Source organism: Fructilactobacillus ixorae (assembly GCF_024029915.1).
Classification (GTDB): Bacteria; Bacillota; Bacilli; order Lactobacillales; family Lactobacillaceae; genus Fructilactobacillus; species Fructilactobacillus ixorae.
Genome location: NZ_CP097478.1, coordinates 1153429 through 1209741, shown reverse-complemented (window position 1 = coordinate 1209741; position 56313 = coordinate 1153429). Strand labels below are relative to the sequence as shown.

At 48.9% G+C, this 56313-nt stretch carries 56 protein-coding genes and 1 tRNA gene (1 of these 57 only partly in view); 31 read left to right on the top strand and 26 right to left on the bottom strand.

Translation table 11 applies throughout. The features are described from left to right. Positions 1-63: 63 nt before the first annotated feature. From M8332_RS06080 to M8332_RS06070, 3 genes are all read left to right on the top strand, one after another. Entirely contained in the window at positions 64-1251 is a 1188-nt protein-coding gene (locus M8332_RS06080) for an aminotransferase-like domain-containing protein (protein ID WP_252779953.1), read from the top strand. A gap of 79 nt (positions 1252-1330) precedes the next feature. Further along, positions 1331-1738 (top strand): hypothetical protein, encoded by a 408-nt coding sequence (locus M8332_RS06075; RefSeq protein WP_252779952.1) that lies wholly within the window; start codon positions 1331-1333, stop codon positions 1736-1738. Between the two features lie 11 nt (positions 1739-1749). Next, a complete protein-coding gene (locus tag M8332_RS06070; RefSeq protein ID WP_252779950.1) occupies positions 1750-2217 on the top strand; it encodes a hypothetical protein in 468 nt (155 codons plus the stop codon). A 202-nt stretch (positions 2218-2419) separates the two neighbouring features. Here the strand turns inward: M8332_RS06070 and M8332_RS06065 are convergent, their stop codons facing one another. From M8332_RS06065 to M8332_RS06055, 3 genes are read right to left on the bottom strand one after another with little or no spacing between them, the layout of a single operon-like run. Further along, on the bottom strand, positions 2420-2959 hold the full coding sequence (locus M8332_RS06065) for a GNAT family N-acetyltransferase (RefSeq protein ID WP_252779948.1): 540 nt from the start codon (positions 2957-2959) through the stop codon (positions 2420-2422). 10 nt (positions 2960-2969) lie between these two features. Next, complete coding sequence (locus M8332_RS06060) at positions 2970-3815, bottom strand: SAM-dependent methyltransferase (protein WP_252779946.1); 846 nt, start codon at positions 3813-3815, stop codon at positions 2970-2972. Positions 3816-3836: 21 nt separating this feature from the next. After that, on the bottom strand, positions 3837-4244 hold the full coding sequence (locus tag M8332_RS06055; RefSeq protein WP_252779944.1) for a helix-turn-helix domain-containing protein: 408 nt from the start codon (positions 4242-4244) through the stop codon (positions 3837-3839). 84 nt (positions 4245-4328) lie between these two features. On the opposite strand from M8332_RS06055, the gene rny reads away from it, so the two are divergent. The 5 genes from rny to M8332_RS06030 all read left to right on the top strand — a co-directional run bounded on the left by rny (position 4329) and on the right by M8332_RS06030 (position 9164). Continuing rightward, positions 4329-5960 (top strand): ribonuclease Y, encoded by a 1632-nt coding sequence (gene rny / locus M8332_RS06050; RefSeq protein WP_252779942.1) that lies wholly within the window; start codon positions 4329-4331, stop codon positions 5958-5960. A gap of 147 nt (positions 5961-6107) precedes the next feature. Further along, the gene (locus M8332_RS06045; RefSeq protein ID WP_252779941.1) at positions 6108-6701 is read left to right on the top strand and encodes an ECF transporter S component; all 594 of its coding nucleotides are present in this window, start codon (positions 6108-6110) and stop codon (positions 6699-6701) included. Positions 6702-6713: 12 nt separating this feature from the next. Continuing rightward, complete coding sequence (locus tag M8332_RS06040) at positions 6714-7556, top strand: energy-coupling factor transporter ATPase (RefSeq protein ID WP_252779939.1); 843 nt, start codon at positions 6714-6716, stop codon at positions 7554-7556. Then, positions 7532-8407, top strand: coding sequence for an ATP-binding cassette domain-containing protein (locus M8332_RS06035; RefSeq protein ID WP_252779937.1), 876 nt, complete (start codon positions 7532-7534; stop codon positions 8405-8407). Before M8332_RS06040 ends, M8332_RS06035 begins: the two co-directional genes overlap by 25 nt. After that, positions 8388-9164 carry an energy-coupling factor transporter transmembrane component T family protein gene (locus tag M8332_RS06030; RefSeq protein WP_252779935.1) on the top strand — a complete coding sequence of 259 codons (777 nt, stop codon included), beginning with the start codon at positions 8388-8390 and terminating at the stop codon, positions 9162-9164. The genes M8332_RS06035 and M8332_RS06030 overlap by 20 nt, the downstream gene beginning before the upstream one ends. A gap of 33 nt (positions 9165-9197) precedes the next feature. On the opposite strand, the gene M8332_RS06025 is transcribed toward M8332_RS06030, so the two are convergent. Next, positions 9198-10751: a bifunctional metallophosphatase/5'-nucleotidase gene (locus M8332_RS06025; RefSeq protein ID WP_252779933.1), complete on the bottom strand. Its 1554-nt coding sequence runs from the start codon at positions 10749-10751 to the stop codon at positions 9198-9200. Between the two features lie 192 nt (positions 10752-10943). Here M8332_RS06025 and spx point away from each other — a divergent pair, with 192 nt between their 5' ends. The 3 genes from spx to M8332_RS06010 all read left to right on the top strand — a co-directional run bounded on the left by spx (position 10944) and on the right by M8332_RS06010 (position 13626). Continuing rightward, entirely contained in the window at positions 10944-11339 is a 396-nt protein-coding gene (gene spx / locus M8332_RS06020; protein WP_252779932.1) for a transcriptional regulator Spx, read from the top strand. Positions 11340-11385: 46 nt separating this feature from the next. Continuing rightward, positions 11386-12192 carry a Cof-type HAD-IIB family hydrolase gene (locus tag M8332_RS06015; protein ID WP_252779930.1) on the top strand — a complete coding sequence of 269 codons (807 nt, stop codon included), beginning with the start codon at positions 11386-11388 and terminating at the stop codon, positions 12190-12192. A 339-nt stretch (positions 12193-12531) separates the two neighbouring features. Then, a complete protein-coding gene (locus M8332_RS06010; RefSeq protein WP_252779929.1) occupies positions 12532-13626 on the top strand; it encodes a PTS sugar transporter subunit IIC in 1095 nt (364 codons plus the stop codon). A gap of 72 nt (positions 13627-13698) precedes the next feature. Here the strand turns inward: M8332_RS06010 and M8332_RS06005 are convergent, their stop codons facing one another. Together M8332_RS06005 and M8332_RS06000 are read right to left on the bottom strand one after the other, a co-directional pair. Then, positions 13699-14646, bottom strand: coding sequence for a nucleoside hydrolase (locus M8332_RS06005; protein WP_252779927.1), 948 nt, complete (start codon positions 14644-14646; stop codon positions 13699-13701). A 136-nt stretch (positions 14647-14782) separates the two neighbouring features. Beyond that, entirely contained in the window at positions 14783-15547 is a 765-nt protein-coding gene (locus M8332_RS06000) for an alpha/beta fold hydrolase (protein ID WP_252749371.1), read from the bottom strand. 48 nt (positions 15548-15595) lie between these two features. Here M8332_RS06000 and M8332_RS05995 point away from each other — a divergent pair, with 48 nt between their 5' ends. Beyond that, on the top strand, positions 15596-16591 hold the full coding sequence (locus M8332_RS05995; protein ID WP_252779926.1) for an NAD(P)/FAD-dependent oxidoreductase: 996 nt from the start codon (positions 15596-15598) through the stop codon (positions 16589-16591). A 16-nt stretch (positions 16592-16607) separates the two neighbouring features. Continuing rightward, positions 16608-17207, top strand: coding sequence for a DUF1054 family protein (locus tag M8332_RS05990; RefSeq protein WP_252779924.1), 600 nt, complete (start codon positions 16608-16610; stop codon positions 17205-17207). A 58-nt stretch (positions 17208-17265) separates the two neighbouring features. Here the strand turns inward: M8332_RS05990 and M8332_RS05985 are convergent, their stop codons facing one another. Next, positions 17266-19398: an LTA synthase family protein gene (locus M8332_RS05985; protein ID WP_435370805.1), complete on the bottom strand. Its 2133-nt coding sequence runs from the start codon at positions 19396-19398 to the stop codon at positions 17266-17268. 156 nt (positions 19399-19554) lie between these two features. On the opposite strand from M8332_RS05985, the gene M8332_RS05980 reads away from it, so the two are divergent. Both M8332_RS05980 and M8332_RS05975 read left to right on the top strand, forming a co-directional pair. Then, positions 19555-20214: a histidine phosphatase family protein gene (locus M8332_RS05980; protein WP_252779920.1), complete on the top strand. Its 660-nt coding sequence runs from the start codon at positions 19555-19557 to the stop codon at positions 20212-20214. 12 nt (positions 20215-20226) lie between these two features. After that, the gene (locus M8332_RS05975) at positions 20227-20685 is read left to right on the top strand and encodes a MerR family transcriptional regulator (RefSeq protein WP_252779919.1); all 459 of its coding nucleotides are present in this window, start codon (positions 20227-20229) and stop codon (positions 20683-20685) included. 96 nt (positions 20686-20781) lie between these two features. Here the strand turns inward: M8332_RS05975 and M8332_RS05970 are convergent. After that, a tRNA-Lys gene (locus M8332_RS05970) sits at positions 20782-20854 on the bottom strand. A 381-nt stretch (positions 20855-21235) separates the two neighbouring features. Here M8332_RS05970 and M8332_RS05965 point away from each other — a divergent pair. Continuing rightward, positions 21236-22558, top strand: a complete 1323-nt coding sequence (locus M8332_RS05965) for an APC family permease (protein WP_252779918.1) — start codon at positions 21236-21238, stop codon at positions 22556-22558. 53 nt (positions 22559-22611) lie between these two features. On the opposite strand, the gene M8332_RS05960 is transcribed toward M8332_RS05965, so the two are convergent. Beyond that, the gene (locus tag M8332_RS05960; protein WP_252749364.1) at positions 22612-23535 is read right to left on the bottom strand and encodes a magnesium transporter CorA family protein; all 924 of its coding nucleotides are present in this window, start codon (positions 23533-23535) and stop codon (positions 22612-22614) included. Positions 23536-23693: 158 nt separating this feature from the next. Here M8332_RS05960 and M8332_RS05955 point away from each other — a divergent pair, with 158 nt between their 5' ends. From M8332_RS05955 to apf, 5 genes are all read left to right on the top strand, one after another. Beyond that, on the top strand, positions 23694-24338 hold the full coding sequence (locus M8332_RS05955) for a glycoside hydrolase family 73 protein (RefSeq protein ID WP_252779917.1): 645 nt from the start codon (positions 23694-23696) through the stop codon (positions 24336-24338). A 23-nt stretch (positions 24339-24361) separates the two neighbouring features. Beyond that, the gene (locus tag M8332_RS05950) at positions 24362-25117 is read left to right on the top strand and encodes a TerC family protein (protein ID WP_252779916.1); all 756 of its coding nucleotides are present in this window, start codon (positions 24362-24364) and stop codon (positions 25115-25117) included. Continuing rightward, positions 25107-25427 (top strand): thioredoxin family protein, encoded by a 321-nt coding sequence (locus M8332_RS05945; RefSeq protein WP_252779915.1) that lies wholly within the window; start codon positions 25107-25109, stop codon positions 25425-25427. Before M8332_RS05950 ends, M8332_RS05945 begins: the two co-directional genes overlap by 11 nt. An 8-nt stretch (positions 25428-25435) precedes the next feature. Next, positions 25436-26821, top strand: a complete 1386-nt coding sequence (nhaC, locus tag M8332_RS05940) for a Na+/H+ antiporter NhaC (protein ID WP_435370791.1) — start codon at positions 25436-25438, stop codon at positions 26819-26821. Between the two features lie 435 nt (positions 26822-27256). Then, positions 27257-27922 (top strand): aggregation-promoting factor, encoded by a 666-nt coding sequence (apf, locus tag M8332_RS05935; RefSeq protein WP_252779913.1) that lies wholly within the window; start codon positions 27257-27259, stop codon positions 27920-27922. Between the two features lie 116 nt (positions 27923-28038). Here the strand turns inward: apf and tyrS are convergent, their stop codons facing one another. Next, on the bottom strand, positions 28039-29295 hold the full coding sequence (gene tyrS / locus M8332_RS05930; protein ID WP_252779912.1) for a tyrosine--tRNA ligase: 1257 nt from the start codon (positions 29293-29295) through the stop codon (positions 28039-28041). Positions 29296-29308: 13 nt separating this feature from the next. Further along, the gene (locus tag M8332_RS05925; protein ID WP_252779911.1) at positions 29309-30115 is read right to left on the bottom strand and encodes a tyrosine-protein phosphatase; all 807 of its coding nucleotides are present in this window, start codon (positions 30113-30115) and stop codon (positions 29309-29311) included. A 139-nt stretch (positions 30116-30254) separates the two neighbouring features. Here M8332_RS05925 and M8332_RS05920 point away from each other — a divergent pair, with 139 nt between their 5' ends. From M8332_RS05920 to M8332_RS05905, 4 genes are all read left to right on the top strand, one after another. After that, a complete protein-coding gene (locus M8332_RS05920; protein WP_252749356.1) occupies positions 30255-30506 on the top strand; it encodes a hypothetical protein in 252 nt (83 codons plus the stop codon). 106 nt (positions 30507-30612) lie between these two features. Continuing rightward, positions 30613-32136, top strand: coding sequence for a glycerol kinase GlpK (glpK, locus tag M8332_RS05915; protein WP_252779910.1), 1524 nt, complete (start codon positions 30613-30615; stop codon positions 32134-32136). Between the two features lie 81 nt (positions 32137-32217). Further along, positions 32218-33147, top strand: a complete 930-nt coding sequence (gene rbsU / locus M8332_RS05910; protein ID WP_252779908.1) for a ribose/proton symporter RbsU — start codon at positions 32218-32220, stop codon at positions 33145-33147. A gap of 166 nt (positions 33148-33313) precedes the next feature. After that, positions 33314-33457, top strand: a complete 144-nt coding sequence (locus M8332_RS05905) for a hypothetical protein (protein WP_252779907.1) — start codon at positions 33314-33316, stop codon at positions 33455-33457. A 113-nt stretch (positions 33458-33570) separates the two neighbouring features. Here M8332_RS05905 and M8332_RS05900 read toward each other — a convergent pair whose 3' ends face one another. Both M8332_RS05900 and rlmD read right to left on the bottom strand, forming a co-directional pair. After that, positions 33571-33978 carry a hypothetical protein gene (locus M8332_RS05900; RefSeq protein ID WP_252779905.1) on the bottom strand — a complete coding sequence of 136 codons (408 nt, stop codon included), beginning with the start codon at positions 33976-33978 and terminating at the stop codon, positions 33571-33573. A 12-nt stretch (positions 33979-33990) separates the two neighbouring features. Further along, a complete protein-coding gene (gene rlmD, locus M8332_RS05895) occupies positions 33991-35397 on the bottom strand; it encodes a 23S rRNA (uracil(1939)-C(5))-methyltransferase RlmD (RefSeq protein WP_252779904.1) in 1407 nt (468 codons plus the stop codon). A gap of 141 nt (positions 35398-35538) precedes the next feature. On the opposite strand from rlmD, the gene M8332_RS05890 reads away from it, so the two are divergent. Beyond that, entirely contained in the window at positions 35539-36195 is a 657-nt protein-coding gene (locus M8332_RS05890) for an ABC transporter ATP-binding protein (RefSeq protein WP_252779903.1), read from the top strand. Then, positions 36188-36949 (top strand): ABC transporter permease, encoded by a 762-nt coding sequence (locus M8332_RS05885; protein WP_252779902.1) that lies wholly within the window; start codon positions 36188-36190, stop codon positions 36947-36949. The genes M8332_RS05890 and M8332_RS05885 overlap by 8 nt, the downstream gene beginning before the upstream one ends. A gap of 34 nt (positions 36950-36983) precedes the next feature. Here M8332_RS05885 and M8332_RS05880 read toward each other — a convergent pair whose 3' ends face one another. The 9 genes from M8332_RS05880 to M8332_RS05840 form a co-directional block, all read right to left on the bottom strand. Further along, positions 36984-37631 (bottom strand): DUF1129 domain-containing protein, encoded by a 648-nt coding sequence (locus tag M8332_RS05880; protein WP_252779901.1) that lies wholly within the window; start codon positions 37629-37631, stop codon positions 36984-36986. A 117-nt stretch (positions 37632-37748) separates the two neighbouring features. Beyond that, positions 37749-38669, bottom strand: a complete 921-nt coding sequence (locus tag M8332_RS05875) for an ABC transporter ATP-binding protein (RefSeq protein WP_252779900.1) — start codon at positions 38667-38669, stop codon at positions 37749-37751. Then, positions 38662-39711 (bottom strand): ABC transporter ATP-binding protein, encoded by a 1050-nt coding sequence (locus tag M8332_RS05870; RefSeq protein WP_252779899.1) that lies wholly within the window; start codon positions 39709-39711, stop codon positions 38662-38664. Before M8332_RS05870 ends, M8332_RS05875 begins: the two co-directional genes overlap by 8 nt. Positions 39712-39726: 15 nt before the next feature. Then, positions 39727-40752, bottom strand: a complete 1026-nt coding sequence (locus tag M8332_RS05865) for an ABC transporter permease (RefSeq protein ID WP_252779898.1) — start codon at positions 40750-40752, stop codon at positions 39727-39729. Then, on the bottom strand, positions 40752-41684 hold the full coding sequence (gene opp3b / locus M8332_RS05860) for an oligopeptide ABC transporter permease (protein ID WP_252779897.1): 933 nt from the start codon (positions 41682-41684) through the stop codon (positions 40752-40754). The genes M8332_RS05865 and opp3b overlap by 1 nt, the downstream gene beginning before the upstream one ends. A 16-nt stretch (positions 41685-41700) precedes the next feature. Further along, positions 41701-43353 (bottom strand): peptide ABC transporter substrate-binding protein, encoded by a 1653-nt coding sequence (locus tag M8332_RS05855; RefSeq protein WP_252779896.1) that lies wholly within the window; start codon positions 43351-43353, stop codon positions 41701-41703. Positions 43354-43631: 278 nt separating this feature from the next. Continuing rightward, entirely contained in the window at positions 43632-45044 is a 1413-nt protein-coding gene (locus M8332_RS05850) for an amino acid permease (protein ID WP_252779894.1), read from the bottom strand. 203 nt (positions 45045-45247) lie between these two features. Further along, a complete protein-coding gene (locus tag M8332_RS05845; RefSeq protein ID WP_252779893.1) occupies positions 45248-46087 on the bottom strand; it encodes a DUF6198 family protein in 840 nt (279 codons plus the stop codon). A gap of 20 nt (positions 46088-46107) precedes the next feature. Continuing rightward, positions 46108-47121, bottom strand: a complete 1014-nt coding sequence (locus M8332_RS05840; RefSeq protein ID WP_252780822.1) for a zinc-dependent alcohol dehydrogenase family protein — start codon at positions 47119-47121, stop codon at positions 46108-46110. Between the two features lie 386 nt (positions 47122-47507). Here M8332_RS05840 and rbsK point away from each other — a divergent pair, with 386 nt between their 5' ends. Continuing rightward, positions 47508-49136, top strand: coding sequence for a ribokinase (gene rbsK, locus M8332_RS05835; RefSeq protein WP_252779892.1), 1629 nt, complete (start codon positions 47508-47510; stop codon positions 49134-49136). An 83-nt stretch (positions 49137-49219) separates the two neighbouring features. Here the strand turns inward: rbsK and trhA are convergent, their stop codons facing one another. The 4 genes from trhA to M8332_RS05815 all read right to left on the bottom strand — a co-directional run bounded on the left by trhA (position 49220) and on the right by M8332_RS05815 (position 52759). Next, positions 49220-49867, bottom strand: coding sequence for a PAQR family membrane homeostasis protein TrhA (gene trhA, locus M8332_RS05830; RefSeq protein WP_252779891.1), 648 nt, complete (start codon positions 49865-49867; stop codon positions 49220-49222). A 74-nt stretch (positions 49868-49941) separates the two neighbouring features. Next, positions 49942-50331 (bottom strand): sunset domain-containing protein, encoded by a 390-nt coding sequence (locus tag M8332_RS05825; protein WP_252780833.1) that lies wholly within the window; start codon positions 50329-50331, stop codon positions 49942-49944. A 143-nt stretch (positions 50332-50474) separates the two neighbouring features. After that, on the bottom strand, positions 50475-51299 hold the full coding sequence (locus tag M8332_RS05820; protein ID WP_252779890.1) for a sunset domain-containing protein: 825 nt from the start codon (positions 51297-51299) through the stop codon (positions 50475-50477). A gap of 125 nt (positions 51300-51424) precedes the next feature. Next, positions 51425-52759 carry an aspartate aminotransferase family protein gene (locus M8332_RS05815; protein WP_252779889.1) on the bottom strand — a complete coding sequence of 445 codons (1335 nt, stop codon included), beginning with the start codon at positions 52757-52759 and terminating at the stop codon, positions 51425-51427. 386 nt (positions 52760-53145) lie between these two features. Here M8332_RS05815 and M8332_RS05810 point away from each other — a divergent pair, with 386 nt between their 5' ends. The 3 genes from M8332_RS05810 to M8332_RS05800 form a co-directional block, all read left to right on the top strand. After that, the gene (locus M8332_RS05810; RefSeq protein WP_252779887.1) at positions 53146-54345 is read left to right on the top strand and encodes an ammonium transporter; all 1200 of its coding nucleotides are present in this window, start codon (positions 53146-53148) and stop codon (positions 54343-54345) included. 323 nt (positions 54346-54668) lie between these two features. Further along, complete coding sequence (locus M8332_RS05805) at positions 54669-56252, top strand: type I restriction-modification system subunit M (protein ID WP_252779885.1); 1584 nt, start codon at positions 54669-54671, stop codon at positions 56250-56252. Positions 56253-56257: 5 nt separating this feature from the next. Continuing rightward, positions 56258-56313 carry the beginning of a restriction endonuclease subunit S gene (locus tag M8332_RS05800; protein WP_252779884.1) on the top strand. The gene runs 637 nt beyond the window's last position, so only the first 56 of its 693 coding nucleotides appear in the window; its start codon is at positions 56258-56260; its stop codon lies off the right edge, out of view.

Sequence of the window (56313 nt, the reverse complement as noted above, 5' to 3'; positions counted from 1 at the left end):
TTAGTGAAGCGGGAGCCATGGACGAGCGAGCGGTGAAAAAAATAACGAAATGAGGAAAACATTATGACATTTAACTATGCAAACGCAGTACCTACGAGCACTACTAATGCCACGGAGGCCATCTTAAAGGCTGCTGCTGACCCAGAAGTAATCTCCTTTGCGGGCGGGCTCCCGGCCCCTGAGTTATTTCCAGTTGCTGCCGTTAAACGGGCAACCGATCGGGTGTTTGCTCAAGATGGAGAACAGGTGTTACAGTACGCGGGCACGCTCGGGTATCCGAAGTTGCAGGAACAAATTGCACACCTGATGCGTGGCCGCAAGGTAAAAGCGACCGCGGAGAACATCGGGATCGCGACGGGGTCGCAGCAGGCGATTGATTTAGTGGCCCGGATGTTAATTAATCCCGGTGACGTGGTCTTGGTGGAAGATCCGACCTACCTTGCAGCCCTGGACGTGTTTCGTGCTGCCGGAGCCCAAGTGGTTGGGGTTGCCATGGATGATGATGGGATGCGGATGGATGATTTGCAGCAAAAATTAACCGCTCATCCAGCGGCTAAATTTATTTACACGATTCCCAACTTTCAAAACCCCACGGGGCGGACGATGACGGCGGCCCGTCGACAACAACTGGTCAAGCTTGCTGACCAGTTTGGGGTACCCATCGTTGAGGATGATCCCTATGGGGCCATTCGGTACGCGGGGACAACGGTGCCTCCGATTAAGCACTACGACCGCACGGGTTCCGTGGTATCAATCAGTTCCTTTTCCAAGATGCTTGCGCCCGGCTTACGGATTGGCTGGATCACCGCGGATCCAGCGTTCTTACAGAAGTACACGTTTTTAAAGCAGAATGCCGATTTGCATACCGATAATTTAACCCAGTACATCATCGCGCAGTTTTTAACGGACGAAGACCTGCCGGCCCACGTCCATCGGATTACAGCCGTGTATGAGCAGCGCGCCAAGTTAATGCTGGCAGAAATTGACCGCCACTTCCCGGCGGACGTGTACCACAGTCAACCAGAAGGCGGAATGTTCATTTGGGTGCAAGTGCCGGGCGAGCTCGATAGCGATGAGTTAGCCCAGCGGTGCTTAGAAAAAAACGTGGCCGTGGTTCCCGGGTCAGCCTTCTACGCTGGAAAAGCCCAACCAGGGACGTTTCGGCTGAACTTCTCCAACATGAATGATGACCAGATTAAAACCGGGATTCAGCGGATTGGTAAAGTGCTCAAAGAACTAGGGGTGCAGTAAGTTAAGTGTTTGGCTTAGTGGGTAGCGATGGTCAGCTGTTCTTATTTTCGGTATACTGAGAACAAAGGATGGGATGGCGATGAAATTTAAGCAGTTGAATTGGTGGACATTAGTGACGCTCGGGATTTTTCTCCTGCTCAACGGACTCTTAAGTTTAGTAGTATTTCACACGAGCAGGGCCACGTTTGGGCGGTCTGAAATCGCAGCGTTGATCTTAGTTTTAGTGCCCCTGGCGCTTTTTTGGCTCGGAATCCGTTTGGGGTTGTACCTGTTAGCGCTGGTCCAGGCGCTATATCTTGTCGGTTACTGTAGTGCCCTGTATCGGTTGGTACAACTGCCAAAGCTCGCGCTCTTGCTCCGGAGTTTTGCCCTAGTAGCCGTTCTCATTGCGTTAGGCGCCCTGTTGTATTGGTTCCGCTTGGCTTGGCAAACCCGGCAAGCGTTAACCAAAGCGCGGGTCCAGCGTTACCTAAAATTTAGAAAATAGGGAGGAACAGTATGAAGATCAATGAAACTGACTTCGTTGCAGAAGCTGAGGCGGAAACGTACGCCCATAAAACAATCACGGCCCCGATGGCGGACCTGCAAAAGCAGCCGGCCGAAACGCTAGCACCGCTAGTTCAATTCGTGGAGGCGGCCATTAATTCCGATAAAATTGCGAGTGCCGATTTACAGGTTAGTGACGCCGAGGTGCTAGTGCAACTGCAGACTTCGATCATTAATCTCCCGTTAGCCTACGGGAAAAACATTCATAAAATTATGGTTGATGACGGGGAAGTCGATGTGAACGTGTACATGATTATTGCGGCCCCAGCAATCAACAAGTCCAAGTTGCGTATCGATGAGTTACAGGATGCAACGACCTTTGTGAAGCACCCCGACCAGGCGCTGGACCAATTTACCACCTGGATGCAGACTCAGTTAGCAGAGTTGGCTGAACATGACGCCGAAGCGTCCGCTAACTAGCGAATTCCGTGGAATTCTGTTATAATTAAAGCATGCGACGAGCCGCATAAGCAGAGCTTATGATGGGAACCACGTTAACTGCCGCATTGCAGGTGGTTTGACTAGCAGGTGATGTGAACACTGTGTTAGTCCGCTTGGAAATCCAAGTGCCAACCAGAAAACCCCTCTGATTTAACGATCAGAGGGGTTTTTTGTTGGTTAATTAGTGGTGGTTGCTAAGGTAGTCCGCCTGGGTTAATCCCATGTATTGGGCATCGCGATAGGCTCCGGCGGCAAAGAATTGATCGGTAATCGTGCCTTCGCTTTGAAAGCCGAACTTTTGGTAGATGTGTAGTGCTGGTGCATTCGTCACATCCACATAGAGGTAGAGCTTATGTAGATTTAACTGGGTAAAGGCCAACTGAAGCAGTTGCGCCATGGCCGCCTGAGCATAGCCGTGGCCGTTTTCGTCATCTAGCAAGGCAATCTCAAATTCACCGACGCGCGCCACGGGATCGAGATCGATGATTTCGACCAAACCAACCCCGTGTTGCGGTGTCTGGTTGGTTTGAATCGTTTGGCTAATGATGCGATCGTCAGTGGTGTGTTGCTTCAAAAAATGAGTGACGTCGTGCGCACCCAGTAACGGCGGTTGAAACCAAAAGCGTTGGGTACTAGCTTGTTGAAAGATGGCTTGGATTAAGCTGTAATCAGCTGCGTCAGTTGTGAGGGGTTGTAAAAAGATCGGTGCTGAAGTGGTCATGGCAGTTCTCCTATTTTACTAAGTAGACACGGTCGTTAATCAAATCAAAGTGGGGTAAATACTGGTTGAGCTTGTCGATGCCCGGATCGGAGATGAATTCGGCGTGTTGCCAGAAGTCCCGCGAATTGGTAGCCCCATCCTTTTCACCGATCACAATTAGTTGGACCGGATGACCGTCCTTACGGATGGCGTCCAGGAGTTCAGCGTCCACTGGATCCCCATCGGGTGACCAACTCATGATGATGAAATCAACCTGGTCCTTGTATTTATGGTAAGCATCCAGGGCGCTGAGTTTTTCAATCGGCGTGACCTGGTGGTTGCCGGTTTCATTTTCGGCTTGCCACGCGAGGCTGTCGGTTCCAATGACGGGGGCCTGTTGCTCACGTAGCCCCTTGGTGATGTAGCCGTTGCCCGCCATGACTTCTAGGGCGGGTTTCCCGTCCAAGTAGCGCGCTAATTGGTGGGTGAAAGCCGAAGAAATGTAGGCCCACATGCCGTAGTGTGCTTCGAGGTAATCACGAAACGAGCGCAGGTCTTTATCGACCTGGGGCAATAGCTTTGAAATTCGATCCCACTCGTGGTCACCGGCCGGGTCACCCAGCGCAAACCGGGCATTGACACGCTCGTATAAGCGATCCTGAATGTCCTCTGGTAACGTGAGGTTGGGGAGGTCCTGGGGTAAATGGCCCGTTTGTAAGCGGCGATCGGCCATGAGTGCGTGGTTCAGCAAGAATTTAACCTCTGGATAGTGGTTAAAGGCCGTCCGGTCGGCCTGCAGGCGTTGGATGTAATCCGAAGCTTGATTACGGTGGGGATGACTTTTTTGGAAGTTCTTGAGGAGCTGTTTACGGTTCATAACATTAATTATCCTGTTTAATTAGTAGTTGAGATCGAGTTCTTCTTGGGTATCGTGACCATCGTCGTGGCGACCCTGCTTACCATGTAAGAAACCGTCAATTAACTGGTAGATTTCATACCGATCGTTCCCGGTTAAGCGTTGCTCGTTAAAATAAAGCTCGGTGCCGGAAATAAACAGCTTGGACAGATCGGTCTTTTCGCTATCCACCCGACCACTGAGGTAGTCCATTGAAATACCAAAGTAGGTGGCGAGTTTGCGTACTTCCACGTAGGATGGGTTCCGAATCCCCCGTTCCCAATTCCCGATTTGGGATGCGGTATTTTCATGATGCTTGTCACTAGGGAACTGCCGGTTTAATTCAGTGGCCAGTTCGGCCAGGGTAATGTGCTTACCGGTGCGTAAGGCCTTTAGTCGTTCTGGAAACATGTCACTACCTCCTCCTGTTTTTATTATACTTCATCGCCCGCTAAATGATAGGGGGCTCCATTTTAAAATCCCGGGTGAAATGGTATGATTAACGTAGTTAAAAACACCATGAAAGGGGGAACTGCGATGCTATATTTGATTGGGGGAATCGGAGCGCTGGTGGTCGGCTTAATTGCTGGCTATGTCCAGCAAAACCGACAGGTTAATCATCGCCTTAGCCACGCGCACACCCAAGCGCAAACGATAGCGACTGATAATCAACAACAGGTGGCCGCTGCCGTGCAGCAGATTCGGCAAAAAATTGAAGCCGAAGTGGCGGACCACCAGGCCGATGTGGAACAAGAAATTGACGAACAAATCGCTGAAAACGAGTTGCGTCAGGATCGCATTGATTTTCAGGCGAAGAGTCTCCAAAGTTTTGCCAATCGGTTGGATAAAACTAAGCAAAATCTCGACCGCTCCCAGGCCGAATTGCAGGACTTACAAAACACCATCGCCACTGATCAAGCCCGCGCCGATCAGTTACAGCAGGAACGGGAACGCGTGGTTCACGAAAAGAGTGGCCTGGCGCCCGAACAAGCGGAACAGGTCGTGTTGCAAACGACGAGAACCACCCTGCAACAGGATTACGAAATGACAGTTCGCGATGAACACGAAGAACACCAGTTTACGGCCCCAAAGACAGCCCGGCAGTTGATGGTGGATGCCATCCAAGCGGGGCCTGTGGACGTACCCCGGGCGCACATCGACCGCAACGTGATTATTCCGGACGAGGGGATGCGCAATAAAATTGTTGGTAAGAATGAACAACGGTTGCGGTTGTTAGAAACGCTCATCGGGGTTGATTTGATTTTTAATCCCGAGAGTCCTGAAACGCTAATTATTAGTACTAACGACCCCCTCCGCCGGGAAATTGCCCGGGGAGTGGTGAACGAACTAATTACTGCCAAGCAGGTCAATCCCGGAGTGATTGAACAGCTGGTGCGGAGTACCGAACGGCAGGTGCTCGAGCGACTGCGAACAACGGGGGAAGAAACCTGTGCTAGTTTGCACCTTGGCTGGGTTCATCCTGATCTCATGAAACTGGTTGGTCGCTTACAGTACCGGACCAGTTACGGGCAAAACGTACTCCAACACTCCGTGGAAGTGGCCGAGTTGTGTGGCATGATGGCCACGGAACTAGGTGCGAACGTCCGCTTAGCCAAACGGGCGGGCTTACTGCATGACATCGGGAAAGCAGTGGACCGGGAAGTAAATGGGACCCACGTGGAACTAGGGGTGCAGATCGCCCAAACCTATGGGGAAGACGAAGCAGTTGTGGATGCAATTGCAGCTTCCCATGGCGACGTCGATTCGGAAGCGACGATTGCCGTGCTCGTGCGGGTGGCCGATTCAATGTCTGGAGCTCGACCGGGAGCGCGGAGTGAATCCGTGGAAGAATATTTAAACCGGTTGAAGGGACTTGAACGAATTGCCAATTCGCATCCGGCCGTTAAGGATAGCTATGCAATTCAGGCCGGCCGCGAGTTGCGGATGATGGTGGATCCCGCGACGATTAACGATCAGCAAACCAATCAACTGGCAGAGCAAGTCTGTGAACAGATTGAATCCGAGTTAACCTATCCGGGGAAGATCAAGGTTACAGCTATTCGTCGTTCAAATGCCGTTCAATATGTCGGGGGTAAACCCCAAGCACGCAAAAAGCACGCAAGTTAAGGATCCGAGTTCCGGTGGGAGCCAGGTCCTTTTTTCTAAGCAGGAAGCGGTTGCTTGAGAACCGTTACCGGGGCGAGTTGAGTTTCCCCCGGAGTTCTCGGTATAATAGACCATAACTGTGCAAGCGTGGATGGGGGAAAAAGAGCTATGATTAGACAAACGAAGGCGTTTCATTTAGCAATTTTGGCATTATTAATTGCCATTGTGATTTTACAGAGCATCGTTCCGTTTTTAGGCTACATTCCGGTGGGACCGGTTAATATTACAATCATTCAAATTACGGTCATCATTGCCGCGGTTCTGCTCGGGCCAACGGATGGGGCGATTATCGGCCTAGTGTGGGGAATCTTATCCTGGATTCGTGCCTTTGTCGCCCCCACCAGTCCCGTGCAAACGTTAGTCTTTACCAATCCGTTGATTTCCGTCGTGCCCCGGGTCTTAGTTGGATTCCTAGCGGGCTACCTCTTTTGGGGGTTAATGCGCGCTCACTGGAAACAAACCTGGGCCTTGGCACTTACTGGGGGCTGTGGAGCGGCCTTGAATACCCTGCTCGTGGTTGGCTTGATTGCATTGTTCTACCACACGCCCGCGGTGGCACAGGCCTATGGGGCTGGGAATCCGGACCTCTTGAGTAAGGTTTTGATGACGTTGGTGGTAACGAACGGGCTTCCCGAGCTCATTTTGTCAGCTCTAGTCGTGCCCCTCGTGACCACGCCGTTGTTAAAATGGTTCCGTCGTTAGGGGAGTACAAGAATGAAGCAAGCGCTTGGAATTGTCGTGCAGCACGTTCACTTTCAGTATCCAAACCAGCCCCAGCCGTTATTAACGGACGTTAGCTTCCAGGTGCCCGCTGGACAGTGGTGGTCGGTATTAGGTAGTAATGGGAGCGGGAAATCAACCTTACTCAAGTTACTGGTCGGGCTCGAACGACCGCAAACTGGTCAGCTACTGATTAACGGGCAAGCGGTGGTTCCCATTACGGAGGGCGCGAACCCCACGGTGGGCTTGGTGCTTCAAAATCCGGATAACCAGTTCGTTGGCGCGACCGTGGCCGATGACGTTGCCTTTGGGCTCGGTAACCAAGGTTGGTCTCAATCCGAGGTGCAAGGCCGGGTCAAGGCGGCGCTGGATGCCGTTGATATGACAGCTGCGTTGGGGAAGGCCCCTGATGAACTGTCAGGTGGGCAAAAACAACGGGTGGCCCTCGCCAGTGTCTTGGCCCGCCACCCCGGCGTGTTATTGCTAGACGAAGCAACTAGCATGTTGGATCCGCAGGGGCGGACGGCGTTGGTGTTGAAGTTACATCAGCTCCAGCGGCAGTTGGGTTTGACGGTGCTCGAAGTGACCCACCAGCCTGCTGAAGCCGATCTGGCCGACCAAGTCGTCGTGTTACACGCGGGCCGAATCGTGCAACAGGGCGCTCCGGCTGCCATATTTGCACATCCGGAACGGTTACTAGCCTGGGGAATTCAGGCCCCGTTGCGGTATCGGTTGCGAAGCTGGCTGGCAAACCAGGGCTATCCGCTGGCAGTGGAACAGGTTGCACACGTCGATGATTTGAGGAGCGCACTATGGCAATTACGATCACAAACTTAACCCATCAGTATCCGGGCCAATCTGCTGACCAGGCGGCGCTCCGGTCCGTATCCGTGTCCATTCCCACGAACCAAGTCACCGCGATTGTGGGGAAAACGGGTAGTGGAAAATCCACGCTGATTAAACATCTGAACGGCTTATTATTACCAACGGCCGGTTCGATTCACTTCGCTGGAACTACGCTGACGGCGCAAACCAGGGCGCAGGAGTGGCAACGGATTCGCCAGCGGGTGGGACTAGTGTTTCAAAATCCGGCCACCCAACTCTTTGCCCCCACGGTTTTAGCGGATGTCATGGCGGGTCCGCTTGCCTTTGGCCTGGATCGCAACCAGGCAGAACGACGGGCGCTTGCAGCGCTGGAAACGGTGCGGGTTCCCCGCAGCCTCAATGAGCAGAGTCCGCTTTTGCTATCTGGTGGGCAGCAACGGCGGGTGGCCATTGCCGGGGTGCTAGCGAACCAGCCGGAAGTGGTGATTTTTGATGAACCGACGGCCGGCTTAGATGCCCCCGGGCAACGGGAATTAGTCAGTTTGTTCGTGGCGCTCCAACGCGACCACCGGACTATTTTAGTGGTTACCCATGAGATGGACGTGGTGGCGCAACTAGCCCAATGGGTGTTAGTCCTGGATCAGGGGCAAGTTGCCTTCTGGGGCACCCCAGCAGAACTATTTCGAAACCAACCCGCGGTGGTGGCCAGCACGAACCTTGAGTTACCAACCCCCATGCAACTGGCCCACCAGTTAGAGCCCCGGGTTTCACATGCGCGGTTACCCTTAACTGAAGCGGAACTAGACGAGTGGGTCTTACGACGACTCAGAAAGGATGATGAGCGTGGCACAACGACAACCTAGTTGGCTTGACCGGTTAACTCCAGGGACGCAGCTGGTTAGTCTTAGCCTAGGCTTAGTGGCCGTCTTTTGGAATCAACGGCTACCATTAGCCGTGCTCCTTTGGTTGGCAAGCTGGGGACTGGTGGTCAGCGCGCACATCAGCTTAAAAACCTTTGGGCGCCGGATCCGCCTGTTTATGGTGTTTATTGGCCTGACCGCCCTCCTACAGCTCGTAGTGGTACCCCAAGGACCAGTCCTCTGGCAGGGCGGGGTGATCCGGATTACCACCGGAAGTTTGGGGGCCGCCGGCCTACTGTTTACTAAATTTGGGACCGCCCTAGTGCTGTTAAACTTATTATCCCTCCTGGCCAATCCGAATGCGATGACCGCCGCGGTGGAACAGTGGTTAGCACCCTTGCAAAAGTTGGGGCTTCCAGTTAGTGACCTGGCACTCACTATGAGCATTGCCTTTCGCTTTCTCCCCACCCTGCACGCAGAGTTTCGCGCGGTAACGGCCGCCCAGCAAGCCCGGGGACTGACCTACCACACGGGTTCGGTGCGTAAACGGGGTCAAGCCCTGCTTGCGGTCTTTGTACCGGTCCTCGTTAACAGTTTTAAACGGGCTGAAGACCTCGCAACTGCGATGTTGCTCCGGGGCGTTCAAACCCACCAGTCCCTTACGCAGTATGCGGTTCCACAGCGGACCTTTCGGGATGGAGCGACATGTGTGGGGAGCATCGTGCTTCTCTTCGTCGTGATTGGTGTGAATCTGAAGTAAAAAGCAGTTCTCTCGAGGGAACTGCTTTTTTGGTTATTTAATCACTTTGAAGTTATGGTGATGGTCGGCTTTAATCTGGGGATGCTGTTGGAGGTACTTGGCAATGAGATTACTCATGGTAATCGTATTGTAGCGGAGCACCTTTTGTTCGCTATACATCGGATAGTGCCCCCCGCCGACTGCTCGGTAAGTGTTCAACACGATCTTCAGTTTCATTTTATTGGTGACAGGTTGCCCGTGATAGGTTGGGTTTAAGATGCGGTGACCAATCGGATTAGATACCTTAATGATATAGTCAATGCCCGCGTACATATCGTAATTATAATCACGAATCTTAGGATGATGATACTTGGGATCTACGATGATCTCCCCGTTCTTAAGCGTGAAGTATTCGGCCGTTTTTTCGAGGGCGGCTTTTAGATCAGCTCCCGAAATTTCGAGGAGGGAGAGGGTGTTCGGATAGACGTAGTTTGTAATGATGTTACGCATGGTAATTGGATTTTCAAATCCCCGAGCCTCGTTTGAAAAGAGTGCCGTTGCTGAAATATCGCATCCCATGGTTTCCATTTGGACCCTTTGAATAAAATTAACAAAGGCGGAGCCATGGAGCCGGACTTCAAAGGGATCGGTGTAGGTCATGGAGCCGTCAATGTGGGCGAGGGGCAGGGAAAGCCAGTTTTCGACCGCCGCCTCGGTTGGGCGAAAACTGGCCGCCGTAGCGTTATCCGGTTTGGCATCACCGGTTTTAAGCAGTTTTTGGTGGCTTTTTTGGATCTGGTAACGCCCGTTAACGCGCTCTAAATCTAACTGAATTTTACCCACGTAGCTTCCCCGGTGTCCCGGTTGGACGTAGGGAATGCCAAACAGTTTGCCGGCCAGGGCGCGGTGTTGGTGTCCGGTTGCCATGACGTCGATTCCCGGCACGGTTTTCATGATGGCGTAAGCTTCATTTTCACCGTCGATTTTATCATTGGGCTGCCCGTTACTTAGATCTCGTTCAAACCCCCCGTGATAGAGAACGACGACTACGTCGGCTTTTTGCCGCATTTCCGGTACGTATTTTTGGGCGGCTTCTAACGCGGAGATAAATTTGAGGTTGGCAATACTAGCCTGATTTTCCCAGGCATCCACGGACTGGGTGGTTAAGCCCAGGACGGCCACCTTTAAGTCCCCCACCGTTTTTACGGCGTACGGTTTTCCAAAGGCCGGAGTTCCCGTCGCCGTTAGAATGTTGGCAGACACAAACTGGCGGTGACAACCGTGAATGGCATTTTGTAGGTACGGTTGCCCGTAGTTAAACTCGTGATTACCAATGGTGCCAAAGTCATAGTCAACCTGATTAAAAGCGGCGTTAATGGCAGTGGGCGCGGGGGCATGTTCCACCTCAGCTTGATAGTACGCGAGCGGGGAGCCTTCCAAGAAATCACCGTCGTCAAGCGTCAAGTGGTAGTCACTTTTTTCCTGTTCGCGTTTGATGATGGTTGCTGCTTTTTCAAAGCCAAAGGGAAGATTGGCATGGGGCTTAACGTAGTTGGTGGGAGCCAAAAAGCCGTGCGTGTCGCTGGTGGTTAAGATTGTTAATTTCATGTGCAGCCCTCCGTCAAATGGTAGAATGTTTAAATTATAATATTAAACCCTAACTGTGTAAATTATTATTAAGTTTTGGAAATGACGTTGAACTCTATCGTCAATATGATAAGATATAGATGTCTAATAAATAGTCAATGTTTGTCAGACGTACTTTATGTCACATGCTTTGCATGAGGAGGTAAGCTGATAATGTTAAATTTGTATGTTGCCCCAAGTAGCGCATCCAGTCGGAAAGCGCGGGCTTGGTTAAAAGATCATGAGATTCCCTTTAAAGAACGAAACATTAACTCACAACCCTTAAATGCGGCCGAAGTTAAACACATTCTCCGGTTAACTGAAAATGGGAGTGAAGATATCATTTCAACGCGCTCGAACATTTTTAAGAAACTGCACTTAAACCTGGATGACCTTTCGTTAACCGAATTAGTTGACTTATTGGTTAAATACCCTGATTTAATTAAGCGTCCCATCATCTTTGATGACAAGCGCTTGGAAGTTGGTTACAACGAAGAAGAAATTCGGCGCTTTTTACCCCGGAGCATCCGGCAAGCCGAATTAAAAGAATTAGAAGCAAAATTAAGCTAAACACTGAAGGCGCCTAGTTGGGCGCCTTTTTGATTGGAGTGGCCACATGATAAAACTGATTGCATTGGATTTGGATAATACGTTGTTAAACTCGAAAAAGCAAATTAGCCCGCGCAACGAACAGGTGCTCCGGCAGTTGCACGAAGCCGGGTTACGGATGGTTTTGTGTACCGGGCGCCCAATTAATGCCATCTGGAATTACATCGAGCAACTCGGCTTGACCACTGCCACGGACTACACGATTACTTTTAACGGAGGGCTGGTAATTCAAAATCCGACGAACCAGGTCCTAGCCGAGCAGGGGATGCCGAAAGCGGACCTACAACCGCTCTACCAGTTTGCTAAGGCCCAGCGGGTGCCCCTCGATGTCTTAGATTTTCATCAGGTGTATCCGCTCCAGGAACTCGGGACCTCCATTTATCAAGAGAAGTTAAACGGTAAAATTAACTTTCACCCGGCTTCGTTTGCGACGCTCCCGGAGCAAACCTATGCCAAGGGCATTCTGGCTAACCAAGCCGAGCGTTTGGATCAATTACAGCAGGTGCTCCCCGTGGAGTTGACTACCCGGTATCACGTGGTCCGCTCCCAACCAGAGATTCTAGAATTCTTGCCACCTCAGGTGGATAAAGCAGCGGGGCTTTCCGCCTTGTTACAACACTTTGGATGGACCTTTGCGGAGTTAATGGCGTTTGGGGATGCGGAAAATGACGCCGGGATGTTAGCGCACGCGGGAGTTGGGGTGGCCATGGGGAACGCGACCCCAGCAATCAAGCAGGTGGCGCACTTTCAAACCACCACGAACGACCAGGATGGGGTTGCGACCTTTTTGACCCGGTATTTTCCCCAACAATAACCGAACTTTACTTGATTAAAAGTTATCATTTTGAATAAAATCCGAATTAAATTGCTGAAAAAGATTGACATTCTCCTTTTTTACTGTATATTAAGAAAAAAACAATAAGGAGTCTCATTATGAAACTAACAATCCGCACTGCACCAGCAATTACGCGCTTGAGCTTACTTAACAAAGTCATTTGTTAATGAGGTCAAGCACTTTGGGCTGGCCTCCAGGAGTAGAGGCCAGTTCGATGGTTTAGTAGAGTGGATGGTTAGACTAAACAGCCCTGGTTATCACGGTAACCAGAGCTGTTTTTTTGATGAACGCCTGTGATGTTTGAGGAGGAGTGTGTCAATGAAAAAATCACAATTTGTCCCAGAAACAACTCCCACCACGTGGAAAGGGTGGGTCTATCAAGTTTCGCAAGGAGTTTCAAACACCATTCTGGTTATTTTAGGGATGGGATTGTTACTAAGTACGCTCGGCACCGCCTTGCACTGGCGAGCATTATTTGAAGCGGGGGTCATGGGGCAACACCTGCTAGCGCCCGCGCTCGGAATGGCGGTGGCGGTCATGCTACGGACTACGACGCTGGTGACGGGGGCGACCATGATTGCTTCCACCGTGGGGGCTAACGCCGTTTACTTTACCACCGGACCGGTAGCAAAGACCGTTACGGCGACTCACTGGGTGACGGATCAGCCGACGGGGGCGACCATTTTGACCATTGGACAACCTGTTTCAGCAGTCTTAGCAGCGGTCGTGGCGGCTCTGATTGGGAAATGGTTGACAGGGAAAACCCCGTTGGATTTGGTATTGGTGCCCTTTACCACCGCCCTAACGGGTTGCATTGCGGGCCTCTTGTTTGCGGCCGTAACCACCCCGGCTTTGAACTGGATTAGTGAGCGGCTGGCGGATACGATGGAGTTTAGCCCAGTTGTGGGGTCGATGATCGTCGCCACGGCGTGGTTCCTGTTTCTCATGACCCCAGCCTCCTCGGCCGCACTGGCAATTGCAGTACAACTGGATCCGAAGTCGAGTGGGGCGGCTTTAATTGGAACCACGATTGGTTTTGTGGTCTTTACCGCCATGTCATTTCGCCAAAACGATTGGGGTGGGAATCTCGCTCAGACGCTGGTAACTCCCAAGGTTCAGTTTCCAAACCTATTGAAACGCCCGGTGTACATCCTCGGACCAGTGCTGATCGTTATGGTGATGGCACCCATCGCCGTGGTTGGGTGTCACTTCCGCGTACCCTTTACGATCGCGGGCCTGGGTCTCAATTCACTGATTGCGCCGTTGTGGTTGTGGGCAAATGATCGCACCGGGCTGCTCACGTTGCTAGGCTTGGGCGTGATTGTGCCAGCGCTACTGGGCTTCGCTTACTACCAGCTTTTGCACTGGCTCGGCAAGACGAATCCAGATGATCTCCGCCTGACTGAAGTTTAACTTAGAAAAAAGGACGCTGACCCACCAGTTGGTGGGTCAGCGTCCTTTTATTGGTGTTCAATGAGAGTGAGCTTAGCGAAAGAGGTGGTTGAAGTGGTGCATAAAGACGGCTAAATACCGGTCGGTGTCTACGCTTACGGCCACTTTTACGTTTGGCTGGGGTGCATTAAGGCGGGCTTTATCCCCAATGGTTCGAGCGTAATAGGGATCGTGCTCAGTGGTAACCAACATGTTCAGCGAAATGGTCTCAACAAAGCTGGGATCAATGGCAACGCCGACCGCGAGGGGATCATGGAGCGAACAGCCCCCGAGTTCGGGATAAATGTCTGCATAGACGTTGATGTAGTAGTCCACGATGTCGGCCATCTTTGTGCCCGCTTCAGTAGTGCGCCATTGGGCCGTTTCGTCCTTAGTCAAAAGCGTGCGTAACGTGACGTCTAACCCGACCATCGTGAGGGGAAGGCCACTAGTAAACAGTTGGTTAGCAGCCACGGGATCTTGTTCCACGTTGGCTTCAGCGACGGGAGTAACGTTTCCCGGAACGGTCAGGGCGCCCCCCATGATGGTGAGCTTTCCCACCTGTCGCATAACCTCGGGAGCTTGGTTTAGCGCCGCCGCAAGGTTCGTCATGGGTCCGGTAGCGACGATGGTTAAGTCGTCACCATAACGCTGGGCAGCATCAAGCAGGAAGTCCACCCCGTTTTGGGTTGCAACTGCTTGGCGGGGTGTAGGTAATTGAACGTCGCCAATCCCGTTTTCCCCGTGAATTTGGGCGTTAATTGGCAATCGATTGTATTCGTGGTCCAGGGGATTTTGGTGGCCGATGAACACGGGCACGTCAGGAGCGCCGACGAGGTTTAAAATGCGTAGGGCGTTGGTTGCCGCCCGGTCAGCTTCGATGTTACCAAAGGAGGAGATAACCCCGATTAACTCAACCGCTGGATCAGCCACGGCGTACGCAATCGCCATGGCGTCGTCAATTCCGGTATCAACGTCTAAAATCATTTTCTGAACACTCATGCATTATCCTCCACTAATCATTAATTATTTAACCTTATAATACTGTAAAATAACCCGAAAAACAACATTAAATTAGGAAAATGCGAACAAAAAAGCAGTTATCGGCGATAACTGCTTTTTTTCTTTGGAAGTTTCGTTAATTAAAGAGGTATTCCGCGATAATTTTATTGACTTCGGGGTTTTCGTGCAACATCGAATGTTGCGCTTGTTGGGGATCACCATTATAAACGTAGAGCTTGTAACTCTTGACGTGTCCCTTAACCAGCTCTTTCATTTTAACCACGTCTCTAACCGGGATTAAACCGTCACTACCGGTGTTGCTGACGTTCCCACAGAAATTCAAGATCTGGAGGTTCTTGGGCAGGTTGTTAATGTACTTTGGATCTTTGAGGGGATAGGTATTGGCCATTGAGACGAAGTGTTCGACTTGTGGTTGATCAGGCACCTTGCGGTACCGGGTCAGGTAGTCGTAAATGATTTCTCCACCCGAGGAGTGGCCGATTAAGTTGACCCGTTTAATGCCGTATTCCTTGCGGAGGTAAGCCATTAACTGGGGCATCCGTTTCGCTTCAAAGCCAGGCTTATTGTTTGTTTGGAAGTTTGCTTGGATGACGGGATTGTTTTTACCAATCTTGTTAAACTTCTTAACGGTGCTTACCTTTCCGTTATCCTTGACGTATACTTGTAAGGCCTTGGTGGCCGCGCCATTGTTATCCCACGAAGAGACCATGTAGTCGGAGGTGATGAAGTTTCCACCGAGCCCAGGAATAAAGACCGTTGCGGTGCGCCCTTGTTTGACGTGATAATTGGAAGCTTTTTGGGTGTTGTACCACCAACCACCAAAGCCAGTGGCCACCACCAGTAAAAAAATGAGGAAAATAAATGTCTTCTTGTGTTTCATAATGTTAAAATTTCCTTTGTAAATAAATTTAGATTAGGGTTGATGAAAATGACTAACGATGTATATGATATCACAATTATTGGCGGGGGACCCGTTGGAATGTTTGCCGGTTTTTACGCCGGCCTGCGGGAAGCCAAGGTGCAAATTATTGAAAGCTTGGAACAGCTCGGCGGCCAAGTGGCCGCTCTGTATCCCGAAAAGCAAATTTTAGACGTGGCCGGGTTTGCCGGCGTGAGTGGGCGCCAGTTAATTCAGAATCTACAGGACCAACTGGATACGGTACCCGAGGTGGAACGCCACTTAAAGACCAAGGTGACGAACGTAACGCGTGGCGCTGACTACTTTACGATTGAAACGACGCAGGGGACGACGCGGAGCCGGGCGGTACTCCTTGCAGCCGGAAATGGCTCGTTTAAGCCCCGGGAACTCCGGGCGGAAAACGCGGAGGCGGAAACGGGCAAGCACCTCTTTTATGGCATCTCGGACTTGCAGCGCTTTGCAAACCACGACGTGTTAGTCGCTGGTGGGGGCGATTCGGCCGTTGATATGGCGCTGATGTTAGAACCAGTTGCTCACCAAGTGACCTTGATTCACCGGCGCAATGAATTCCGGGGTCTGGAGAAGATGGTCAAAAAGCTAGAGGCGTCCTCGGTTCAGATTGTAACGCCCTATTTAATCCAGAAGCTAACGGAAACGGCGGACGACCGCGTTCAGGTTGAAGCAAAACGGCTCAAAACGGATGATGATCTGATTGACCTGACGGTTGATGATGTGGTCGTTAACTACGGTTTTATTGCCAATAACAAGGATTTACAGAGCTGGGAGTTACAGCCGAAGCTCGACCACCGGTTAGTACAAGTGAACCAGGAATTAGAAACCAGTGAACCGTTGCTGTTCTGCATTGGAGATCAGGCGATTTATCCGGGGAAGGATACCTTGATTGCGACCGGCTTTGGGGAAGCTCCCGTGGCCGTTAACACCATTATGAAACGACTGTATCCAGACCGCCGGCTCCCAATTCACAGTACGGCCTTAAAACGTTAGAAAGGCAAGGTTCAGAATGTTTACTGATAATGATTTTGAGGTGTTCGCTGAGCCGACGTTAACAGGCCGGATGGCGAAAATTCGCAGCGAACTGGATCCGAAGTTTGAACAGGTCGCGCCCGCGCTCCTGACCATTCTGGCCGGCACGGGGGAAACGTGGTACGCCCACGTGGCGCAGCATCGGATGCGCACAACCAACCCACCGGAGAATACGTGGATTGCGTTTTCAACTAACAAGCGGGGCTATAAAATGCTCCCGCACTTTGAATTAGGCCTGTGGGCTGATCGCTTGTACCTGTACCTAGCGGTGGAAAGCAACATGAAGCCCCGCCAAACGGCCACGATTACGCCCAAGCTTATGGACCTTACGCCGCTGGTTGCCCAGTTACCCGCGGACTTTGTGTTGAGCGGTAATCACATGGAACCCGAAGTCCAGCCTATAGCAACGTATCCAGAGCTTGTGACCCGCTTTCAAACGGTCAAAGCGGCCGAGGTCTTAGTGGGCATCGAGGTGCACCGCGGGGATCCCCGCTTAGGGACACCGAGCATTAATGACACGCTCCAAGTGGCTTTGAAAAGGTTGCTCCCGTTGTACGAACAGTTAATAACGAAATAAGTGCGCTAAGCACAAAGCCCCACCTACATTTGCAGGTGGGGCTTTTAGTTAAGCGATTTTATTTTTCCTGATTGGAATCCGGATTTTGAATTTGAATACGACTGGAGTCACTGCGTGGTTCGTTTGCTTCCGGAGCATCCGTCTTGTACAGTTTCGTCGTATCCTGATGACCATTAGTATCAAAGAGACTCTTTGATTTATCCCCAAGTTGGTTTTCCGTCCGTTTCTCGTGACTCAACCCGTTGGAGTAGTTAAACTTCGCTGGATTAACCTTTTTAAAGCCAGCGGGGTGATAGAACTGCAACAGGTTTTGCTGGTTGAGCGTATCGGAAAGCGCTAATTCAGTGTCCACCTTCTGCTGGATGGCCTCCAATTCCTTCTTGAGTTTAGCGTTCGGATGGATAACTTTCCCCGTCTTGGAGTTATAAATCGTGCCATCAATTGAAGTGTATTCAGGGGAGACCCAATCTTTATTTCGAAAGGCCACGACCTGGTCGTGCTTGCTTGAGAACAAGTCCGTTCCAAACTGGATGTATTCCTTGGAATTAATGCCCAAGAGGTGCATCAAGGTTGGTAAGACGTCAATTTCGCCCCCGTACGTATGATCAACATAGCCGTTGTTGATGGCAGGTGAATTAATCATGAACGGAACCCGCTGTAACTGGGCGTTGTCAAAGGCGTTCCACTTGGCTTCACTCTTTCCAAGCAACGGAGCTAGGGTCGGATTCTCCGAGTTGGATAGTCCGTAGTGGTCCCCGTAGAGGACGACCACGGTGTTCTTGGCTAACCCGGTTTGATTGAGGTAGTCGTAGAATTCCTTGACGGATTGATCGAGATAATGAGCGGTCACAAAGTAGTTGTTAACCGCACTATCATCGGTATCAGGCGCCTTGAGCTTGCTATCCTTCGTGTCTTCATCATCCAGCTGGTAGGGGAAGTGATTGGTAACGGTAATGTACTTCGCATAAAACGGCTGTTGTAGGCGCTGGAGGTACTTGATGGAATCCTTAAAGAGGAGTTTATCCTTTAGTCCGTATCCGGTGGCCTTATCCCCGGTCGTATCGTAATAACTGGCATCAAAGAAGTATTGATAACCGAGGTTCTTATAGGTGTTGTTCCGATTCCAGAAGCTCGCAACGTTCCCGTGGAAAACGGCCGAACTGTAGCCGTCCTGTCCTAGAATCGCGGGTGCCCCCTGGAAGGTGTTGTCACTGCCGAGTTGGGCAAACAGGGAGCCCTGTGGTAACCCGTAGGTACTGGTTTCTAGCATGTTTTCGGCGTCAGAAGTTTTGCCCTGGCCGACCTGATGGAAGAAATTATCAAAGGCATAGGTATGATTACTATTGTAAATCTGATTCAAAAACGGCGTAACCTCTTTGCCATTGATCTTTTTGTTAATCAGGAACTGTTGGAAACTCTCCAGATGGATGACAACCACGTTTTTCCCCTTTAAGGAGCCAAACATCTGGGGATTAGGCTCGGCGTAGTGGGCATCCGTAAAGGCCTTCACGTTGTAAATTTCTGATTTGTTTGCTTGAGAACGAAGCTCGTTGGACTGGTGGGTTTGAAAGGCGTCATACGCTGTAAACACGTCCAAACCGAGGTATTTCACCAGGTAGTTACGATCAAAGGCTCGGGTTAACAGTTGGGGACGATCCATGTCGGCCAACGCAATGTTGAAGGTTAAACATAGCGCACCCATTGAAAAGACCGCAAAGGCAAACCGATTGGTCAGCGCCCGCCGATCAACCTTAATGACCCGGAATAACAGCAAGAAGATAACGACAACGATGTCTAGCCAGTAGAAGACGTCGTGGGGCATCGTCAGGGCAAGCGAGGCCCCGCTCAAGCCCTGATCGACCTTTGAATACCCGGTCATGGTTGACACGGTCATAAAGTCGGTAAATTCTCGGAAGTAAATGACGTTTAAGTACAGTAACACGGTATCAATGATATCGAGGAGCATGATTGCAGGATAAAATAGCTTTGCCGGTTTAAAGTAAAAAGCCAGCCCGAAAATTAAGATGGTGGTGGCGATGGGGTTTAAAAAGAGCAGCAAAAATTGCAACATGCCTTCGGTTCCCAGCGCAAAATCGGCAAAGTAGGCGTAAATTGTTTTGAGCCAAAAACAGCCCACTAAAAAGCCGAAAAAGCCCACTCGGGTATTAACCTTGGCTAGGGTCTGTTTGATGATTTTCAAAGGTAAGGTTCCCTTCATATGAATTCGTTAATCATAACTTTAATGATAGCAGACTTTGAAAGCAAAAAACACTAAGGAAAGTATAAGAATACCGAAGTGCCAGGGAGCGTGGTATACTAAATTAAATAAGAAAGAAGATGACTAAAAATGGCTAAGTTCACCTTATATTTAGTGCGCCACGGGCAAACGTATTATAACGTCTTTAACAAGTTACAGGGTTGGAGTAACTCCCCGTTAACGGAAACGGGGATTAACGATGCCGTTGTGACGGGGAAGCGCTTGAAAGACATTAAGTTCAAAGCAGCCTACTGCAGTGACTTAACCCGCGCCCAAAAGACGATGTCGTTAATTTTTGATCAAAACGAAACCTTTAATTCCATTACCCCGATGGTGTCACCGTTCTTTCGAGAGGAGTTCTATGGTTACTTTGAAGGTCTGAACATGGACGAAGTCTGGTATCAAGCAGGAGCTCCTCATGGTGCCAAGACGTTTGCAGAGATTATTGCGCAATACGACATGAACGCGGCAAAGGATTTTCTCAAGGAAGCTGACCCGTTCCACCTGGCGGAAAACGCCGCTGAATATTGGGAACGGTTGCAAAAGGGACTGAATTTAATCACCCAAAATCCTGCCATTGAGGACGGTGATCGCGTCTTACTCGTCAGTCATGGCAACACACTGTTGAGTTTGGTTGATCGGTTTCAACAACCAGGCCAGTATGATTTGCGCACGCGCCCTGCCAATGGTAGCATTACAAAACTAGCGGTCGACGGGGACCACTTTACGGTAACTGATTATAATAAGTAGGGAGGACTGAGCTTGGTAGATCACGCTGCTTTTTTTCAAACGTGCAACGAGAATAACTACATCTTCCGGATTGGCGAAGTAAGCAAGATGACGGATGTTTCTCCCCGTCAGCTCCGGTACTGGGAGCAGAAGGGTTACATTCACAGCGAACGCGATGAAAAAATGGCCTCACGGGTGTTTAACCACGAAAACTTCATGATGGTAAAGCTCATTAAATTTTATCTCGACCAGGATCATTCATTAGGAACGGCCTTTGAAAAGGCCCAGCATCACATGCAAATTGTGCGGTCAACCTATGCGTTTATCTTGAAAATGCACCATGGATTAGTGCAAAAAGACGGACATACCATGATTGATATGGGTTACTTTGACCGGTCCCACACTAAGCGCCTCTACGGCTATTTGGATGACCAGCAAGAGATTGTCTATACAGTTAGTGACGTTAATGAGCAACCCCAGCAAGTTGAGTAGGGGGCTACTTTAACAAGCAAAAAGCCAGCTTTCAATGAGGAAGCTGGCTTTTTTAGGAAAAGAAAAAGAACAGCAAACTGCTGTTCTTCGTTATTATGAGCGGCCAAGGACTTGAACCCCAATCTCACGAATAAAGAATTCGTTGCTCTAACAGTTGAGCTAGCCGCTCATCACAATATGGGTTTAGTATAGCATAAGTTAATTGGAGTTGCCAACCCTCGTTGGCTGATTTTTGTTGGAAACAATTAAGGGCAACCACAGGCTAGGGATTGACACCCGCGGGAAATGATGGTTTAATCAGAAGTATCAAATTAGAAAGGAACGGTCAGCATGACAAAAATGATGATGAAATTGATGTCCTCCTCTAACTCTACTTGGAACGCGTGGCGCTAAGTAAGGTTAGTTTGGGATGCCTAGTTAGCTACTCACGAAGTTACTAACCGGGCCATCAGTTGTGCGAAGCCTTCCTACGACTAGTTAAGTAAGGGTCCTGGTTAGTAATTTACTAACCAGGACCTTTTTAGTAAGCAGGAGTAAGGAGCGAGAAATTATGACAGAACAAAAGTTAAAACGTAGCATTGGACCGTTTACCGCGCTCGCCCTAGTGATGGGAACCGTGATTGGGGGCGGGGTGTTTTTTAAAATTGCGAGTGTGACCGCCGCCACTCACTCGGTGAGTCTGACCTTGTTAGCATGGGTTGTAGCGGGAATCCTTACGATTTGTGGTGGTCTGACGGTGGCAGAATTAGGGGCAGCAATCCCAGAAACTGGTGGAAGTGTGCAGTACATGCGCCATACCTACGGTCCCTTAAGTGGATTTTTGTTGGGTTGGTCCGAAATGTTGATTTACGTCCCAGCCAACATGGCTGCGTTAGCGATTATCTTTGCGACCCAGGTGGTCATCTTACTGCATCTGGCCACGACGCTGGTGGTGCCGATCGCCCTGGTCGTGGTGGTCACCATTACCGGCTTGAACCTGCTAGGAGCGAAGGTCGGTGGAAGCGTGCAATCGCTGACGTTGATTTTTAAGTTGATTCCGGTTTTCTTAATCGTGATCGTCGGACTGTTCATGCCGGGCCACGTTGCTGTGACCCTCTTTCCCATGACCCCGACAGACCATGCAAACGTAGTCACGGCCTTTTCCGGCGGGTTGCTCGCAACCATGTTTGCCTACGAAGGGTGGATCAACGTCGGTGACATCGCTGGGGAGATGAAAAATCCGAAGCGGGACATTCCGAAGGCAGTTGTCCTCGGCCTGACCTTTATCATGGTAATTTACGTGCTGGTTAACTGGGTCTTTTTGAAAAACATGCCAATTAATCAAATCGCCGGTAATCCCAACACGGCCGCTGAAGTAGCTGGGAAGTTGTTTGGAAACCTGGGTGGAAAACTGGTGACGATTGGGATTTTGGTATCGGTCTTTGGCACGATTAACGGGTACACGATGACGGGGTCCCGGATTCCGTACGCGTTAGCCAAGCAAGATCTGCTACCGTTTAGTCACGCCTTTCAACGCTTAAACCGGGCAGCTGCACCGTTCGTGGCCAGCTTGTTCATTCTAGTAATTGCGATCATTATGATTTTCCTGGGGAGCTTTGACGTGTTAACCGACATGTTGGTATTTGTGATGTGGTTGTTTAATTGCCTGTTATTCCTGGCGGTTTTCATTCTTCGGAAGCGCGAGCCAAACTTGGAACGGCCGTATCGAGTGCTGTGGTATCCGGTGGTTCCTGCGGTCGCCATTCTGGGAGGGCTCTTTATTATCGTAACGACCCTGATTAATCAACCGGGCTTAGCCTTCGCGGGCTTAGGTCTTACCCTGCTGGGAGTGCCGGTTTATTACCTGCATCAGTGGCAACACCGAAAAAATTAAGTAGCAAAAGCACCGCCTGCTAGTTAGCAAGCGGTGCTTTTTGATGAACGAAATTATCGGTTAAAGAAATCACTAAAGCGCATGATGAGTAGCACGATTACCACAAAAATGGCGGTAATCACAATTGTGAGTTGCCAGGCAATCGGACTGTCCATAAACGGGAGCTTGACGTTTTCTCCGTAAAAACCAAAGACAATGTTGGGGACCGTCAGCACGATTGAGAAGACGGTCAGAAATTTCATCGTGGTATTCAGGTTACTGTCTAGCAGGTTGGAATAAGCGTTGGCTACCTGTTGGGCCGCTTGGTTTGCCATCTGCGCCATGGATAGTCCCTGTTGAATTTCGATGATGACGTCGTCTAACACATCGTTGTCATTATCCGATAGGGTCTTACCCAACTTACGTTTAAACATGGTTAACATATCGTTGTTAGCCGAGAGCGAAGTTAAAAAGTAGACCAGGTCGGTTTGCAGGTTTAGCAGTTGGTTAATCGCCGCTTTGTTAGTCCGGCCCCGTAAGTTCCGCTGAATGCTCGTCCGAATACTGTTGATGTGGTTAATGTAATCGAAGTATTGGATGGCGAGCTGGTACATGGTTTTGAGCACAATGTCCAGCGGAGCGGCGTTATCACGCTGGACCTGGGGTAACTTGTCAACGATTGACCGAATCAGCGGATTAACAAAGTTGGTTTGGTTAGCGGTAAAGGTAAAGAGGGTATCGCCACGCACGATTAGCCCAATTGGTTCGGCGGCAATGTCACCGTTAAAGCGGGTCGGTTCGGCAACGTCAAAAATGATGAGCAATAACTGTTCATCTTCGTAGTATTCCAAACGGGGCCGTTCGTGGTGGTCAAGTGCGTAGTAGAGCATCTCGGTGGTAAGGTGATACTCCTGCTTTAAAGTTTTTTTCTCGACGGGGAGGCAATCGGTGACCTGGACCCATTCGATGTTTTGGTTGATTTTATCGGTTTTAATCATGTGATTGCCTCCCTTTTACGCATTACCTACCATTATAATGGAAAATTGGGGAAAAGTTTAGCTTTCGCCCGGATTTTCTAATGATTTGAAAGCAAACTGTAATTAATTTTGGAAATCAATGGGGTATAATGAAGAATACAAAGGAGTGCAATAATAATATGAAACAGCAACCAACTAATTCAGAACGTAGCAATTTATGGTATCCACTGATTGCCTTTCTTATTGTGGCAAGCGTTTTTTTAGCGCTCTTTGGAACCTATAAAATTCGCCAACACATTAACTACCAACGGATGATTGCCGCCCAAAAGAAGTTTGAGGAAGAAAATAATCCGGTGTTAAAACACGAACGGAAGTTTATCAAGCAGGTGGCACAGCCATCGGTCCAGCTGTATCGGCAGGATCACAAGGTTTTACCTAGTATCGTGATCGCCCAGGCAATCTTGGAATCAAATTGGGGCAAGTCCAAACTGTATACCGAAGCCAATAATCCGTTTGGGATTAAGGGAACCTACAATGGGAATTACATCATCTACGAAACGGGTGAGTACATTAACCACAAACACATTACGGAAAAGGGTCAGTTTCGCAAGTACCCGAACTTACAGGCCGCGATTGAAGACCACAATCAAGCCTTGTATGATAAGTTCTTAAATCGGAATGATAACATCACCGATTATCGCGAAGAAGCTAAATTGTTACAAAAGAACACCTATGCTACCGATCCTGACTATGCGAAGAAGCTTATTCGCGTGATTAAAGCCCACGATTTGGAAAAGTATGATCAAGAAGCCATGCAAAAATAACGACTGCCTAAAGGAGGAATGGTGTGCTTTCCCTAATTGAAAAACTTTACGGTCCATTTTTTGACCTGCATAACTGGGAAACGGTATTGACTTCTGGAAATGATTGGCTAATTATCTTTTCCCTCGTGGTATTGGAATGCGTGATGTCCGTTGATAATGCGATTGTGTTGGCCACTCAGACGCAGGTACTCCCGACCAAAAAGCTGCAAGAGGAGTCATTATTTTACGGCCTCTGGGGGGCCTACGTCTTTCGGTTTTTAGTAATTGGAGCTGGGGTCTATTTGATCCACTTTTGGGAAATCAAGGTGGTGGGCGCCCTCTACCTAATTTATTTGGCCGTAAAGTATTTTCTTCCCAAACGGAACCGGTCAAAGAAGCACCGTAACATCAGCACGCGTGGCAATCCCCATAGTCGCAAGTTCTTCTGGTGGGTGGTACTGCAAATTGAATTCATGGACATCCTCTTTTCGATTGATTCCGTCTTAGCTTCGCTCGCGGTTTCTAGTAACCCGGTGGTGGTCTTGATTGGGGGGATGGCCGGCATTTTAGCGATGCGGGGGATTGCCGAAGTCATTATGAACATTATGAAGCGGATTCCAGAGTTAAAGACGATGGCCTACGGGTTGGTCTTTGTGATCGGGGTGAAGCTCTTACTTTCCATCCCGATCATCGACGTGGAAATTCCCGCCACCTGGTTTGGAATTTTTGTAATCGCAGCCATTACGGGAACCTTGATTATTCATTTTGTGCGAAGGAGGAGAAAGCCAGATGGCCGTTGAACTCAATCAAACTAATTTTGCGACCGCCGTCCAGGGTCCAATGACGTTGGTCGATTTTTGGGCGCCGTGGTGTGCTCCCTGTCGGCGCATGGAGCCCGTCTTAAACCAGCTGGAACATGATTTTGCTGGCCGGGTGAAGTTTGCTAAACTAAACGTTGATCAAAACCAAGCACTGGCCGAACAGTACCGGGTGCTGGGGCTTCCCAGTTACGTCCTCTTTGTGAACGGTAACGGAGTCGAAAAGGTGACCGGCCTTTATTCGGTCGCCCAATTAACGCATTATTTAGAACGTAAGTTAGCAGCACAGTAAAGTAGGAGATGAAGATGCAAGAGACAAAACAGCCCCGGTTGCTCGAGGCTAGCTTAATTTTACTAGGAATGTTAGTGATCATGGGAATCGGGATTATCGGCCTGCACTTGACGCCAGTTGTCCCGATTTTGATTGTAATCTTTGCCCTGATGCTGTGGGGGAAAGTCCGCGGGTACTCATGGGATGAGATTCAGGATGGCATCGTCGTCGGCGTTCAGAATGGAATCATCCCGTTGTTTATCTTCCTGTTAATCGGGAGTTTAATCGGCGTTTGGATCATGGCCGGCGTGATTCCTACCCTAATGGTCTATGGGTTTCACCTCTTAAGCGTCCGGTGGTTCTTGCCCTCGGTCTTTCTGATGTGTGCCTTTGTCGGCTGTTTCATTGGAAGTGCCTTTACGATTATTTCGACGGTCGGGATTGCTTCCATGGGGATTGGATTGACCATGGGGATTGACCCGGCCATAATCGCGGGAGCGGTCGTCTCAGGGGCGGTGTTTAGTGATAAAATGTCTCCGTTGTCTGCCACGACCAACTTGGCCTCGGCGATTGCAGGGGACGACCTGTACAGTCACATTAAAAACATGCTGTGGTCAACCATTCCGGCCTTTGTGATTTCACTGGCATTATTTACCTTATTGGGTAATCATCACCAGACCGCTAGCTTAACTAAAATTACGCAAACGGCCCACGTTTTATCGAGTCACTTTACGATTTCATTGTGGATGCTCCTCCCAGTGCTGTTGCTACTGATGTGTGCCTGGACCAAAATCCCCACGATTCCAACGTTGTTCATTAACGTCACGGTGACGAGCATCATGATCATGGTCAATCCGCAGCACCACTTCTCCTTTGCCCAAATTGCTGCTGTGATGCAAAACGGGTTTACCATTAAAACCACTAGCCCAGCGGTTAACCAAATCTTGAACCGGGGTGGGATTAGTTCCATGACCGGGACGATGACCTTGATTATTTTGGCCTTGGCGCTGGGGGGGTTGTTGATTAAGCTCGGCATTATTGAAGTCGTGATGAACCGATTTTCCGAACACATTCATTCCAGCGGGATGTTAGTGTTGAGCACGGTGTTAGCAGCGATTGGGGTCAACCTCTTTATTGGGGAACAATACTTGTCCGTCGTTTTACCCGGTACGGCGTTTAAAGCGGACTTCAAGAAGGCGCACTTGGCTCCAGAAGCACTCGGGAGAGCACTTGAAGATGGGGGAGCGGTGATTAACTATTTAGTCCCGTGGGGCGTTGCTGGGGTCTTTGTGGCCAATACCCTGAACGTGCCAACCTTACACTACCTACCGTTTGTCTTCTTTAGTTTACTCTGTCCGGTCTTTTCCATTTTTAGTGGATTCACGGGGATTGGACTAAAACGGGAACCACATTAATAAAAATCCCGAAAATTATGCTTTGAACTTAAGTTACCAAAAACGCTCCTGAACAGGAGCGTTTTTTTGTGGGCGAAATGTGCTGAACCGGCCGGAACAATCTGAGGATGACTTCTTGATGGGCAGATAATCGAAAAAAGCGTAAAAAAAATGGCAGAGTTTGTTAATTAAGTTGACAACAATTTAAAAGGATTTGACACATTTAATCCCCATGCTGGTAGTAATTCACTCCGATTCCGGGTCTTTAAGTAACAAAATATGTCGAAATGATTGCGAGATTACAAAAAACCGCTTTTCAGTAACCTTTCTGTAATCTGTCTGTAACATTAGCCCATTAGTATAGCAATTGTTGTTTGATGCACATGCGTCATCGAGCAATCATTCTAGTTACACGACCTGGATTTTACATTTACTATTTAAGGAGAGATTTATTTTATGAAGTTAAAAGGTCTTAAGTCAATTGCCGCAGTTGCTGCTGTATCGGCAGGAGTTATGTTTGCTGGTGCTAACAACGCTGATGCCTCAACTAAGATCACGGTGCAGTCTGGTGATACGTTATCAGAATTAGCCCAAACTTACGGTGTATCTGTTAACAGTATGCAAAAAGCTAACAACATTAAAGACATCAACCGGATTTACGTTGGTGAAGTTTTCATCGTTGGTGACAACGGAAACGTTAAGGTTGCGAACTCAGCTGCCCAAGCTGCTAAAGTTACTCCGGCCCAACCGGTTGCTGAAGCAACTAATAGCCAAGCTGCTGCCCAACCAACGACGCCAGCCGCTCAACCGGTTGCTAAGCAAGCTCCAGCCCAACCAGCTGCTCAACCAGCACCAACGCCAGCTCCAGCTGCTACCCAAGCAAGTAGCAATACTGGTGCCGAAAGTGATGGTTCCTTAGACTCCATCGCCGCGGTTGAATCTGGTGGTTCATACACGGCTCGGAATGGTCAATACATTGGTAAATACCAATTGTCTTCAGCATACTTGAACGGTGACTACTCACCAGCTAACCAAGAACGGGTTGCTCGTCAATACGCTGTTAGCCGGTACGGTTCAGTTGCAAACGCCGTTGCTTTCCGGAACGCTCATAACTACTGGTAAACAAATTAGTTTCATTAATTAAACAGGATTGTCCCTCTGGGATGATCCTGTTTTTGGTTGGTCACAATGATAAAAAAAGCTCCCGTCAGTGAATGACGAGAGTTTTTTTAGTTAAGTTAATTAGTGACCTGGGCTAGGAAGTGTTTTTTCTTCCCCCGCCGGACAATCACGTATTGTCCATCAAAATGATCAGCGGGATCAATCGTAGCGTTCACATCCGTAACCTTGGTGCCATTGACGGTAATGGCTCCGTTTTGGACGTCTTCACGGGCTTGACGTTTGGAACTATCCACGTGCATTGCTAACAAGAGGTCAATGATGTTTTGCGGTTCGGCATTGATAGTCACGGTCGGGACGTTATTAAAGGCCTGACCGACTTCAATCGGACTTAGCTCCTGGACGTTTCCAGTAAAGAGTAACTTTGCAATCCGTTCGGCATTCTCAACGGCCGCTTGTCCGTGCACAAACGCAGTTACTTCCTCAGCTAGCCGCCGTTGCGCTTCCCGTTTCCAGGGCTCCTTTTCCACCTGTCGTTCCAAGTAGTCAATTTCTGCGTGGTCAAGGAAGGTAAAGTACTTCAGGTACTTAATCACATCGCGATCATCTTGGTTGAACCAGAATTGGTAAAATTCGTAAGGAGCCGTTTTCGCGGGGTCTAACCAAACGGCGCCCCCCGCCGTCTTCCCAAACTTAGTTCCATCCGCCTTGAGCATGAGGGGAATCGTCAGACCATAGACCTTGGTTTCCGGGCCTCGGAGTTTGTGGATCAGATCGATCCCGGCGGTAATGTTACCCCACTGGTCAGCGCCCCCAATCTCTAGTTGTACGTCGTGCTGTTCATGGAGCTGGAAGAAGTCGTAGGCTTGCAGGATTTGGTAGGTAAACTCTGTGAAGGAAATTCCCTGGGCGAGGCGACTTGCAACCACTTCCTTGTTTAACATCGTGTTAACGTTAAACAGCTTGCCGTAATCCCGTAAAAAGTCGAGGAGGGTTACATCCTTGGTCCAGTCGTAGTTATTAACGATGCTGATGTTCGAGTTATTTCCAAACAGGTGCTTCATTTGTGCGGTCAACGCCGCCACGTTTTTTTCGACCTGTTCCTTAGTTTGTAACTGTCGTTCCGTTTTCCGACCACTGGGATCGCCAATTGAACCGGTTGCGCCTCCAATGACGATGTAGGGATGGTGGCCATCGCGCGCAAAGCGTTCCATGATCATAAATGGAATCAGGTGGCCAATGTGCATACTGTCACCAGTTGGATCAACGCCACAATACAGGTCAATCGGATGTTCGTTAATGGTTGCTTCCAAACCAGCGGCGTCTGTCTGTTGGTTAATGGCCCCACGCCACTGTAAATCTTCGATGATGTTCATAGTTTCCTCCGCGTTAGTGATGATTAGGTTCGAGGTAGAGTGTTTGTAGCCGTTCCCGTTCCGCAGTGCCGACTCCAAGAACGTCACTAAGATACTGATCGAGACTCCCATAGTGTTCGTTAATCGTTGCCAGGGCCGCGTCTAAAAAGTCCAGGTCAACGGTATACAGTTCCCGAAGGTTCCGAATGGCGGTTTCGGAAAAGCCATCAGCTCGGACGGCGGCCATTTTTTGGTCCACCAGGTCCTTTACCACTTGGTTCGTTAAAATGTAGTCCTGCTTGATCGTTTCTAAATCAACTCCAAGGGCGGCCAACAGGAAAACGGCAGCCATGCCCGTCCGATCCTTTCCCGCCGTGCAGTGAAACAATATTGCTTGATTGGGTTGGTCATTTTGCAACAGGATTTTAAAAAACCGGCGGTAGGCGTCGTGACAGCCGTCGTTAAGCACCATCCGCTGGTAGACGTCTACCATGTGGTCATGGGCGTAGTTGGGATTGTCCTCGAGCATCTGACGAAATTCGGCCGGATCCTGCGAGTTATCGGTCCGGTCTTCGTCAAACACGGGATCAAACCGGTATTCAATCTGATCAGTAGTCACCGCATCTGGGGCGGTCGTTCGTTCTTGACCAGAACGGAAGTCCACGTCGTAACGGACTCCGTATGCCGCTAAAAAGGCTTGGTCAGTGGGCGTCAGCAGACCTAAACTTCCAGAACGCAGTAATTTATGCCATTTAATGGTGCGCCCATCAGTCGTTTGGTAACCACCCAATTCCCGGAGATTTTCCGTAGAATCAAGCTTGATGATGCGTTCGTTCTTCATCTGATTCACGTCCTTTGCTCGATTGTCATACCGCTATTATAGCACTGAAAGATTCGAGAATTGAAGGATAATAATTGTTTACAAACGAAGTTAATTGCACTAGGCTTAGGGTAATGACTTACGAAGGGAAATGAAGCAGATGGAAATGACCGAGCGCCAGTTAATTCAAGAAATTTTAAACACAGTTGATGTAATTTATGACTTCGAAAATGTGGATGAAGACACGAAGGAATACACCCTACTGATTAAGCGCCAAACGGGGGACGTTCGGGATTTAAACGTCATTAATGATGAAATGAAACACTACTTTAACGAAGCAAACTTCGACTATCAAGAACAGGTTGAACCAGCTGAGATTGATTGTGACATTCGGGTCCAAATTAAACGGTAATCCGTGATTAAAAAAGAAGGAGCTTGCTCCTTCTTTTTTCTTGAACTTTTTACAGCTATGGTATGATTAGGTCGCAAGCGACGATTGAAAAAAAGGGGCACGTTTGATGAACGCAACCAGTAAATATGTATTAGCAATTGACCAGGGCTCAACCAGTACCCGGGCCGTGCTGTATGATCACGCCGGCCGCAAGGTGATTGCCAGTACGCAACCCCTCCGCCAACTGCGCCCCCATCCGGGGTGGGTGGAACAGGATCCAGATGAAATCTGGAGCTCGGTGTTAGCTGCGATTGCCAATGCGTTGATTGATGGGCGGATTCATCCCGATGAAATTCATTCACTTGGGATTACCAACCAACGAGAAACCGTGGTGGTGTGGGACAAACAGACCGGAAAACCGATCTATCATGCGATCGGCTGGCTTTCAAATCAGACGGCGGAGCTCGCCCGCCAGTTGCAAGCCGCGGGTTATCAAGCCCTGATTCAGGAAAAGACGGGGTTAGTGCTCGATGCTTACTTTTCAGCCACCAAGCTTCGCTGGATTTTAGACCACGTTCCGGGCGCCCAAGAACGGGCCGAACGGGGCGAACTGTTAGCGGGGACCATCGATACGTGGTTGGCTTGGAAGTTATCCGATGGTAAGTGCCACGTGACTGACTATACCAATGCCAGCCGCACGATGCTGTATAACATTCATCGGTTGGAGTGGGATGACGACCTGTTAGCATTGCTGCGGATTCCCCGCCAACTACTTCCCGCCGTCCGGGCTTCAGATGAACGGTACGGGACAACGGAGAACTATCAGTTTTACGGTGTCTCGGTGCCGATTGCGGGGATCATTGGGGATCAACAGGCGGCCCTCTTAGGGTCGTTGAGTTTGGAACCCGGAATGGTGGAAACTACCTACGGGGACGGGGCCTTTGTCATGATGAACAGTGGGAAAACCCCAGCGACCTCGAAGCACTTGTTAACCACGATTGCCTACGGGTTGGATGGAAAAATTACCTATGCGTTAGAAGGAAGCATTTTCACCGCTGGTAGTGCCTTGGTGTGGCTCAAAGACCAGGTCGGGTTAATTCAAAGCGTCCCCGAATCACGCCTAGCGGCACAACAATCGACTAATCAGAATGAGGTGTACTTTGTTCCCGCCCTAACTGGCTTAGGAGCTCCGTACTGGAATCCGACTACCCGGGGGGCCTGGTTTGGTTTGACCCGGGGGACCACCAAGGAGGACCTGGTCAAGGCCACCTTGCAGGCGACCGCCTACCGTACCTGTGACATTGTAGAAACCATGGAACAGGATACTGGGTTAGCAATTTCCCAGTTAAGTGCGGCCGGTGGAGCCAGTCGGAATAGCTACTTAATGCAATTTCAAGCGGATCTGTTGCACCGCCAGGTACTGCGGACTAACGATGCAGAAATTACGGCGTTTGGCGCCGCGGCGTTATCAGGGGTTGCGACTGGGTTTTGGGCAGATTGGGCGGAAGTAAAAGCGATTTATCAAGCGGGGAAAGCGTTTGTCCCAGACCTGCCCGCTGAAGAGCGCACCCGCTTGTATTCTGGGTGGCAGCGTGCCGTCCGAGCGGCCTCCGTCTTTCAGCCAACTCCGCGTCCCCAAGAAAATTTGTGAAATCGCTTTCATTAATTAGCGTGTTGCGGTATAATTGATTCATCAAAGAGATTTAAATCAGATGCAGTGGAGGATATTTACATGAGTGCATTAGCGTTATTAATCGGGATTGTTCCCGTAATCGGTTGGGGATTCTTCCCCACGGTCTCCTCAAAAATTGGTGGGAAGCCTGCTAACCAAATTTTAGGGGCGACCATCGGAGCCTTGATTGTGGCTTTCGTCGTTTTCTTAGTAACTGGCTGTGGGTTTCCCACGGGCTGGAACTTAGTCTTTGGAATTCTGTCTGGTTGTGGCTGGGGTTTTGGTCAAATTATGGCCTTTAAGGGATACACCTTGATTGGATCATCCCGGGTAATGCCGATTACCACGGCCTTTCAATTAATCGTAACGGCGCTCTGGGGGGCTTTTGCGCTGGGTAGTTGGCCTGGAGTTACAAACAAGGTCATCGGTATGATTGCGCTGATCGTAATTATCATTGGGGCCACCCTTACCACGTGGAATGAAAACAAGGAAAACACTAATGTCGCAGCGCTGCGCAAAGCCATCATTTACCAACTGGTTGGGGTAATTGGGTACTGGTTGTACTCTGCTGCACCACAGATTGAAAATCTGAAGTGGGCGCAGGGCTTTGTTCCCCGGACTACTCCAATGAGTGGGTTACAAGCCTTCTTGCCACAAGCAATCGGGATGGTATTAGTTGCTGTAATTTACGGCATCACCTTGTTGAAGCAGGAAAACGTCTTTAAGCAAGCAACCTCGTACAAGCAAATTATTGCTGGGTTCTTCTTTGGAATCGCAGCCCTTGCTTACTTAGTGGCTGCTCAACCAGTCGAAAAGGGTGGTTTAGGTTTGTCAACGGCCTTCGTAGTTTCTCAAGTTAGTGTCGTCATCGCAACCCTGACGGGAATTTACATGTTAGGTCAACACAAGACCCACAAGGAAATGGTGGCAACTTTAATTGGATTAGCGTTAATTATTGTTGCCGCTGCCGTAACCGCATTCTTAAACTAATTACGTTAAATAAAACTCCTTGCACCAGCAATGATGCAAGGAGTTTTTTGTCGGGATAAAAACGTGCTTACGAAGCGGGGGTGCTTCGTGCTAGAGTAATTAACAGTTAGCATAAAGGAGGAGCAACATGCCCCAAAATTGAAAAGAAGAATTGTTTTTTACCGGAATGATGGCGGGGTTAATGGTCCTTGGGATGACCACGGATAACATTGTTAAGACGAATGGTTGGTCTGCACCCGTCATTAGTGAGCTAATTACCGGTTATCCCGGTTGGACTTACGCAAGTTACAGCAAGAAACAGCTTAATTAAAAAAGCACCTCAATTTGCATGGGGCAAACTGAGGGTGTGTTTGGTTAGCGATAATTAGATAAAAAGACCTCTTAGAAAAATAGTCTAAGGGGTCTTTTTATTTATAAATATAACTAGCGATAATAACGATGTTGCTTCAACAACTGGGCTGAGCGGTCATCATACGGCTTGTAACCGCTGCTTTGGGAGTGGCGAAAGTACATCAAATTATAGAGGCCACACCACAAAAAGTTAAAAAAGATGCCAAGCTGGTATGAAGCGGTTGCTAAATCACTGCCAGTCAAAAAACTGTACAGCATCGTTAACCCAGCTTCAATCCCTAACATACAGAAGATGTTGTACCAGTCACCCCGGAACCAAGCGGGGAGGATGCCAAAGAAAAGGGCGGTAAACGAAAGTCCGACTTTGTTAATCCGAACCCGCCCGTCCTTGCGATAGACGACTGCATAGTTATCGGGGAGCATGGTAATCAGTTGTTTTAATTGGGAATCATCATCGTCATTAAAGTTGAACTGGTTCATAAACATTCTCCTTTACTTCAAGGTTAATTTCACCACGATTTCCACGTGGGGAGTTTGTGGGAGCATGTCGACCGGCTGTAAATAGTCGACCTTGTATTCCTTCGTTAGTTGAACAAGATCCTGGGCCAAGGTTGATTGGTTACAGGAAACATAGACAAATTTGCGCGGTCGGGTAGCTAAAATGGTATCAATTAGTTTTTGGTCTAAGCCAACTCGCGGGGGATCAACTACGAGGGCGTCTGGATACCAACCATCGGCTTCCCATTCTGGTAACAATTCCTCGGCTTTCCCGGTAAAGTAGTGAGCGTTATCAATCTGGTTGGTAAGCGCATTTTGATTGGCATCTTCCACCGCTTCCGGAATGGTTTCCATTCCTCGGACTTCCGCAACCTGCTTTGCCAAGGTTAATCCGATTGTTCCTACTCCGGCGTAGGCATCGACTAAGCGATCAGTGGGGGCTAACTCGAGGGCCTGCCCGGCCAACTGATACAGTTTAGGGGTCATAATTGAATTTAACTGAAGAAAGGCGCGAGCCGATAGGGCAAAGGCGAGTCCGTTGATTTTTTCGGTAATGGTTTCAGTTCCTGCTAACCTTGTGGTCTTGTCACCCCAGATCAGCGGGGAAGTTCCCGGATTAACGTTGTGCATGATGGAGGTCACTTCCGGTAATTCGGCTGCGATCCGCCAAATTAACTGGTGTTGCTTAAGGAGTTTGTTTGCGTGGGTGATAAAAACCAGTTGAACCTGGTCAGTGTTGTGAGCAGCCCGGACCATAATGGTCTTCAAAATCCCGGTGTTATTTTCTTCATCATAGGTGGGAATTCCCAGTTCTTGGACCATCTGGACGACGGCGCGCATAACCTTCATTGTCACCGGATCCTGCACAGCACAGGTTTCCATGTCCACGACGTCATGGGTCCCTTCCCGGTATAGCCCCGCGATCACGTGCCCATCTTTTGCCGTTCGCACCTGGAACTGCGCCTTGTTGCGGTACTCATAGGGATGTTGCATGCCAATTACGGGCCGGACGTCGTATTTTTCAAAGCCGCGCGGGTGGTACCGACTGAGCGCTTGTTTAACCAAATCGCGCTTGAACTTCAGCTGTTGGGGATAGTCGAGGATTTCTAATTCTAACCCGCCAACTGTCTCAGCATAGTCGTCGCGGGGAACGACCCGAAACGGACTCTTTTTGTCAATTTGCTGGATGATCCCGCGTAAATAACGTGGTTTGATTTCGCTAATGTTTGCTTGTACCACTTCGTTTGGAAGGGCGCCTGGAATAAAAATTAACTTCCGCCGGTAGTAGCCGACTCCTTCCCCGTTAATCCCCAGGCGTTTGATTGTGACGGTCACACACTGGTTTATTTGCACCTGGACGTCTCCGGTATGCTTTGAAACTTGCTTGCGTTGTTTTTTCATTTTTTCTCCTTTGTAACGAATCTGTTTAATTATATCATTTCTGGGCGGTTCCCTCAGGAGTTGGTGCACCCGGTTTTTTGGTTGGAGTGCACGGTAAATCAGCGTATAATAACAAAAGATTTAAGAAAAGAGGAGAACGCGATGCATCAGTTAGAAACCCATCATTTGTGTTATACGGTGGATGACCGCCAGATTATTCAAAATCTCAATTGGGCAATCGATCCCGGCGCGGTGGTGACGATTACCGGACCATCTGGGAGTGGGAAGTCGACCTTTGTAAAGCTGTTGGCGTACCTGTTAAATCCCACTAGTGGGACGATCACCTTTGAGGACCAGGCCTTAGACCAACTGGATCCCATCACGTATCGGCGTGAGGTTTCCTACGCCGTGCAACAACCGACTTTGTTTGGGGATACGGTGCGCGAAAACCTGGAGTTTCCCTACCAAATTCGCAAGCAACCGTTTGATGAGCAACACGTCATTACGGCCTTGCAAACGGTGGACCTTGGGGCTGCCGATTTGGACCGGCAGGTGACGAGTCTCTCGGGAGGGGAAAAGCAGCGGATTGCTTTGTTACGGAATGTGCTGTTCCCACCCAAGGTGTTAATTACCGACGAAGTGACCACCGGGCTGGACAATGACAGTAAGCAGAGTGTGCATAAGATGTTAGCTTACTTTAACCACAAGTACCAGATGACGGTGATTATGATCACGCACGATGATGCGGAGATCAACGCCGCCGAACACCTATACGAACTCAAAGCGGGGCAAATTCAGGAGGTAGCTAAACATGAGTAATTTAATTGTTTCCAATACGGCTCTGGCACTCACGGGGGTCTTCGTGGTCTTTGCCATGTGGATTGGATACCGGGAACACCTGGGAATTACCAAGGATCTCATCGTTGCGACGATTCGGTGCGTGATCCAGTTGTTTGTAGTGGGATACGTCCTCAAGTATGTCTTCCAAGTTAACAACTGGTTGCTAACGTTGACTTTGATTTTAATTATCATTTTCAATGGAGCCTACAATGCGAAGGGACGCAGTGGCGGATTACGAAACGCCTTCTGGATTTCGTTAACGGCCATTGCTACGAGTACCCTCGTAATTTTATTGGTCCTGGTGCTCGACGGGGCCTTGAAGTTTATCCCGTCGCAAATCATTCCGGTGTCCGGAATGATCGTTAGTAATTCAATGGTCTCAATGGGGCTCTGTTTCCGGACCATGAATTCGATGTTTAAAGACCGGCGGTCCCAGGTACAAGAAATGTTAGCGCTTGGGGCCACCCCGATGGTAGCCAGCAAGGGAATTATTCGGGATGCAATTAAGACCGGGTTACAACCCACCATTGATAGTGCGAAAACGGTGGGGCTGGTGGCCTTACCGGGGATGATGTCTGGAATGATCTTTGCTGGTGCAGATCCGGTGCTGGCAATTAAGTACCAGATCATGGTGACCTTCATGTTGCTGGGGATTACCTCAATCAGTTCCATCATTGGGTGTTACTTAGGGTATCAAAGTTTCTTTAACCAACAATCACAATTAATTCGCTAAAAAAAGCTGAACTCCAAAGAGTTCGGCTTTTTAGTTATTTATCAGCTTTGGTATGGGTCTGGTACAGATAAATTCCCAGCCCAATCACGATAATGAGGGCGAGAACCAGAAAGCGGATGAGCCGGGACCCCCCAATTGGAGGGGCGGTCGTTTTACTAATGATCGGTAATAAGATGAGCGGATAAAAGAACAGCACCCACAGAAAAACGGTGAGCACAATGCTACCCCACGTGGGTAACCGCAGGAAGAACTTCAGCATCCAGGGGCGGGTGACAATCCAGCCAAACAGCCAGAGGTAGGCGATGGCAAGGGCGAAGCTCCCCAGGTTCAGTTGCAGGTTGGGAATCAGCAGGACGGGAACGCAGATGGCGATGATGATGATCACGGTAATCATGCCCAGTAAGTGCCACAACGATTTATTGCTAATCTTGTGCGCCTGGGTAATTTGGTAGGCGAGCATCTTTGGGTTTCGACCGAGAGTTTTTGCGGCCGTCTGGCCCTGTGCTTGGCCGTCTAGGATTTGGTACAGAATTGCTAGCAGTTGTGATTCAATTTCAGTTTTGTGAATAAAGAAACTGAAAAAGCGGACGTAGAGCAGCAAGGATTGGTAGTAGCGCTGGTTTGCAGGCGTGAGCCGCTGTTGTAAGTCGGCGTTTTGTTGCCGCAGTTGCCTAATTTTCACGAGGGCGGATGCTCCTTTAGAATCAGTTTTTTATTATTATACCACTTTCACCAAGACCCTAGTGACGCCGGTTAGAAGCAAGAACTAAAAAAACCACTCCTTTGAGTGGTTTTTTACTTATTGATATTGTTTGGCCGTCGCTTCATCGCAGTAGAGGAAGTGACCCGGTTTGACCTCGCGGAGTTGCTCTCCCGCTTTAAAGGGATGCGAGTGGTCAAATTCGATGATGTGATGCTGCTTTTCTTGTTCTGGATCAGGCACGGGGACCGCCGAAAGTAGGCTCTGGGTGTAGGGATGCAAGGGGTTGTTATACACCTCTTCGGTCTCTGCCATTTCGACGATTTTCCCCTTGTAGAGCACGGCGATGCGGTCGCTAATGTACTTCACCATTGACAAGTCGTGGGCGATGAACAGGTAGGTTAGACCTTGTTCTTCTTGGATGTCTTGCAACAGGTTCACCACCTGCGCTTGAATCGAAACGTCCAGCGCGGAAATGGGTTCGTCGGCAATGATGAAGTCTGGTTGGACGGCGAGGGCCCGGGCAATCCCGATTCGTTGCCGTTGGCCTCCGGAGAATTCATGGGGGTACCGGTTGGCAAATTCCGGGTTTAAATTAACCTGCTTTAAAAGTTCTGCTACCTGATGGTCCCGATCCTCGTGGTTCTTAGCCAGGTGGTGAATGTCAATTCCCTCGGCAATGATGTCTTTGACTTTCATTCGCGGATCGAGCGAGGCATACGGATCCTGAAAGATCATTTGCATTTGCTTCCGAAAATCCTTTAGGTGGCGGTGTTTTAACTTCGCGATGTTTTCATCGTGGAAGTAAACGTCCCCACTGGTCGGGTTGTAGAGGCGGATGATACTCCGGCCGGTAGTGGTTTTTCCGGAACCGGATTCTCCAACGAGTCCCAACGTTTCACCCTGGTAGATGTCGAAAGAAACGTCGTCAACCGCTTTGACTTCATCTTTTTTACCTTCGTTAAAGTACTGCTTTAAGTGGCGGACCTTTACGATTGGTTTTTGTTCGGACTTAGGCATCTTGTTCACCTCGCAGTTGTTGGTATTTGGCAAACCGTTTTTGGATGGAAGCCGGGGGTGTCACCTTGGGCGCCCGCGGATCTAACAACCAAGTGGCAGCGTAGTGGGTATCGGTCACTTTGAAGAAGGGTGGTTGTAACCGTTCATCAATTTTTAAGGCGTAGGGATTCCGGGGCGCAAAGGCATCCCCCTTCGGCGGATTGATCAAGTTGGCCGGCGTCCCAGGGATGGCTTTGAGGCGTTGTCCCTGAATATCCAGGGTTGGCATCGAATCGAGCAGCCCCCAGGTATAGGGGTGGCGGGGATCATAGTAAATCTCGTCCGTTTGGCCGTATTCGATGATTTTACCGGCGTACATAACGGCCACCCGATCGGCAATCCCTGCCACTACACCGAGGTCGTGGGTAATAAAGATGATCGAAGTCCCAATCTTTTGTTGGAGCTCCTTTAACAGCTTAATAATTTGAGCTTGAACGGTCACGTCAAGGGCCGTCGTTGGTTCATCAGCAATTAAAATTTCGGGATTATCAATAATCGCCATGGCAATTACGATCCGTTGCCGTTGCCCCCCGGAGAACTGGTGGGGATAGTCCTTCATTCGTTCCTTAGCGTTCGGAATGCCCACCAGTTCGAGGACTTCTTGCGACCGCTTCATGGCGTCTGATCTCGAGGCTTCTCCGTGGGTTAGGAGTGGTTCGGCGACCTGCTTACCAATTGGCATCGTCGGGTCGAGAGACGTCATCGGGTCCTGAAAGATCATCGAGATGTCTTTCCCACGAATCTTATCCATTTGCTTTGGATGTAAGCGGAGGAGGTCTTGATCATGGAAAGTGACGGTTCCACCGGTCACAATTGCGTTCTTAGCGTACAGTTGGATCACGCTCCGCACGGTGACGGACTTTCCGGAACCCGATTCCCCAACGAGAGCTAGGGTTTCCCCTTTTTTCAGGTTAAAACTAACGTCCCGAATTGCGTGCACGGTTCCATTGAGCGTGGTAAAGTCCACTTCGAGATTTTGTACGTTTAAAATGTTTTCAGTCATCAGTACTCCTCCTTTCTAATCAGATTGTGGGTCAAAGGCATCGCGCATGCCATCGCCAACGAGGTTGGTTGTGATCATGATCAAACTCAGGATTAAGGCGGGAATCCACATCTGGTACGGCAAGAAGTGGAAAGCCTTTTGGCCATCACTCATAAGCGTCCCAAGGGAAGCATTTGGAGCTGGAATCCCGATTCCAATGAAGCTTAGGAAGGCTTCAAAGAAGATCGCAGTTGGGATGGAGAACATCGTTTGAATGATGATGGTGGAACTCAGGTTTGGAATTAAGTGTTTCCAAGCAATCTTCGGTTTGGATTCTCCTAGGGTTTGGGAAGCTAACACGTATTCGTTTTCCTTCAGTTTGAAGACCTGCGCCCGGACTAACCGGGCCATTGTGATCCAACCGGTAAAGGCAATCGCAATGATGATTGAGGTCAAACCAGGTTTAAGCACAATCAACAACAGAATTACGACGATTAGGTCCGGAACGGACGAAATAATTTCGATAATCCGTTGCATAAACGTATCCACTCGTTCACTGGCTAGTCCAGAAACAATTCCGTATGGGACCCCAATGAATAAGTCCAGAAGGGTAGCAATGATGGCCACGATGATTGATAACCGCGTTCCGTAGAGAACCCGAGCAAACAGGTCCCGCCCGAGGTAGTCAGTTCCAAACAGGTAGTAAGTCCCGTGAGGCACATGAGCCTGTTGGTAGGCGTCAACGGTATGACCGGCCACGGTCTGCATTCCGTTTAAGCCGGGAATGTTGAGGTTACCGAGTTTGGGCGGGAGGTTGGCGAATAGCACGTTTTGGGCATTCGGGTCCGTGGGAACGAACGCCGGGCCGAGGAAGGCAATTAAAATGATGATTACGAGCAGGACTCCCGACACCATTGCGATTCGATTGTGAACAAACCGGCGCTTAACGTCTTGAAAGTAGGTTCGAGAATCACCGACCACCTCACCGGAAGTCGGAAGGTTGGAGAGGTCGTTACTGACGAATTGAAATTCGGTTTCCTGTGGGGGTAAATTTTGTGCCATTATGCTTTTCCTCCTTTACCAAGTCTAATCCGTGGATCGATGATTCCGTAGAGAATATCAACAATCAGGATAATGGAAACCATCAAGACTGAATAGAAGATGGTCAGACCCATGATGGTGGGGTAATCGTTGGTTAAAATTGATTGCACAAATTGATTCCCAATGCCTGGGATCGAGAAGATGGATTCCACCACCATGGAACCAGTCATGATGGAAACGGCCATGGGACCAACCACCGTGATGATCGGGATTAAAGAGTTCCGCAGGGCGTGTTTGATGATGACCTGGCGACTGGTATCCCCCTTCGCCTTGGCGAGTTCAATGTAATCGCTGTGCAAAACATCTACCATTTCCGTCCGCATGTACCGCGCGATGCTGGCCAAGGGAAAGGCTGCAAGGGCAAGGGTGGGCAGGACCGAGGAACTGAACCCGTGCCACAGGGCAACCGGGAACAGCTGAAGTTTGTAACCAAGGTAGTATTGGAGCAGGATTGCCAACACGAAACTCGGAATTGAGAGCCCGAGGATGGACACAATCGTGGCGAGGGCGTCGATCCAGGTATTCTTGCGAATCGCTGCAATGCTCCCGAGGATAATGCCGAGAATCGTTCCAATTACCATGGCTTGCAGTCCCAGTTGGATGGAAGGGCCGATGTGGTCACCAATTAACTGGGTAACGGGTTGGTTATTAAATTGGAACGAGGTCCCTAAGTCACCGTGGAGCAAGTTGCCCAGGTAGATAAAGTATTGGACGTACAAGGGTTTATCAAACCCATACTTATGGTTCATCATTTTAAGCTGATCGGGCGACATTTTCGCTTGGTTGGTATAAGGCGTTCCGGGCAGCCCCTTCATCATGAAGAAGGTGATGGACGCGATAATTAATAACGTTAAGAACAGGTAGAAAATGCGTTTTAAGATGTACTTCGTCATCAGTAACTAACCTCCTTTATTTTTTGTAGATTGCGCCCATGTCGTATTGGCCAGTTGGGGTAACTTGGAAACCGTGAATTCCTGGTTTGGTAACGGAAGCCGTACTGTACTGGTAGAGCGGGATGATCCCCTGTTGCTGCGTCAAAATGTGCTGAGCGGCTTGCATGTTTTGCCACCGGGCCATCGGATCGTTAGCATTCGTGGTCGTTGCGGCTTTTTCTTGTTGGTCGAAGGCCTGGTTAGACCATTTTCCGTTGTTTTGGGAGTTACCGGTCGTCAACAGGTCTAAGAAGTTGGTTGGGTCTGGGTAATCGGCGTTCCAAGCGGAGGTAACCATGTCGAATTCACCGCTCGCTTGCCGTTGCAACCGGGTCTTGAACGGCACGGTGCTAATCGTTATTTTTAACCCAGGCAGGTTGGTTTCCATGTTGTTTTGGATGTATTCGGCCATCTTCTTGGTGGTGTCCAAGTTATCAGCCGTGAAGGTGAGCTTCAGCTCTTTTTGGCCGGTTTCTTGCATCCCTGCTTGCCACAGCTTTTTAGCTTTGGTTGGGTTATAAGCGGTGTACTTGCGGTCCGCAACGGCTTGCGGATCATTTGTAAAGTCTTGACCCGTTTCGGGATTCTTGCTCATCTTGCTAGGAACCAAGCCGTGGGCTGGCAATCCCGTTTTTCCGAGGATGATGTTCGCGAGTTCATTCCGGTTAATCGTGAGGGCCATTGCCTGGCGTAACTTGGCGTTTTTAAGGGCCGGAATCTTTTTCTGGTTTAGTTCTAGGTAGGAAGTGGAGTTGGACGGATCGGTTTTAAACTGCTTACTGCCGGCTAGTTGCCGTGCCGTATCCCCACTCAGATCCTGATACCGGTCTAAGACGTTTGTATCGTAAAGGTTCAAACCAGTGTTTGGATCTGCGATGTAGTAGTACTTAATCTTGTGGAGTTGGACGTGTTTGGCATTCCAGTAGGAGTCATTCTTCACGTCAGTCCACTCGGTATCGCCGACCTTCCAGTTTTGCAACTTGTACGGACCGTTAAAGACCATTCCCTTGCTGGAAAGTCCGTATTGATCCCCCAGTTTTTCAACGACCTTCTGGTTTAACGGGTAGAATTGGGAACTACTCATGAGGGTGTCAAAGAACGGAATCGGGTGATCCAAGTCAATTTGCAACTTGTACGGCCCAAGTGCTTTGATTCCTAACTCACTGGGCTGTTTCTTCCCCGCGGCAATCGCGTCAGCGTTTTTAATCCCACTGTAAATGTAGGCATACTGAGAGGCCGTCTTTGGGTCGACGATGCGCCGCCAAGCATAGACAAAGTCATGTGCGGTGACCGGGTCCCCGTTTGACCACTTGGTCTTTTTGAGGTCAATCGTATAGCGTTTACCGTCATTGGTCGGAGCAGCAATTTGTTTGGCAATTGCCGGCTTGAGTTTTTGACCGGTGAAACGATACAGACCCTCCATGGTGTTATTTAAAGACTGTGCCCCATAGGCATCAGTATTTAAAGATGAGTCCATGGTATTAACCGGGGCCTTGGCACTAATTGAAAGCGTTGTTTTAGAACCGCTGTCGTCCGCAGCATGTACCGGGCGCGCTAGTCCGGTTAGCGTGAGGGCAGCGGCACCAATCAGCGCAACTGAAACTAAGTTACGGTGCCGAAAAAAATCCATAGTGACTACCTCCAAAAAAATTCAAAAACTTAAGTTTTTCTTATCGTACCCCCCGTAACCCAAAATGTAAATAAAAAATGTTAATATTAATCATATTAATGAAGACGTTCTGAATTAATTTACGAACATGTGATAAAAAGTAACATTAAATGTTTGCAAATCACAATGATGAGAGTAATATACGCCCGCCTTGAGGAGCTCCCTCCTTTGTTAATGGCGAATGAAATTCTGCCAGCAACCTGTTAAAAAAGCAGTCCAACTAAGGACTGCTTGTTAAGTTAGTGATTTAAAACGGAGTGTCTCCGGCTGTAGCCAAAGTAAACGAGGAGGCCGAGGGCGAGCCAGATTAAGAATCGGATCCAGGTTTCCCAGTTGAGCCCCGCGATGAGCAGACCACAGAAAATAATTGATAGGATTGGCGTCAATGGCACCAAGGGGGCTTTAAAGCCCCGTTTGGCGTGTGGTTGGGTGTAACGCATCACCATGATTCCAGCGGCCACCAAGATGAAGGCGGACAGGGTCCCAATGTTAACCAGCTCGGAGAGAATGTTCAGGTTGACGAGCCCGGCGGCAAGCGCGGTGATGATCCCAAAGAACCAGGTTACCACGTAGGGCGTTTGGTGGGTTTGATCGACCTTACTAAAGATCTTGGGGAAGAGGCCATCGCGGGCCATTGAGTAACTAATCCGGGATTGACCGTAGAGCATCACCAAAATCACGGTGGTCATGCCGACTACGGCCCCCAAACTGACCACGGCGGCTAACCAGGTTTGTCCGGTTTGTGCGAGCACCGCGAGCACGGGAGCGTTCAGGTACTTAGCAAAGCCGGGGTACTTCACGACCCCAGTCATGATTAAAGTCATGATGATGTAGAGAAGGGTTGAAATGATCAGTGAAAAGAGAATCCCGCGCGGCAGGTTTTTGCTCGGGTTAATGGTTTCTTCAGCACTCGAAGAAACCGAATCAAACCCGATGAAGGAGAAGAAGACAATCGAAGCGGCCGGAATAATCCCCGCGGCCGTGTGGTTGTGAAGTGAGTACCAGCCAAAGGGACTGAAAGGTTTCCAGTTGGCGACTTTGATGGACCAAACGGTAAACAGAATGAAAAGGAGGATCACGCCCAGTTTAATCGCGACCATGATGGTGTTTAAGCGTTTGGTTTCGTTAATCCCCAGTGCAATCACCCAGGTGATTACCAAGACAATGACAAAGGCGGGGAGGTTAAAGACGGTGTGTACACCTGGGGTGGTTCCCGCGGCTGCGGTTAAGGCGGTGGGAATTTTAATCCCGATGTTTGCCAGGATGTTGACGAAGTAACCCGACCAGCCGACGGCCACGGTGGCTGATGCCAGCGCATACTCCAAAATCAGGTCCCAGCCGATGATAAAGGCGATTAATTCCCCAAAGGCAATGAAGGAATAGGTGTAGGCAGAGCCGGCAATTGGTGCCATCGACGCAAATTCTGCGTAACAGAGACCGGCAAAGCCACAACAAATGGCAGCCAGCAGAAATGAGATTGAGAGCGCGGGACCAGCCGTTAAGGCTCCCTTCCCGGTCAGCACGAAGATTCCGGTTCCAATAATGGCCCCAATTCCAAGCAGGGTCAGGTCCTTAGCGGTTAGGGTGCGTTTCAGGGGCGTAGTTTGGTTGAGCAGTGTAGCAATGTTTTTCTTACGAAAGAGACTGTTCATGAGCAATCCTCCTGTGAGTAAAATAAATTTTTCTAACGATAGCATGAACTTTAAATTAGTGTCAACATTTTGTGTACAGTTGTTCATGTTATAAAACAAAACATTAGGAGAAAGCTCCCACCATGAGCCGCCTACGGTTGACGGATTGCAAAACTAAAAAACCCCCCGTTACTAAGTTAGTAACGAGGGGTTTTTGCAAGTAGTTATTGGTGGTCGTGACGTTCGTCGTAGGCTTCGATATCACTATCGATTTTTTCGACGATGATGGGTTCGTCACCATCAGCAACGTCGACTGCTTGGTGTTTCAACCGTGGGAAAACCATTTTATCGGCCCAGCCGGTAATGTTTCCTTGGAAGAGGAAGGCAAAGATGGTTCCAATTCCGTAGAAGGTAAATTGTCGGGTCATTACGTAGGCAATCACGGCCATGATCGTTGGGGGAATGTAGGAAGCCCACATCGCCCGACCAGCGTTTCCCTTGAAGTATTTAAACCGCAGGATCTGCATCAGATCATCGGCCGGGTGCAAGACGAGGTTTACCCGTTGGTAGATTGAAATTGCGATCGCAATGAACGCCACCCCGATAAAGTTAATCAGGATGTAGATGGCGATTAGCCACCAGTCCCCGGCGTGCCCATCGGCCACCGGAATGTTGACGATGGGATTCATGTGAATCCCAAAGATGTCACCACCCACGAACAGGTTGTTAAAGAATTGGATTAAAAAGGAGAACGGCACCATGAAAATCACGTTTCCGATAGCCCGGCCCCAATCCCAGTGGCCCACCAGAATGGCATTTAGGATGGTAATCACAACTCCGAGAATTAAGAAGGCCCAAAAGAGGTTCCAGTGAAAGGCAATTCCCAGGTTTGTTTCAGCAGCGGTCCAGTAGGCCGAACCTAAAAACGATGGGAGCACTTTAGAACTAGAAACCAGCGTGAGCACGTTTCCCAAGGAGTTGATAACCAACGAAAGGGCAAAAAACATGATGGATGTCTTCATGGAAATGGTCCGCGGCGTTTTTTTCGGTTTTTGATTAGCCATGTTGGTCTCCTTTATGCCAATTATTTCAAGTTCGGGTTAACAGCAACGATGGTTTTACCAGTCTTTGGAGTAGAGTGGTTCAAAACCCCTTCCACTTCTTCTAACGAAATTACGTTAGCTTGGAATGGTTCAACCTTAACGGCACCGGATTCAAGTAATTCAATTGAATCAACGAAAGCGTGCGGGTTAATCATGGAACCCTTAACCGTTAATTGTTTTTTGAAGATTTCGTACGTGTTCATTGAGAACGTTTGACCAGGAGCACCAACCCCGAACATGAAGACTTGCGCCCCCTTGTTCGTGTGTTGAACGGCTTGTTCTTGCGTTTCGGGCTTACCAACGGCTTCGATCACGATGTCGTAGTTACCCGGAATGTCTTCCTTAGTCGTGTTTACGACGTTGGTTAAGTTTAATTGTTCTTTTTCTTGGGAAAGCAAGTCATCGTGACGACCAGTCATCGTGATGTTTTGGATTCCGTAAGCCCGTAATAATTGAGCAAACAGTTTAGCCATGTAACCATCACCAATGATCAAAGCAGTCATGCTGGGTTGAATGTCTTCCATGATGTGCATCGTGTGAACACCACATGAAACTGGTTCCGTTGAGCAAGCAGCTTTTAATGATAAGTCATCCGGAACATGGTAAGTTACTTCTTCTGGAGCAGTGAAGTATTGTTCCAAACCACCGTCACGAGTAACCCCAACGGCAGAAAGGTTGTCACATTCTTCGTAAAGACCGATGTGACAGTAGTGACACTTACCACAGTAGATGTTAGGGTCAACGGCGACCCGGTCGCCTTCTTTGAAGGCTTGCACGTTTTTACCAACGGCCCGCACGATTCCAGAGTTTTCGTGACCAAGGACAATTGGGGGAACGGCGTCAGCTGAACCGGGGAGACCGTTAAAGAGTCCCGTATCAGTTCCACAAATTCCCGTGTAGGCAGTTTCTACTAAAACTTCATCATCTTTGGGAGTTGGAACATCGCGTTCTTGGATTTCCATTTGTTGTTTGGCAGTCATTACCAAAGCTTTCATTTTGTCAGCCATAGTCATTCTCCTCATATAATAATCTAAAAAATAAAGTGATAATTTGAGCATGTTTACTAGTTGGAAGCAAACTCCATTGGGTGGGGGTTGCTTTTAACCAGAAATATTACTCGATGGTACACCTAAGAATATAAACCGTTTACATTATTATTGCAAGGGGTTTTAGTTAGATTTTCATAACCAAATTAATTTCACAAATGCAACTTTGTGCAAAACCAGATTAGCATCAATCAGAAGCTTCAATGGGCTAATTTGGTCGTCAAAAATTAGGAATTTTTTCACAAACTTACGTAACGAAGGTTTTTGGGATTTTTTAGTAAGCGCTTACACACACGTGGTATAATTAAGCAAACCAAGAGAAATGAGGTCATGAGATGGAGAAAAAAATCGTGGTGGTCGGTTCTACCAACGTGGATAAGGTTTTAAACGTACCTAAGTATGCCCTCCCCGGCGAAACGTTAGCGATTGACAGTTACCAACAAGCCCACGGCGGGGGCAAGGGAGCCAACCAAGCAATCACGGCTGCACGTTCGGGAGCCGTGACGACCTTCATTACTAAGTTAGGCAATGATGAGGATGGTCAAGCGATGGTAGCGGGCTTTGCGCGCGATCAGATTAACGTGGACCACCTAGTTACCACGGACCAAGCCCAAACGGGGCAAGCATACATAACGGTCTATCAGTCCGGCCAGAATTCAATTTACGTGTACGGCGGAGCTAACATGGAGTTGACGGCGGCTGATGTCAATGCCCAAGCGGACGTGATTGCCCAGGCAGACCGCGTGATCGCCCAACTGGAAATCCCCTTGCCTGCAATCCTCGCTGCTTTTCGGATTGCCAAGCAACACGGCGTGCAAACGATTTTAAATCCAGCGCCGGCCCGGGAGTTACCCGCAGAGTTATTGCGACTCACGGACGTCATCACGCCGAACGAGACGGAAGCTCAGACCCTGACGGGCATCGAAGTCACCGATGAGGTTTCGATGTTGGATAATGCGATGGCCTTTTTCAGCCTAGGAATTACGATGGTGATTATTACGGTCGGAGCAAAGGGCGCGTTCTATGCAACTCCGCAAGCGCACGGTTTTATTCCGGCCTTTAAGGTCAAAGCCATTGATACAACTGCCGCCGGTGACACTTTTATTGGAGCCTTAGCAACGCAATTAGATTTGGATAATCACAACATTGAAGATGCAATGCTGTACGCTAACCGTGCCTCGTCTTTGACGGTGCAAACGGCAGGGGCGCAAAATTCGATTCCTACGCGGGACCAAATCGTGGCCGCTAATCAAAAACGGACCCATTCAAAGGAACGGATCGAACGGGAAAAGCAACAGGCAGCGCAGTCCGTGGCGGCTTGGATTCCCGATCACATTGTGCTGGGGTTAGGCTCCGGGACCACGGCAGCTTACTTTGTGCAGGCCATCCATGACCGGATTGAAGCAGAGCATTTAGACATTGAGTGTGTCGCAACGTCGGTTGGCACCCAACAACTCGCAGAACAGTTGGGGATGCGGATGTTAGACGTCAATACGATTGATACCGTCGATATCACGGTTGATGGCGCCGATGTGGTGGACGACCACCTCGATGGGATTAAAGGCGGTGGGGCCGCGCTCCTGTTTGAAAAGCTGGTCGCTAACATGTCGAACCGTAACATCTGGATTGTTGATTCTAGCAAACCGCGCAAGTCACTCGCCGGGCAAATGTTGCCAGTCGAAGTGATTCCGTTTGGCGGCATGGGCGTCTTTCGCTACCTGCGTGACCACGGATATCAACCAGCCTTTTGCTTCCGGGACAATGGTGATATCCTCGCCACTGATTCTGGTAACTACCTGATTGACATCACGATTCCAAAGGGCGCTGATTTACCCGATTTAGCCGCGAACCTTAAGAAACAAACAGGCGTGGTGGAACACGGACTGTTTTTAAACGTCTGTGATGAACTGGTAATTGGTGGTGATGAGGTCCAGGTGATTAAGCGGAAAGCAACAAGTGTCTAGGGATTTGGGAATGAATTCAAACTCCAAACGGGGTGGGAGAATTAAAAGTTCTCCCACCCCGTTGTTTTTATCTAGGCCCTAGGTTAGACCCCTAAATAAATCGAAAAGTACATTAAGACCGTTCCGAGCATCACGAAGAGGTGCCAAAGCACGTGACCAAAGAGGATTCGTTTAAAACTGTACAGCACGGCGCCTACGGTAAAAGCAACGCCCCCCGCTAACAGGAGCCAAAAACTCAGATGGTTTAGACGTTGCCACAACGGGAGGGCATCCACTAGACAGGCCCAGCCCATCACCACGTAAATGACGGTGGAAACGACCGGGAAACGATTGCCATACATGGCTTTATAGATAATGCCGGAGAGCGCCATCAGCCAGATCACAAGCAAAGTAATCCAACCGAGCCAGCCCCCGATGGTTACCAAACAGTAGGGCAGGTAGGTTCCCGCAATCAAGATGTAAATGGCCGAGTGGTCAAAGATCTGGAAAACGTGTTTAGCAGGCGTAAACGAGAGGCTGTGAAAGAGGGTAGAGGCCAGGTAAAAGAGCATCAGAATTGAACCGTAGATGGCAAAGCAGGTGATTCTGAGGGCCCCGCCTTCTTGCACCCCGCGTAAAATGAGCAGGACTAAGCCGGCAATGCTCACTGTCGCCCCAATTCCGTGGGTCAGGGCACTGAGAATTTCATTGAGAATTTGGTAATCACGACTGTTACGAAAGTGGTTCAGCATAGGGCTCCTTCTTTATTGACAAGATTAATTTAGTTTCATGATACCAAAAAAGGAACCACAGGGGCGGTTCCTTTTTAACGAGTTGCTTTATGGTAGCCAGCAGCCTGCGCTTCCGCTTCGGAATCGAAGGAAACGATATTGCCACTGTTAATGTGATAGTTTGACTGGTCCGGAGTATGGTAAACCAGCGTGCGACTGTTACCAATGATGGTGACCGCAGAGTTTGGTTGCGGATCCGGTTTATCATTCGTGCTGGGCTCTGAAGTAGCGGTGGCCGGTTTTGGAGTCGGGGTTTGCACCGCCTGTGGTTGCCGGTGCCGGGCTCGTTGGTGGTGCTTTTTGTGGTGTGCCGTGCTAGGGTGATGCGTCTTAGCGTGGTGACTAGCGGCCTGTACGGACAGTTGGGGGGTTCCTGCACTACTGAAGGTTAGTAGGGTGATCCCGCTTATGATGAATATAAACACAGTATGAAAATGATGAATGATGAACAACTCCTCCATAAAATTAACCAAACACTAGCTTTTATGATAGCAATTGTTCGGAGTATTTTCCAGCCTAGGGTGTGACGAACGCGGGCTAGTTGTCACAAAATGATAATCTAAAAAAATTACCGGAGAGCTTTATGATAACCGGCAGCTTGGGCTTCTGCTTCGGAACTAAAATAGACGGTATTGCTACTACTGATTTTATAATTAGCCTGATTAGAGGTGTGGTAAGTCATGGTTCTACTATTACCAATTACGGGACCAGAAGCGCTATTAACTTTATCTGAATCATCTGATTGTTGATTGGATGGTGAAGTAGAACTTGGTTGATTAGCGTAATCGTTGCTTGTGTCTGATTGTTGGGAATTATTATTTTGATCCTGGTTAGAAGCAGAACTTGGTGTTGCTTGATTTTCAGCTTTATTGTCTTCGTTTGAAGGCTGTGCAGAAGCTGGTTCTGATTTTTCTGGCTTCTTTTGAGCGTCATTTTTTGAAGGTTGTTGCTGTTTTTCTTTTTTGTTGTCTTGATTCTTGTTGGTTTTATTGTCAGCTTTTTTAGTTGTTTTCTGCTGATGTTTTTTATGTTTAGTTGTGTGTTGATTCATTTTTGAATTTTCAGGTTTATTATTGGTAGTTGCTGCACTCGGAAGTGTAATTGTAAAAATAGCAATGATGGTTAAAATTAACTTTCTGATCCATTCCCTTTTTTTGGATTGATTCGTTCGATTTTTGAAGATTGTAAAGCCACAATAAAATATAAAGATGATAAAAATTAGGAATAGTAAACTATCTAAGGATTTCAGATTAAATGAGCCAATTAATAAGGAAAACCCAGCAACTAGTGTTCCGTAGGTAAGCCAAAAAATGGTAGAGTCGTGATTATTCTTGCTTTTAAAGTAAAATCCAACGATTATTAAAATAATTCCTAAGATAGCAAAAAAGATCATAATCTTATCTCCTTAATGAAAATTTAATTTATTTTCATTTAATCACAATCACTAAAAATTTCAATGCTTATAATAATTTAGCTGTATTGAAAAAATAGCTGACTTTAAGTCAGCTATTTTTTCTTTTACCACCCAATCTGATGGTCTGGTTTGGCAATCCGCCCCGCCTGTAAGTCAGCACAAGCAGTTTCAATGATTTGAAAGGCCCGGTGTAAGGTCTGTTCCGGAATTACCAGTGGTGGTTGGAACCGTAACACGTTGCCGCGGACGGTAATCATCAAGACGCCTAGTTCCAATAACCGGGTGATTAACATCGAAGCCGCGATTGCATCGGGTTGCTTTGTAGCGGGATTCACCACGTCAATCCCACCGTTGAGGCCATAGATGCGGACGTCTCCAATGAAAGGATACTGCTTACGTAAGTTGAGAAAGAACTCGCGGGCCGTCGCTCCTAATCGGGCACTTCGTTCGACCAGGTGTTCATCGGTAATGACGTCGAGAGTTGCGTTAGCCGCCGCCGTGGTGACCGGGTTGCCAGCGGTGGTGTAGACGTTTCCGGGCGCAGCAAGGGCGTCTATGACCGGAGCCCGGCCGAGGACCGCACTTAATGGTAGTCCAGAAGCAATTGATTTACCGACGGCAATGAGATCAGGATGGACGTTAGGAAAGTGGTCGATACTCCACATGGTTCCGGAGCGCCCTAGTCCCTGGTTAACTTCGTCAACGGCAAACAGAATCCCGTGTTTCTGACAGAAGTTATAGACCTGATCGAGGTAGCGAGCAGGGGCCTTACAAAAGCCACCGTCACCCTGGATTGCTTCGATTTCGACTAAGGCCGTTTCGTCGGCGGGAAGGTAGGTTTCGAAGGGTTGCTTGAAAGCGGCAAACAGCCGATCACAGAACTCCGCCTCAGTTTCGTGGGGTAACTGGTCCCAATGACTGGGGAACGGAACCTTAACGACGCCCGGTAATAACGGACCAATCTTGCGTGCCATGTTGAGGCTCACCGCCGAAGTGGTGATTGAACCGTACGTGGAACCATGGTAAGCGCCGGTGAAGCTCACCACGTTTTGCCGACCAGTATAGGCGCGGGCGAACTTGATGATTGCATCATTCGCATCCGACCCGGAGTTACCAAAGGCGACCTTAACGGGACCAGCAATCGGAGCCAGCGCGGTTAAGCGCTTGACCAATTCAATCTCTGGTTCAGTCGCAAAGTAGGCGGGGGTGTACTGGATTAAGCGGGCAGCCTGTTCCTGGATGGCATGAACGACGTGCGGATGCGCGTGTCCGGTGTTTGTGGATGAAGCACTGGAGAGTAGGTCAATGTAATCGCGGTTGTCAGCGTCGGTTAGGATGGCTCCCTTGCCAGACTTTAAAACGACATCAAAGAACTTGATGCGACTAGCGGGTGCCAAACCATGGGCTTCTTGGTGCAGTAGTGCTTGATTCTGTGACATAACGGTTCCTCCTCTAGAATTCCAATTAACACTGAAAAGCGCCTCCAGCTGGTGACTGGGGGCGCTTTGTAAAGGGCTGTTATGTGTAAATCAAGCCCGTCCCCACAGTTAGCAAGCTGTACGGACGGTGAAATGACGAGCTAGGCGTACCCCACTTTATCATCCGCATGCTTAACAATGACGGACAATAAAATGATCATTGTAGTTGTGGTGGGGGTCGCCATGCTTGTCACTCCTTTCAGTAATTTTTATTAGTATAGAACCAGCCTTACCAGCTGTCAATCCTTAATTTTTCTGGGGGATGATGTTGCATAACCCGACATCAACCCTAAACAAATGGAAATGAGCTTTCTATACTGAGAAAAACAGCGAAGGGGAGATTTACAATGTCGGTTAACGTGTTATTTATTTTTCTATGTTCGATTTTGGTCCTGCTGATGACGCCGGGCCTGGCGTTTTTCTACGGTGGGATGGTGCCCCGTAGAGACATTAACAATACTCTGATGGCGGTCTTCATCATGTGTTGTGTGCCGGTGCTTCTCTGGATCGTGTGCGGGTACTCACTCTCGTTTTCCGGGAATAACTGGAACCTGATCGGGAACCTACATAACTTCTTTTTGCACCACGTGAAACTGAACGCGGGAGCGCCGACCACCGGTGGTAGCATTACGAACGTTGCGTTCTTGATTTTTCAAATGATGTTTGCGGTGATTACGCCCGCACTGTTTGTCGGGGCCGTCGTGGAACGAATTAACTTCCGCTTTCTCTTATTATTCGTCGTGTTATGGTCACTCTTGGTGTACTATCCGTTGGTCCACATTGTGTGGGGTGGCGGTTTGCTCCAAAGCCTCGGCGTCTTAGACTTTGCCGGCGGGTTAGTCGTGCACATTAACGCCGGAGTGACGGCCCTGTTACTGGCGTACTTCTTAGGACCGCGGTTGATTCAGGAGAAGGGGAGTCCGAAGAGTTTGAGTTGGGTATTACTCGGAACGACCTTCCTCTGGATTGGCTGGTACGGGTTTAACGCCGGCTCCGCCTTTGCAATTAACGGGATTGCGATGCAGGCAATGCTTACCACCACGGTAGCAACCGCCACCGCCATGTTAATCTGGATCATCCTGGACGTGTTCACCAAACGCAACGCGACGCTGTTTGGAATTTGTTCGGGGGCCATTTGTGGATTAGTGGCCATCACGCCGGCCTGTGGGTACGTGTCGATTGAAAGTGCGATGGTTATCGGCGCGCTCGCTACGATGGCCAGCTACGGGTTTATTACCGTGATTAAGCCACTTTTGAAAGTCGATGATACGTTAGATGCCTTTGGTTGTCACGGGGTGTCTGGGATCATGGGCAGCGTCTTAACCGGCCTCTTTGCTAGCAAGGCGATTAACCCGGTGGTCACCCATAACGGCTGGTTAGCCGGCGGGAACTTCCACCAGTTTGGGATTCAACTCGGGGCAACGCTGTTTACGGTGGTCTTTACGGTAGTGGTCGTAACGATCATTGTGCTGGTCTTGAAACAGATCATGAGCATGCGGATGCGTCATGAGGAAGAAATCGTGAAACGAGAACTGACGGAATCATAATGCTTAATCCAGACCGATTAAAGCTAGAATGATGATTAATTGTAAGTTTGCATTTTCAAAAAAACTATCCTAGGCTGTAGTTATAAACTGATTGGCTCAGGAGCTTGCACTCGAGGTTTTATGGAGCCGTTGCTAACCATTAATGCTTTAAAGTCAACCATTTTATCAATTATTTGAGCATTTCAATTCTAAACTTGAAATGTTCTTTTTTATTGCCAAATCCTTACATTGTACAAATGTATTTGATATAATCGATGATTGGAATCAACTTTCATTACATAGTTGTTTTTTGATAAGTCTAGTTATAAAAAAGGAGGACGTTGATGGTACTAGATGCTAAGACGGAAGCCCTCGTATGGAGGACCCTTAATCAAACCCGGGGCAAGATGGAACCGCTGGAATACAAAAATTATGTGTTTGGGATTATGTTCTATCAATATTTATCTAAGCAAGCACAAGCTTGGTTGCAAGCCCACGCTCCCGCTACCAGCTTGAAAGCAATCTGGCAAGCCCAGCCCGCGCAAATTACTGCTAAGATGCAAAGTCAGCTTGGGTATGTAATTCAACCCGGTGACTTATTCTCTGACTGGCAGGCTGCGATTGAAGCTGGTCAATTTAAGCTTGAGATGATGCAAACAGCACTAACGCGATTTCAACAGCGGATTGCTCCCGTCGCCAACGCGGCGTTGTCTGGGATTTTTGCGGACCTGGATTTAACCGCTACCCGGCTGGGAAACACTGCTAAAGCACGGACGGCTACCATTACCGACATGATTAAATTGATGAGTGAAATCGAGTTAGATGATGACTCGGATGTGCTTGGTGATTTGTATGAATACCTGATGGGAATGTTTGCAACTCATGCAGCCACCAAGACGGGTGAATTTTATACGCCACAGCCAGTTTCAGAAATCATGGCCCAGATTGTCACCGCGGGTCATGAGGAAGCTACAAACTATCGCTTGTATGATCCAACCATGGGGTCTGGATCATTACTGCTAACGACTGCTAAGCATTTGCAACACGCTAAGCAACCGGGGACGATTCAGTATTATGGTCAAGAATTGCTGACGACCACGTATAATTTGGCCCGGATGAATCTCATGATGCATCAAGTAGACTATCGGGATTTTCACTTGCGAAATGCCGACACGCTCACTCGCAGTGGGACTTTGGAAACGGAAGGCACAGTTAATGAGTCCTTAAAATTTGATGCGGTGATGGCGAATCCCCCCTATTCACTCCGATGGGATAATCAAAATCGGGAAAATGAGCCCCAGTTTGAAATGGGCATCGCTCCCAAGTCGAAAGCAGATTATGCTTTTTTATTGCACGGCTTGTATCATTTGAAGCAAACCGGGAGAATGGCGATTGTCCTCCCCCACGGAGTGCTATTTTGCGGTGGGGCCGAAGGTAGAATTCGTAAGCAGCTCCTAGAACACCATCAGATTTCAGCGGTGATTGGCTTACCAGAAAAAATTTTTACTAATACGGAAATTGCAACCGTGATTTTGGTTTTAGAAAAACAACGAGAGCGTGATGATGTACTGTTTATTGACGCTTCCCATGACGGCGTCAAAATTAAAAAGCAACACCAATTACGGCAACGTGATGTTACGCAAATTGTAAAAACCTATTTGGACCGAACAGATGTTGATAAGTACGCCCATGTCGCTAGTTTGAATGAGATTCGAGCTAATCACTACAAACTAAACATTAATCGGTATGTAGATGCGGTGGAAACTGCAGTTCCGGTCAATGTTGCAAAGGTCGCCACTGAAATGCAAGAACTGCATCAACGCGAAAAGCGATTAATTCGGGAACTTAATGGCATGTTGAATAATTTAAGTGGGAGTACTGCGGAAAAGCAAAATGAATTAAGGTTAATTAAGAAAGTGTTAAGGTGATCAGCTTGAAAAATGTTCCAGAAATTAGATTTCAAGAATTTTCTGCTCCTTGGGAACAACA

Excerpts from the sequence above, each read along its gene's own strand:
- M8332_RS06080 (WP_252779953.1), top strand. The coding sequence starts at position 64 with ATGACATTTAACTATGCAAACGCAGTACCTACGAGCACTACTAATGCC.
- M8332_RS06075 (WP_252779952.1), top strand. The coding sequence starts at position 1,331 with ATGAAATTTAAGCAGTTGAATTGGTGGACATTAGTGACGCTCGGGATT.
- M8332_RS06070 (WP_252779950.1), top strand. The coding sequence starts at position 1,750 with ATGAAGATCAATGAAACTGACTTCGTTGCAGAAGCTGAGGCGGAAACG.
- M8332_RS06065 (WP_252779948.1), bottom strand. The coding sequence starts at position 2,959 with ATGACCACTTCAGCACCGATCTTTTTACAACCCCTCACAACTGACGCA.
- M8332_RS06060 (WP_252779946.1), bottom strand. The coding sequence starts at position 3,815 with ATGAACCGTAAACAGCTCCTCAAGAACTTCCAAAAAAGTCATCCCCAC.
- M8332_RS06055 (WP_252779944.1), bottom strand. The coding sequence starts at position 4,244 with ATGTTTCCAGAACGACTAAAGGCCTTACGCACCGGTAAGCACATTACC.
- rny (WP_252779942.1), top strand. The coding sequence starts at position 4,329 with ATGATTAACGTAGTTAAAAACACCATGAAAGGGGGAACTGCGATGCTA.
- M8332_RS06045 (WP_252779941.1), top strand. The coding sequence starts at position 6,108 with ATGATTAGACAAACGAAGGCGTTTCATTTAGCAATTTTGGCATTATTA.
- M8332_RS06040 (WP_252779939.1), top strand. The coding sequence starts at position 6,714 with ATGAAGCAAGCGCTTGGAATTGTCGTGCAGCACGTTCACTTTCAGTAT.
- M8332_RS06035 (WP_252779937.1), top strand. The coding sequence starts at position 7,532 with ATGGCAATTACGATCACAAACTTAACCCATCAGTATCCGGGCCAATCT.
- M8332_RS06025 (WP_252779933.1), bottom strand. The coding sequence starts at position 10,751 with ATGAAATTAACAATCTTAACCACCAGCGACACGCACGGCTTTTTGGCT.
- spx (WP_252779932.1), top strand. The coding sequence starts at position 10,944 with ATGTTAAATTTGTATGTTGCCCCAAGTAGCGCATCCAGTCGGAAAGCG.
- M8332_RS06015 (WP_252779930.1), top strand. The coding sequence starts at position 11,386 with ATGATAAAACTGATTGCATTGGATTTGGATAATACGTTGTTAAACTCG.
- M8332_RS06010 (WP_252779929.1), top strand. The coding sequence starts at position 12,532 with ATGAAAAAATCACAATTTGTCCCAGAAACAACTCCCACCACGTGGAAA.
- M8332_RS06005 (WP_252779927.1), bottom strand. The coding sequence starts at position 14,646 with ATGAGTGTTCAGAAAATGATTTTAGACGTTGATACCGGAATTGACGAC.
- M8332_RS06000 (WP_252749371.1), bottom strand. The coding sequence starts at position 15,547 with ATGAAACACAAGAAGACATTTATTTTCCTCATTTTTTTACTGGTGGTG.
- M8332_RS05995 (WP_252779926.1), top strand. The coding sequence starts at position 15,596 with ATGACTAACGATGTATATGATATCACAATTATTGGCGGGGGACCCGTT.
- M8332_RS05990 (WP_252779924.1), top strand. The coding sequence starts at position 16,608 with ATGTTTACTGATAATGATTTTGAGGTGTTCGCTGAGCCGACGTTAACA.
- M8332_RS05980 (WP_252779920.1), top strand. The coding sequence starts at position 19,555 with ATGGCTAAGTTCACCTTATATTTAGTGCGCCACGGGCAAACGTATTAT.
- M8332_RS05965 (WP_252779918.1), top strand. The coding sequence starts at position 21,236 with ATGACAGAACAAAAGTTAAAACGTAGCATTGGACCGTTTACCGCGCTC.
- M8332_RS05960 (WP_252749364.1), bottom strand. The coding sequence starts at position 23,535 with ATGATTAAAACCGATAAAATCAACCAAAACATCGAATGGGTCCAGGTC.
- M8332_RS05955 (WP_252779917.1), top strand. The coding sequence starts at position 23,694 with ATGAAACAGCAACCAACTAATTCAGAACGTAGCAATTTATGGTATCCA.
- M8332_RS05945 (WP_252779915.1), top strand. The coding sequence starts at position 25,107 with ATGGCCGTTGAACTCAATCAAACTAATTTTGCGACCGCCGTCCAGGGT.
- nhaC (WP_435370791.1), top strand. The coding sequence starts at position 25,436 with ATGAAGATGCAAGAGACAAAACAGCCCCGGTTGCTCGAGGCTAGCTTA.
- apf (WP_252779913.1), top strand. The coding sequence starts at position 27,257 with ATGAAGTTAAAAGGTCTTAAGTCAATTGCCGCAGTTGCTGCTGTATCG.
- tyrS (WP_252779912.1), bottom strand. The coding sequence starts at position 29,295 with ATGAACATCATCGAAGATTTACAGTGGCGTGGGGCCATTAACCAACAG.
- M8332_RS05925 (WP_252779911.1), bottom strand. The coding sequence starts at position 30,115 with ATGAAGAACGAACGCATCATCAAGCTTGATTCTACGGAAAATCTCCGG.
- M8332_RS05920 (WP_252749356.1), top strand. The coding sequence starts at position 30,255 with ATGGAAATGACCGAGCGCCAGTTAATTCAAGAAATTTTAAACACAGTT.
- glpK (WP_252779910.1), top strand. The coding sequence starts at position 30,613 with ATGAACGCAACCAGTAAATATGTATTAGCAATTGACCAGGGCTCAACC.
- rbsU (WP_252779908.1), top strand. The coding sequence starts at position 32,218 with ATGAGTGCATTAGCGTTATTAATCGGGATTGTTCCCGTAATCGGTTGG.
- M8332_RS05905 (WP_252779907.1), top strand. The coding sequence starts at position 33,314 with ATGATGGCGGGGTTAATGGTCCTTGGGATGACCACGGATAACATTGTT.
- M8332_RS05900 (WP_252779905.1), bottom strand. The coding sequence starts at position 33,978 with ATGAACCAGTTCAACTTTAATGACGATGATGATTCCCAATTAAAACAA.
- rlmD (WP_252779904.1), bottom strand. The coding sequence starts at position 35,397 with ATGAAAAAACAACGCAAGCAAGTTTCAAAGCATACCGGAGACGTCCAG.
- M8332_RS05890 (WP_252779903.1), top strand. The coding sequence starts at position 35,539 with ATGCATCAGTTAGAAACCCATCATTTGTGTTATACGGTGGATGACCGC.
- M8332_RS05885 (WP_252779902.1), top strand. The coding sequence starts at position 36,188 with ATGAGTAATTTAATTGTTTCCAATACGGCTCTGGCACTCACGGGGGTC.
- M8332_RS05875 (WP_252779900.1), bottom strand. The coding sequence starts at position 38,669 with ATGCCTAAGTCCGAACAAAAACCAATCGTAAAGGTCCGCCACTTAAAG.
- M8332_RS05870 (WP_252779899.1), bottom strand. The coding sequence starts at position 39,711 with ATGACTGAAAACATTTTAAACGTACAAAATCTCGAAGTGGACTTTACC.
- M8332_RS05865 (WP_252779898.1), bottom strand. The coding sequence starts at position 40,752 with ATGGCACAAAATTTACCCCCACAGGAAACCGAATTTCAATTCGTCAGT.
- opp3b (WP_252779897.1), bottom strand. The coding sequence starts at position 41,684 with ATGACGAAGTACATCTTAAAACGCATTTTCTACCTGTTCTTAACGTTA.
- M8332_RS05855 (WP_252779896.1), bottom strand. The coding sequence starts at position 43,353 with ATGGATTTTTTTCGGCACCGTAACTTAGTTTCAGTTGCGCTGATTGGT.
- M8332_RS05850 (WP_252779894.1), bottom strand. The coding sequence starts at position 45,044 with ATGAACAGTCTCTTTCGTAAGAAAAACATTGCTACACTGCTCAACCAA.
- M8332_RS05845 (WP_252779893.1), bottom strand. The coding sequence starts at position 46,087 with ATGGCTAATCAAAAACCGAAAAAAACGCCGCGGACCATTTCCATGAAG.
- M8332_RS05840 (WP_252780822.1), bottom strand. The coding sequence starts at position 47,121 with ATGAAAGCTTTGGTAATGACTGCCAAACAACAAATGGAAATCCAAGAA.
- rbsK (WP_252779892.1), top strand. The coding sequence starts at position 47,508 with ATGGAGAAAAAAATCGTGGTGGTCGGTTCTACCAACGTGGATAAGGTT.
- trhA (WP_252779891.1), bottom strand. The coding sequence starts at position 49,867 with ATGCTGAACCACTTTCGTAACAGTCGTGATTACCAAATTCTCAATGAA.
- M8332_RS05820 (WP_252779890.1), bottom strand. The coding sequence starts at position 51,299 with ATGATCTTTTTTGCTATCTTAGGAATTATTTTAATAATCGTTGGATTT.
- M8332_RS05815 (WP_252779889.1), bottom strand. The coding sequence starts at position 52,759 with ATGTCACAGAATCAAGCACTACTGCACCAAGAAGCCCATGGTTTGGCA.
- M8332_RS05810 (WP_252779887.1), top strand. The coding sequence starts at position 53,146 with ATGTCGGTTAACGTGTTATTTATTTTTCTATGTTCGATTTTGGTCCTG.
- M8332_RS05805 (WP_252779885.1), top strand. The coding sequence starts at position 54,669 with ATGGTACTAGATGCTAAGACGGAAGCCCTCGTATGGAGGACCCTTAAT.